This window comes from Neptunomonas phycophila, assembly GCF_001922575.1.
Classification (GTDB): Bacteria; Pseudomonadota; Gammaproteobacteria; order Pseudomonadales; family Balneatricaceae; genus Neptunomonas; species Neptunomonas phycophila.
This window is the reverse complement of the sequence record NZ_MRCI01000002.1, coordinates 172,274-229,944: the sequence shown is the minus strand read 5'-3', so window position 1 is coordinate 229,944 and position 57,671 is coordinate 172,274. Positions and strand designations below refer to the sequence as shown.

Here is a 57,671-nt window from a genome sequence, read left to right as displayed (position 1 = left end):
AAGCTACGCCGATACTCAGCATCAATAACAGCAAGTGCTTGACGTGATTTTTCAAGCTGACCATAAAGCGCTGAGTCATCTAAGGTCAGTAAAACTTGCCCTTTTTCGACACGCTGATTCGGCTCTACATGAACAGTTTTGATTATCCCATCTAACGGAGCACGTACTAACTGGGTGGCTTTAGGGACAACCTCTGCATCAGATAACACCGTTAAATGCACAGGCCAACACAAGCCAATAAGGATCAAAGCGGCAAGTACAACGCCATACACCCGCTTTTTAGAGGCTGACGGCCCTTTACTTTCGGCTTGGGAAATTACCGGAGCAGCACTAGCCACCCAATGTTGTAACAGTTGTTTTTCAGCCTCTTTCCACAAGCCTTCTCTCAATATCAATAGAGCGCCCAGTGTCTGCCCTCTCCACACCATAGGCACCCAAAGCCCATGCTCAGGCCAATAGCTTGGCCACTCTTGACGAAAGGATTCTGGGTTGACCTGCTCTTTTGATACAACTTGTGGCGAAGTTTGCTCAATAAACAAACCGGATAGAGACTGAACAACTTTTTTGGCCCACAACAAATAAGGCGTTTGGGCCGAAATATCGGGTACTGAAGAATGACTGCTGAGCTGCTGATTGTATACAAACAACATTTGACGAGCTTTCACCAAATAAGCCGTATCATTCACTAAGATATATTCAGCTTCGCGACGATTTTTAGCAGCTAACAGCCTTTTTTGTAACGTCAGCACAGCCGCCAAACGATCGGTTGTAACTGGCGCCTCACGTTTAACATCAATAGCAGCGCTCATTCTGCCCCCGCAGCCACCGCCAAATTGTCATTCGCAAAGTTAACTACGCCACTCATACCCGGTTTAAAGGCATGCTCATCAGGAAGCGTGGGTGTGGCGATTACTTTTAAGGTTTGGCTTACAGGATCAACATTATCAATGATACGGGCTATTTCTCCTTGAACTTGCTCTCCTGTGGTATCCGAGGTGAAAGTTACGGATGTACCTGCTTTCACATAACTTAGCCACTTGGCAGGGATGACCGCTTCAATTTCCATATCCGCTTTACTCACCAAACCAAATAAAGGATCACCTACGGATACATGTTGATGTAAATTAACATCGCGGCTGATCACTTCAGCATCAAAAGGCGCGTTAACGTTGCAGTCGTCTAAGCGAACGCGTACAAGTTTTAGTGCGGCATTGGCTTCTACAACATCAGCTCGAGATAGCTCAACATCCAAACTACTCACATTATCGTACTTAGCGAGTCTCTTATTCACTTTATACTTAGTGTTCGCGGCTGATAACCGAGCGGAGGCAACATTCTCTTCTGCTTTAATTGAACGACAATCAAAAGAGGCAAGCAGATCGCCTGCTTTTACCTCTTCGCCTGCACGCTTCTTAAGCTCTATCACTCTACCTGCTATGGGAGCAGCTAATTGAGTCATGTTCAATGCAGTCAATTGCCCTCTTACCTGAGATTCTTGAGCATAGCTAAGCGACGCTAAACAGCTTAAGAGGACGGCGACTAAAGAATGTTGCTTTCGCATTAGCTTACCCCTCAACCTTAGTTATCGCTATATCATGCGTTTGGCTGCTAAATTGACGCAATTGCTGTTCACTGGGTACTCCTGATGCCCACAGATCAAAGCCTTGAGTAATAACAGAAGCCAGCTCTTCTATGCTGTAATGTTGGTAGTCACTAGGAACGGGGTTAAAACCGACACTCAGCATAAAGTTCCCGTATGCTTCTTGGGCTTCAGCATATGACAGCAAATTGGTAAGCTGCGAATTAACCGCGCGAGCCTCAGACAGTAATGACTCAGTACCTGATATGGCGCTGCTAGCTCGTGCCTGAGAGTTAAAACCCGCTATTTGGTTATCAAGCTCCTCGAACTGTTGAGACAAGTCTAAAGCATCAATTGCATTGCGGTACTGCTGCCAACCCAAATTCACCTGCGCGATAACCCCCATGCTTGCGGCCATACGACGAGCCTCAACCATGTATTCACGAGCTTCATTTTGGTCTTTAATGATCCCCATTGAGAACAAACGCATAATATTCCAACTAATGCGAATACCAGCCTGCCCCCAAGTGCTGTTGTATAAGTAGCTATTACTGTCATAGTTACCAGCGTAAGAGAACTCTAGCCCTGGGAACATTCGTAGCATAGATTTCTTGGCTTCGCGCTGCGCTATTCTCGCATTGTATAACTCACCAATGTAATCAACGTTATTGCTAAGCGCTGTTCTTTCGAGCTGCTCAATATCTACCTGATCAAAGCGTGTTAACTCAGGACGCTTTTTAGGAACACTTAAAGTAACCACTGTACTAGGTGGCTGATTAATAATATTAGCAAGTTCAATTTGAGCGGCATCAACTGACTGCTGAAGACTTTTTAAGTTGCGTGTAATGGAAAGTAGTTTGCGGCGTTCTTGTAAAACAACAACCGGTGCACGAAGCTTTTCTTTTTGTATTTTCTCTAAGTTTTGCAACGCTTTATCTGTTCGCTGTAACAACTCTTCAATTTTTGGCCTAAGCTCTTGAGTTACAGCAGCCTTCCAATACGCCGCGCGCGTTTCTTGCAGTAGCTTAGACATAATATCGCGACGTTCATAACGGGCAATTTCAAAACGATCTGCTTCTTGCTTTGCTTTGAGGTAACTAACGCCAAAGTCCAATGCATTCCATGACAAGCGTAGATCTGCATTACGGCGCGACTGATCAGTCGACGTTGATGGCTCTAGACTCTCGATACCTGTCTCAACTGATTCACTGCTTGAGGCATCAACATTGCTGCGGCTTGTTAAACCAGCATTTGCTGCCAATAGCGGCAACATATCCATTTTTGCTAAGCGGAAACTTTGATCGGCCAATGCTTGCTCCATCAAACGAACCCGGTTGTTCACGTTATACTTGAGCGCATGCGCCATGGCTTCAGCTAGAGTCAACGGTTTCGACAAGGGAGGTGACGCCTCCAAAAACAATGCTTTATCAGCCTCTATCGCTGACTCTATTTCATTCAAAGCCATTGGATCACGTTGGACAGTACTACACCCGGCAATGATTAAAATGCTCGTGCCTAGCACTGCGACTTTACCTACAACTTTCATCGAAACTTTATTAATCGAACCCTGAATAACTTTCATATTTGGCCTAAATAACATAGTTAACATTTTCTTCCGTAGCCTGCTTTTGAGGAACTATCCCTCTTCCTGTAACAATTCCATCAACATATCCAAAGAGTGCGTGAGCTCTTGTTCAAAAGCTCCTTGTCCCGCTGATGCTAGTTGAATGGATAATGACTCTACCGATCCAGACATTTCTTTTGATGCCACTTTAACTGTTGTGTCTCGCCCACTACTTTGTGTAATAGCGACTAGTGGTTCAGAAACTTGACCGGCAACAGTTGAATTATTTGCAAATAATTCGGCAGAGGCTGAAGAAGGGCCTCCATTAGCTTGATCTTCATTGACGAGGTAAATAATAAAACTGGTGCTCGCTTCATTACCGGATTCATCTTCACCCGTGACTTTAACTTCGATTTTTTCAATGCCCTGCGCCAACGCTATGTCGCGCGATATTATGAATGTGCCAGATTCTTCATCGAAATTAATATAGTCAGGAAGAGGACTACCGTCAGGCAACGTCGCCTCTATCGATATATCCTCATTATTTGTACTTTCGAATGCACCAGGCGGTAATGAAAACTTATATAACGATTCATTAACGACGATATCCCGCAAAGCCACTGATAGCTGCACAGGCTCAATGCGGATATTTTGAATAACCTTATCCGTATAGGACTCAATGACCGAGGCCGCCGCTCCTAAATTATTGTCGCTAGCGCTTCCGCCCCCAAAACCTCCTGTACCAGATGAACTATCACCAGTAGATACGTTAGCTTGCGAGTCAGAAGATAAAGGCGCTTGTTCAACCGGCTCCGACGCAACGTGCGGCTCAGCATCACCTTCGATAGTGATGATCAACTGGCTAATAACAGCTCCACCTTGTGAGTCGTTAACCGTAAACGCAAACTGATCAATGCCTGTTTCGCCAAAATTAAGCGACTGTAATGCTACCGATGTGCGGGTTTGCTCATAATGCCATGTGCCATCAGACGAAATGCTCAACACACCGTAAGTGCCTACAACTTCCACCGTTTCCCCAACAGGTATCGTTAGGGAGTCAATCTGGCTGATGCGCAAATCATCACCGTCTAGGTCAACCTGAATTACATTGCCTTGATCATCAAATAGCACATTACCTTCAGCTTCTCTTACTCTATCCTCAATTAATGTAGCCGTTACATCCGTGGTAATGGGTTCTAGGTTAGCCACTTGAATCAACAAGGTGGATTCAAAAGTACCACCTTGCTCATCAGTAACGACAATGGTTACGGAATACTCACCTGCCTCTGTCGCATTTCCACCCGTGGAAGCATCAGCGCGCAATTGGCCGCTAATAACACCGGTTTCAGGATCAATAACCAGCCCAGACGGCAAACCAATAGCTTGGTAGCTAAAGACCGCCGCATTATCTTTATCGTTGAAAGCCCCTGAAATATCGATGCCATTTACTACCTCAGAATCATTCAACTGCTGAGAAAGTACGGCAGTATCATCAAGGTCCGTGCTTGCTTCTGGAAGGTCATTAGTGCCAACCAGTGTTACTACAATAGGGTGCGTATTGGAGTTACCCTGACTGTCTGTAACACTGACGGTATAAGTAAGAACGAGCTTTTCGCCAGCGGCTAAGTAATCAAAAGTTTGTTCAGCGCTATCAAAACTCCACCCCAGCGTTCCCGCTTGCGTGTCACTGTCGATTACCAAGTCCGTTACACTCAACATCGCTTGCAGTTCAGCATGGCTCAGTCCATGCGTATCACCAACTACCGCGACATTCTCAACGGCTGCCACAATGGAGTCGCTCGTATCCTTATCAAAAATACTCAACTGCCCTTCGGTTGATAAAGGCTCATTGGTTTCTGTTAGCTCCACTTCTGCAGTGTCGCCGTTCTCTACGGTAATGCTTGGCGCATCTTTAGCACCATTAATAGTAATAGTAACCCGCTGCTCACTTGTTGCACCGTGGACGTCTTCAACTGTCACGGTATAACTAAGCACTAACTGCTCCCCTACAGCTAAGTGATCAAACGCAATATCTTGGCTATCAAAATTCCACTCTAAAACCTCATTTTGCGAACCGTTCTCGATAACGGTTGCTGTCACATCTAACATAGCCAGTAAATCATCTGGCGAGTATGTGTGCGTATCGCCAGTCGTTTCAAGGTGACTGACACGAGCGATCACTTCGTCTGTCGTATCAAGGTCAGTGACCGATAGAGTCCCTTTGCTTTGTAGGCCTTCATCGGTTTCTGTTAACTCTGCAGTCGCACTATCAGTAGGGGTTAAGGTGATTTCCGGCTCATCATTAGAGCCTTCAATAGTCAAGGTAACAAGCTGTTGACTAGTCGCGCCTTGTGCATCAGTCACACTGACTGTGTAGGTCAAGACAAGCGGCTCGCCATCAGCCAGATGGTCGAAGGTGGCTCCTTGACTATCAAAGTTCCACTCCATCACCCCTGCTTGGCTGCCAGAGCCGATGACAACATCGGTAACGGCCAACATATCTAACAACTGAGCAGGGCTGTAAGGGCCTGTATCACCAGAGGTTGATACACTATCCACCTCCGCGGCAACCGCTTCGCTTGTATCCAGATCCCCAACGCTGATTTGGCCGTTGTCTACCAAACCACTATTGGTTTCGATCAAGGTGCTATTGACTTTGTCGCTCGCATTTACGGTTATCTCAGGTGCATCGTTAGTGCCGTTAATCGTGAGCGTGACAGTTTGAGTGGCTTGCGCGCCTTCGCTGTCTTCAACCAGCACGTTGTAGGTCAGCACCAGTTGTTCGCCTTCGGCGAGGTAATCGAAGGTGGTGCCGGCACTGTCAAAGTCCCATTCAATTATGCCGTTTTGGGTCGTACCGTCGATTACGTCGCTGGTAACGGTCAACATGCTCAATAGATCGGCATTGCTGAGTGTGTCTAGCTCACCCGTGGTGGTTAAACTGTCCACACTGGCCGCAACAGTGTCGGTGGTATCGAGGTCTGTCAGGCTCAATTGGCCACTGTCAGTTAGCCCCGCATCAGTTTCGGTGAGGCTGCTTACAGCTGTATCACCGGCATTTACCGTAATCTCAGGAGCATCGTTAGTGCCGTTAATCGTGAGTATGACCGTTTGGGTGTCTTGCGCGCCTTCGCTGTCTTCAAGCAGCACGTTGTAGGTCAGCACCAATTGTTCGCCTTCGGCGAGATAATCAAAGGTGGTGCCGGCACTGTCAAAGTCCCATTCAATTATGCCGTTTTGTGTCGTACCGTCGATTACGTCGCTGGTGACGGTCAACATGCTCAATAGATCGGCATTGCTGAGTGTGTCCAGCTCACCCGTGGTCGTTAAGCTGTCCACGCTGGCCGTAACGGTATCGGAGGTATCGAGGTCTGTCAGGCTCAATTGACCACTGTCAGTTAACCCCGCATCAGTTTCGGTGAGGCTGCTTGCAGCTGTATCACCGGCATTTACCGTGATCTCAGGTACATCGTTAGTGCCGTTAATCGTGAGGGTGATCGTTTGGGTGTCTTGCGCGCCTTCGCTATCTTCAACCAGCACGTTGTATGTCAGCACCAGTTGTTCGCCTTCGGCGAGGTAATCAAAGGTGGTGCCGGCACTGTCAAAGTCCCATTCAATTATGCCGTTTTGTGTCGTACCGTCGATTACGTCGCTGGTGACGGTCAGCATGCTCAATAAATCAGCATTACTGAGTGTGTCCAGCTCACCCGTGGTCGTTAAGCTGTCCACGCTGGCCGTAACGGTGTCGGTGGTATCGAGGTCTGTCAGGCTCAATTGGCCACTGTCAGTTAGCCCCGCATCGGTTTCGGTGAGGCTGCTTACAGCTGTATCACCGGCATTTACCGTGATCTCAGGTGCATCGTTGGTACCATTGATGGTAATGGTGAGTAATGCACTATCGTTACCACCTTGACCATCCGTGATGCTATAGGTGAATACCTCTGTGAAGGACTCACCATCAGCTAGGGCCTGTACAGCAGCAAGCGTATTATCCACTTGATAGGTATAGGCCCCATCTGCACCTACGCTCACAACGCCATAATTACCCGAAAGGCCCGTATCCACGGCTGTTGTTGTCGCTACATGAGTGCCGAAACCAATACCCGTCACATTGAGGGTATCATCATCTCCGTTTTGCTCACCATCGCTTACATCGCCCGGCTGTACCGCCGTGATCACATTACCAGTGACAGCGGTAACATCTGTAGATGCTTCACCTTCATTTACACTAGCTGCATCGTCCTGTGCCATAGGAGCAACATTAGATACAACCCATTCGAAGCTCGATTGTGTCTGTGTTGAGTTTTCATCAGTTGCCGTAATAACGACATTATAAACACCGTTACTAGCCGCACCATTAATGGAGGCATCGCCATCCACTTGGCCACTGATAACACCGGTTGCGCTATTAAGCGTTAAGCCTGCGGGTAAATCAGCAGCGCTATAGGTTAGCACTGCACCGTTATCAACATCATCGAATAGCCCGGAGATATCAATATCACTAATTGTTTCGCCATCATTGGCTGTCTGGTTGGACAAGCTACCGACCGTCACAGGTACATCATTAGTGCCATTAATAGTGATGGTTAATGTGGCTTCGTCTGTTCCGCCTTGGCCATCGCTGACTTGGTAAGTAAATACATCGTTCAAAGATTGGGACGTATTTAACGCCTGAATACTAGCTAATGCATTATTGACCGCATAACTATAACTACCATCAAGCGAGACACTCAACGTACCGTAAGTACCTACAATATCTGTATCACCCGATATCGCTAATGGTGTCGCTTCCCCAGCCACCCACGCATCTGAACTTAACGTATCAGCGTCGGCGCCGCCATCTTGGTCGTTCTCTGCACTTGTTGGTGAGGTGATGATGACATTCCCAGCAACCGTCGTGCTATCGGCTGACTCTACGCCTTCATTGACACTAGCCGTATCATCATTCGCCGTTGGATCAACATTACTGACTGTCCATGTAAACACAGCTTGCTCTGTCGCTGAGTTATTATCTGTAGCCGTCAGTGTGATTTGATACTGACCTGGTGTTGCCGTATTTCCACCTTGTGACGCATTTGGCGCGATATCACCAGAGATCACACCCGTTGCTGTGTTGAGCGATAACCCCGCAGGCAGGACATCCACGCTATAAGAGAGCGTGTCAGAGGTATCAGGATCAAGGAAATAGGTGCTGATATCGTATGAAACAGACGCTCCATCAGAGTCTGTTTGCGCAGCAGGCGTTGTTGCCACAGGCGCATCATTAGTCCCTGTTACCACAACACTCAATAAAGACGATGAAGTCGCGCCCTGAGAGTCGCTGACTAATACAGCCAGGGTAGTCGTTGCCGTTTCGCCTGCAGCCAGATAATCAAAGTCAGTGCCTGGATTAAAGCTGTAGCTGCCATCGCCCGCCACCGTAAAAGTACCGCCTGTACTTCCAGATACCGGTGAGTTCAGGTTATTTGTATCATTATCAACCTCGACAACCGATAACGTGTCGCCACTATCGACATCAGTATCGTTACTTAATAGACCTACATTGACCGGTACGGTTAGCGTCGCATTTTCAGAAGTTGCCCCGCTGTCATTATTGGCTTCCGGTGTATCATTAACGCCCGTCAACGTAATAGTAACCGTAGTTGTTGTGGTGTTATCCGCACTGGTTACAGTAAAAGTATCCGTCCGTGTATCCCCTTGAGCGATGGTTTGAATACTCGTTTGGCTGTTATCAGCGCTGTAGTTCCAAGCACCGTTTTCATCCACCGCCAATTGCCCATACGTTCCGGTTAAGGTTTCCGCTACAAATTTATCTTCACCGGCATCACCATTAGTTCCAGCGACAAGTGTGCCAGACGTCGTCAGTGTTGCGGCATCATCTTCAACAACATCTCCAGTATCAGGGGTTAATACGGGAACATCATCCGTCCCTGTAACTGTTACCGTTAATGTAGTTGTAGCCGTTACACCATCCGCATCCGTGACTTGATACGTAACCTGCGTATCAATTTGCTCTCCTACTTTTAAATATTGGAAATCTGAGCCGGGTGAGAATGTATAATCACCATTGGATTCGAGAACAAAGACACCGCCGTTATCTCCAGCGACATTTTCACTGACTAGGCCTGCATTGCCGTTTACAGCATTGACAGTTAAGGACTCTACATCAGGATCCGTATCGTTTGTGAGCACATTGCCAGACGCATTTGTGTCTTCATTAACCGTATTTGTATCAGCCTGAGGCGTCGGCGTGTCATTAGTATTTTGAACCTGTAAGAAGCCGCTTAGCGTATTAGAATTTGCAGAGCTTGGGCCACCCGAAGTGTTGTTATTGTTTCCGTCATTGACGACAAGGTTATAACCACGCACATCGGTATTGGGTGCATCCGATGTATTTGAGAAACGAATAGCCTCTACAATAGTGACAACTTGTTCAGCTGTCGTACCACTAGCTAACTGGATGACTAACTGCCCTGTCGTCGGAGCGGAGGTGGATTGCACGCCCGTTAACCCGCTATCTACCAGCAGCTGATCCGCCGTACTTGCATCCGCAATATTGACTGTTATTGAGCCGCCGCCAAAATCATCGCTACCCAGTACTGCATCAATATCTGATAAGGTAACATTACTAAATAAGTTTTCCTCAGCAGATCCTGTACCTTGTCCTGTATTTTCTATTGATACTATTGGCGTTGTGGAGCCTCCGGTGTCTCCCGCCACCACTGGCGCATCATTTACCGGATTAACCGTGATTTTCGTAACACCAGGGCTTGCTGAATCAGACCAGGTGCCCGTAGCAGAATAGGAAACATCTACCAACTGACCGTTCTGAGCGGTTTGATCACTATCCGCCACCACATACGACAAGCCAGATACAACACCATGAAAGTCTGCTGCGGGCACAAAGCGTATTTCAGCATCAGGCGCTAGCACCAACGCGCTGGTCGTTGTTACAGCAGAGCCGACAGCTACCCAGCCTCCACCGGTGTTATACTGCCACTCGCCCTGAGAAGCAGGGGTGCTATTGTCTATTAGTGCTATACCGCCGAGGCTCGATGCATCACTCCCGTTATTAACGGCCGTATCAGATTGCCCGTCTGTCCCGTCATCATAGCCAGGACCATAAAGTGCCAAAACTGATGTGCCACTAGGCGTGGAGTCTTCGGCAATGTCAGCTAGGTCTGCCGAGCTAACTGTAATAGTTGGTGGGTCATTCACCGCATTGACATGGATACCGACATTAGATGTCGCGGCCGACCAGACACTTTCATCAGCACCAAGATCCCCTGTTGTACTTAAATTATAAGTATCAGTCCCGCCGCTGCTTGTGCTTATCGTTGGCTGGCTGTTATCTCCCAAGCGGGTCGTCAACTCTCCGGGCTCGCCATTAAAATCGTCGGCCGGTAAGAAGCGCACTAAGGTATCAGCCGTAACAATAACCGCGGCGCTATCCGAAGCGCTGGTACTGATTGACGTCCAACTACCGCCCACAAATACCTGCCACTCCCCTTGTTCGGCGGTGGCGGCATTGCCTGTTATTGCAATAAACGAAAGCGCAGTAGCTTGAGAGCCGCTTGACCCTCCATTGTTAGCCGTTTGGTCATCGGTGGCATCCGAGTAGTTACCGGCCAAGAGAGAAGTAAAAGTCTCGCCAGCTGGGGCTGCTATCCCTTCGTTCTCATCTGCCAGAGTAACATCTACTCCTGTGTTATCAGGTCGGTCATTTACGTTATTAACGGTAACTGCCACAGCAAGTGTATCGTTTAAAGTGCCGCCATCACCGGTGTTACCGCCATCCGTGACGGTAATGGTTAACGTATCGCTCCCGAAGTAATCAGCGTCAGGTGAGTAACTCGTCGCTGCTAGTAAGGCGTTTAGCTCAGCAAGCGAGGCAGCATTCAGTGTTAACGTCCGCGAATCACCACTTAGGGTTCCGTTACCGCTGCTATCTGCTAGTGTCCCTTCTGTGACGGTAATGCTGATCGTCATACTACTCGTATCAAAATGGTCAGCATCACTGATGGTATAACTTGATAACGAGAAACTTTGATCCTCATTCATCGCAAACGTTGCATCACCATTCACAACTGGAGCATCATTGGTATTACTAATATCAATTGTGATAGCGCCGGATTCTGTGAGCGCATTCGACTGATCTGTTGTTTGATCACCGTTTGCCAAATCTGAATAGACGATATTAATCACCGCGGTATCGTCAGCATCAGGGTCAGTCGGTGCAAAATTCAATGTTGCTAATTTCGCGTTAATATCCGCTAAGGTGCCCGTCAATGTTAGCGTGCTTGCGGCTGCTTCTCCTGTAACCGAAATAAGCCCACCAGCGTCCCCAGCATTTTGTGAAACGCTCAAAACTACTTCTTGGTTTGCGTTATAGGTGCTTTGACCTTCATCATTAATATCGGCAATGCTCACACCGGTAATATCAATGTTCGTGCCTGTATTCAGGGTAAAGTGATCATCGGTTATGTTTAACTGTGGCGCGTCATTAATAGCGGTAATAGTGAGAGAAGTAGACTCTGAATCACTTAACGAAGAACTCGCTCCGTGAACGTCGCTATCCGTTACTGTAAGTGTCAGAGTTTCTGTCCCATTATCTTGATCATCTGGCGTATACAGTACTTGAGCCAAAGCCGCATTAACTTGATCAACAGTCCCGGTCAATGTGATGTCTGTCGTTCCATTACCTGTGACAGCCACGCCTGAGTTCGTTGTAGATAAGCTACCGGCAGTGACAGCTACAGTAGCAGTGACTTGTTCATCAAAACTGTCCACATCAGAAATAGAAAGCCCCGTTAACAGTGTTGGGGTGTCTTCATTCACCGTTTGCGCAGCAAGGGTTACAACCGGCGCATCGTTCACTGTAGAAGTAACGAGATTTACCGAGGCACTCGAAACATTGTTGCTTTGCGAAACGGCACTGCCATCATCATTGACTGTGCCGCCATTCGCCGCTGAGCTGTTTGCTTGTAAACGGTCATCAGCGTCCAGCACTAGCACCAACGCTGAATCCAAATCATTGCTTGCCGAGACACCTAGCCCTGTTAACGCTGCTTGCAAATTGGCCAATGACCCTGTTAACGTGATTTGTGTATCAGTACCTGGCGTCCCCGTCACGGTTAAGCCTGTAACATCATTGAGTGTAATTGATGCATCTGCATTAGAAATTTGAGCATCAGCACCGTCATTCAACGTCAAGGTAACGGTTAACTCATCCGTTTCACCTGCGCCCACACCTAAGCCTGAATCGGCATCATTAATATCCACATCTGATAGGGTAAATGCGCCTCCCAGATCCAGCACATTACTGGTTACAAACGAATCGTTAGGTTGATTAGCCGTAACTTCGGCAGCATCGTTACGTGCTTGGACTTGAATATCAAAAGTACCAACAGCGGTTGTTAATGGCCCATCACTCACTTCAAAAGTAAACTGGTCGGAGCGCGTTTCTGAGCCATCATGCTCATAGCTAATGAAACCATTATCGATATCATCCTGAGTAAACGTACTGCCAACAATGAGTGTTTTCCCATTGAATAAAATGCGTCCGTTTTCCGTAAGATTAATTATCTTGAAAGTGGATTGGCGAGTGCTGTTATCAGAGTCTATCGCTGTTAGATGGGATGAGGTGATCACCTGCTCATCGCCCTCACCAACCACTAGAATTTCATTGGCGGTAGTTTCGGTATTTCCATCACTGTTAGTAATAGACTGATCAGGGTCAGTTGATGTTGCTGCAATAATTGGCGCATCATTAAACGCTGAAATTTCTAAAGTAACTGTGCCCGTGTCTGATTGATTGTTTGCCGCTGGGTCGGGTGAGCTCGTATCGGGCTCTAATGGATCAGCCGCCGCAGTTAAATCATCACGTACAACATAGGTAAAACTATCAATAAGGTTTGCAGATGCATCCCCGCCACTATGTTGATATCGAATACCACTGGTTCCCCCATCAACAGAGCTGGACAGGATGCTCTGTTCATACCACGCCCCGTCTAGTGTGATAGTTTCCCATGCAGAGCTTGACGTGTTCCAACGCTCCAAGACACCATCTTCGGGTAAGGCTGTAATTTGAAACCAAAGAACGTCAGTACCGCCTTCGCTATTTGGGTCTTCACCCGCGTCTAAGGTACTTAGCGAACCATCTTCGTCAGACATTTCTATATCTGATAAGCCTATTCGCACTATTCCGTCGTTTGTAGCGGTCGCTTCGGTCAGCTCTACTGTAGTTTCACCAACATCCGGAGTGTCGTTAATGGGATATGCGTTTAAGGTAAAGCTTCCAGTTCCTTCATAATTACCACCATTAGTGACAATGAACGAGAAACTACCGTGATGATCTTCACTACCATTATGCTCGAAAGTAATTCGATTGTTATCTATGTCGTCTTGAGTAAACGAGCCATAAGCTTCAATTGCATTGCCGTCCAAGTACAACGTACCGTTACTGGGTAGGCTACTGACACTGTATACAACCTGTGTGGCGGGAAAGGTATAAGTGTTCGCGGTGAGCGTATAGGAAAGATCGGCACTGGTGATGGTTATAGTGGCTGCTTCATCAAAGTTAGCCCTACCCTGGTTTACAATAGTATCGCTGATGGCTGGTGTAGCATAATCGGCTGGGTCTCCTGTGGTTGACCCAATAATAAAGGTTAACGACCCCGTTTGTAGGTTACCTTCACTGTCTCTCCAGGCACCAGCCTCCCCCGCATTGTCAAACGCGCGGTATTCTGAATCTGACAACGTAAAACTTAGCCCCGTATCAGTTGAGCTGCCATCTGTCGACGTTTGCACATAACGTACTTTACCATCGGCAATATCAGCCACGCTAAAAACGCCACCAACCGGTAGTGCTACCCAATCCGGGACAGCCACTGTTCCTTGATTTAGCTGGATTTGACCGAAGTCAGGTTCAGAGGCAACACTAAAGACGAGCTGCTCATTCGTACTGTCTGGATCAGTAGCGGTTAAATCATCCAGTGTTAGCGTGACACCTGTGTTACCCGTATCAACGGCGTTAATTGGATCGCCTGTTACTACCGCTATGGGGTCATCATTATTCTCAGTAATGGCAATGGTGACATCACGCGACGTTGTAATCTTAGCTCCGTCGCCCTCACCACCACCGTTATCGGTTATTTGAATGGTAAAAACTGGCGCTACAACATTTGGCTCATCGCCATCGTGAGCAAATGAAAGCAATGCCAACTTATCAGCTGAAAATTGTGCGGCAGCATCACTAACGGAGCTTATTTCTTCGCCCGCATCAACAATGCCATCATTATCGCTGTCTAAAAATAAAACACCGCGATCGGTCAGCCCAGATATATCCGTTATTGCCACTTGAGCGCTACTGGACGTGTCAGCATGTCCTGCTTCAGCATCACTGTAACTTAAACCTAAAGAAGTTGTTTCTCCTTCAAACTGCTCTGGCTCCCCCGTTATTTCAGGGGCGGTATTGAGCGGCAGCAAGTTAACCGACAAACTGGCTGCAGCCTCTCCACCAGCACCATCAAGCACTCTGATATCAAACGAGTCACTATCGCCAGAGGCCACATCACTACCATCATGCACATAGGTCAAACTCGCTAATTGCGACGCGTCTAATGTAGAACCGGGAGCAACAGGAGACCCGCTAAAGTATAACCGTCCATTAGTCGGTAATGAGCCTATCTCTATGATCAGTTGGTCATAACCTTGCTCACCTGACTCAATATCAGGGTCACTTAACCCTAGTGCTTCAATTGAAAATGTGACTGTTGAACTTTCTTGGACCTCTAAAGCAGGATTAGAAAGTATTGGATCATCGTTCACAGGGGTTAACGCAATATTGTAGGTCGCTTGGTCTCGGTCCGTAGCACCTTCCTTTAAAACCATAGCCACAGACAAGTCACCCGTATAGTTACTACCCGGCTGAACCTGAACCCCTGCAAGCGCTGTATTAATTTCCGATGCGGTGCCTGTTAGAGTTAATTGAGTACCTGCATCACTTCCACCTTGCAAGAAAAGGCTACCCGCTGAAATGGCATCTGTATTTAGGGTTAAACGCAGCGAATAATTATCCGAGCCATTCTCATCACTAATAGCAACACCCGCGAGTGCGACAGCGGTGTCTTCCTGACCAGAAGCGGTTGCTACAGACCCATCACTATTAACATCCACATTCGTATTGTCAGTTAATGTCACTGCAGCCGCTGCATCTAAAAGTAAGCGGGACTCTAAAGAAAGCAAGTCGGTCTTTTTCATAATCAATACTACCTGGCAATTAGGTTCAACGTGATGCGTCACAAAACAATGTATAGAAGTGTAGTTAAAACGTGTCGGCCTACAGGCTTAAAACTGAATAATTTTCAAAAAATTATTAAATGCTAATTGCTAAGATCGAATCAGTAATCCGTGTTACTTAATACACGGTTAATAAGAGCCAATTACTTGTAAAATAAGGGATTAAACTAAGGTTAATCTTGTTGTGTATTAAATACGAGGCCGGAAAGGAATTCCGAACTCACTAACAAACTGGAGAATTTTTAATGCAGATCCCTTCGCTCAAAACGGTTTTATCTTCAATTGTCATTCTTTCATCGCTTACTACATTGCCAGCGTCAGCCGCTTCAGCCTGTAAAGGCATCTCACAAAGTGCTTGCGACAATTCAAACTCATGCTATTGGGTATCAGGCTACAAACGAGCTGATGGGGCCTCCGTTAAAGCCCACTGCCGAACCAAAGCTAAATCATCTATTTCTAAAGCAGCCGACAAGAAATCATCAAGCACAAAAACGGCTGCCAAAAAAGAAACTAAAAACTTAACCAATAAAACGGCAAGTAGCGCTAAACAAAAAGCGACAGACACCAAGAAAGCGACGTCGACCAAAAACACAACTAAGAAAGTAGAATCTTCGACTAAAAAATCGAGTTCATAAGCCGTTATCGAATTGATATCAAGAAAAAAAGACGGGGCTAATATAGCCCCGCAGAATGACAAGAACCGTGTAATCACCTGATAAGAAAGCTATCAGATAATTGGGTGAAGCATACCGATAACGAGGTGTTAAGCGGTATGACTTGCGAGCCATTTAAGATTAGTAGAAATGAGAATTATTATCAATACTATTTTTAAATAAATTTAAATTTATCTAAAAAAAGCGAGTTTTGTTAACAAAAAACGGGGATAGAAAAGCGGATAACATGTGGATAAGTCGCAGACTCTATCGTGCAGCCTGCGCTATTGCTGAAAAGTGTTATATTGATGCTTAATTAACCTGATACATCTAACTGCGTTCGCACGGCTTTCCAAAATCGTTTAGACCAATAAGGATTGTCCATTTTAGAAATTGTCACGCCTTTGCGTGATGATGCATGCATGAACTGATCTTCGCCAATATAAATGCCTACATGTCGCTGTCGCGGTGTGGTTTTAAATAAGACTAAGTCACCGGGCTCCATTTCCCAGCGATTTATTTCATCTCCAATTTTCGCTTGCGCTTTAGTCGTTCGCGGTAAATGCACATCGAACAGCTCAGCATACGTGAGTGCTACAAAGGCGGAGCAATCCACTCCCTGTTTTGTGGTTCCACCGTATTTATACGGAGTGCCTTGCCAATCGGCATAGTGCGCAAACAATTTACTAAAAAAGCCTTGCTTTTTAGGTGCTACGGCCTCAACTTCACCAATAGCATAAGATTCTACTACCGTTGCAGGACGCTTAGGAACAGAACACCCAGTTAGCGCAATAACTAACGCACAACACACACTATATCGAACAAACTTCATTAAACGACTACCTATAAAGAGGGCACTGTGCCTTTGTATTTACAGCGGCAGCTTGTGTAATAACACTACCTTAACCGCTTAATATGGGAAGTATAATACTATTCTTTAATTTCAGAGATCTATAGATTGAATAATAACGTTCAGTATAACCAAATGTCTGACCTTGTGTTAAACCATTTGGCCGAACAACTATACCTGCAAGGTTATTGTGTCGTTAACGACCTTTTACCGTTAACCCTCATCGAGAGTCTAACGAGACGCATAACTCACCCTGACGCGATTCTAGAACCGGCAGGTATTGGACGACTTGATGATCATCATATTAATCAGACGATTCGAACGGATACCATTCATTGGCTTGATCCAAAACACACTATTGATGCACTGTATTTATCCGCTATGGAAGCCCTTCGCTTAGCCATTAACAAGCGTCTATTCCTAGGTTTATTTGATTACGAATCCCACTTTGCGCATTACCCGCCCAACGGATTCTATAAAAAACACCAAGATGCTTTTACCGGACAATCAAACCGGATACTAACAACCGTGTTGTATTTAAATAACCAGTGGTCAGAAAATGACGGCGGTGAACTCATCATATACAACATCAGCGGCGATCAGATTATGTGTGTGGAACCCAAGGCCGGATGCTTTGTTATCTTTTTGAGCGATGAGTTCCCTCATGAAGTAATAAAAACGAAAAAAGATCGATACAGCATCGCTGGATGGTTTCGAATTAACAGCTCAACCGAACATAAAGTCGATCCGCCGCTGTAGATGGGTGGAAGAATTATTTCACTCGACATACTATGTGAAAGTTATTGAATAAAATGAGACAACTTTTGTTTCGTTGTTGTTCAGGTGCGTTACTTACAATCACATACATCCGATATCTTCTAACATCTGAGGAAATAAGGCATGGCTAAGCTGACCGACATTAAAGGCATTACAGAAGCAAGCGCAACAAAATTAAAAGAAGCAGGCGCGACAACTCAGGAAAAATTCCTTGAGGTTTGTGGTGATAAAAAGGGCCGTAAAGAGGTAGCAAGCGCTTCTGGCTTAGACGAAAAAGATATTTTAGCGTGGCTAAACCGTGCTGACTTGGCACGCATCAAAGGGGTAAGCACAGCTTATGCCGATTTACTTGAGTTAGCAGGTGTAGACACCGTACCGGAACTTGCGCAACGTAATGGTGCTAACTTACACGCCAAAATGGTAGAAATTAATACTGAGCAATCCATCGTTGTTCAAATGCCTTCTAGCAACCAAGTTGAAGGCTGGGTAACTCAAGCTAAAGAGCTACCGCGCGCTATCCACTATTAATATCTCATCATTTAACGGCAAGTCACCCGTACTTGCCGTTTCTGTTCTGCCCTACTGCTGACAAATCTGGTAGCATGTTCTCTTTATTGACTATTGAGATTAACTGCCTGTGTTCACTGAATTCAACCTCGACGAGCGTTTATTAAAAGCGCTGGATTCACTCTCTTTTACTAAGCCAACAGACGTACAGCGAGAAACTATTCCTCTGGCGCTAGCGGGTAAAGATTTACTAGTAACGGCAGAAACAGGCAGCGGTAAAACCTTAGCGTTCGGGTTACCTTTGTTGCAACGCTTGCAGACTAATAAACAACCCAATTTAGGTGCTCGCGCGCTCATACTTGCCCCTACCCGGGAGCTGGCGATACAAATTCAGGAAGAGATCGCTAAATTTGCCAAATTCACTTTTATCAATGCAGATACGGTTTGCGGCGGAGAGCCGTTCAAGCCCCAAGCAGCTCGTTTACGTAAAAATCCTGAAATATTAATAGCAACGCCAGGCCGGTTAGTTGAGCATTTAGATAGGCAGAGTATTTCCCTTGAAGACATCGAGGTTCTCATCTTAGATGAAGCAGACCGTATGCTTGAGATGGGATTCGAAGAAGACATGAATCGCATTATTTCAGCCTGCCCTGAAGAGCGGCAATCGCTGCTGTTCTCTGCAACACTGGGCCATAAAAGCATGTCCTCTGTTGTTTCATCCTCACTAAAAGATCCCGAAAACTTAATGCTCACCAGCCGCCGAGCTGCGCACATTAACATTGCACAGCAAATAATCCCGGCTATTGATAACAGTTTGAAAGATAAGCAATTAGTCTGGCTACTTACACATGAGACTTATGAGAAAGCGATTGTCTTTGTCAACACAAAAGTACAAGCCGATCGTCTATCGGGCTACTTACGCTACAACAAGTTAAAAGCGGGTGTTATTCATGGGGATCTCACCCAGGAACAGCGCAAGCATGCAATGAACCTGCTAAAAATTGGGAAAATTGACATCTTGGTTGCCACCGATGTAGCCGCGCGCGGTCTGGATGTGGACGGTATCGACCTAGTTATCAACTATGAAATGGCACGCAAAGGTGACGAACACACTCACCGTGTAGGAAGAACGGGTCGCGCAGGGCGCCAAGGCTTGGCGATTTCACTCATCAGCCCTAATGAATGGAACCTCATGTCAAGCATTGAGCGTTATCTCAAGACTCACTTCGAGAAACGTACCATTAAAGGCCTTGAAGGTAGTTATTTGGGGCCGAAAAAGCTGAAAGCCTCTGGCAAAGCCGCAGGGCCAAAAAAGAAAAAGACAGCGGAGAAAAAACTAAGTAAGACAAAAGCGGCGCCTAAGAAGAGAGCCGGGAAGCGGCCTTCATCTCCGTCGGCACCGATTGATGATGGTTTTTCCCCTTTCAAAAAGCGATAGAAAATTACGATTACAGGGATCACTCCACACGCTTAGCCGACATAAGCTGTGGAGCTGTGGAGCTCTGAACCATCGACAATCACTCAACGCCAAACGCAATCAATCATCATTGGGCTTATCGGTTCCTCTCACGCTGCTTAGCAGGCTATCCTGAGCGTCTTGGCAGAAGGCAATAGCTTGCTCTATTGGTAATGCAGGAGCTAGCCAATAACCTTGAATGTATTCACACCCAAAAGAACGAAGCACATCAACTTGCCCATCGTTTTCGACCCCCTCTGCTATCACCCCTATATTGAGCGCCGTCCCCATTTTAACAATGACCTCGACCAGCGTTCGATCTTGCTCATCATGCAGTAAATCCTGAATGAAGCTTTTATCAATTTTTAAGTAGTTAACGGGGTAGCTGCGTAAGTAATTAATAGCCGAGTAGCCTGTTCCAAAATCGTCTACAGCAAATTCAATCCCCATTTTCCGAAGCGCGGACACAACATTGATTCGATTGACATGCTTATCCATAAATAAAGATTCGGTAATTTCGAATACTAGTTTACGGCAATCGATACCGTTTTCTCGAATGATCGCTTTCCACTTCTCGTAAGCGCGAGTCGAATAAAACTCATTCACCGAACGGTTGATAGCAATCTGAATATCAATATCATTTTCCATAAACTTACGGTGATCTTTACACGCTTGTTTAAGGACCCAGTTACCGAGCTCTCGAATGGCACCGGTGCGCTCTGCGATTGGTATAAACTCATCGGGTTGCATCAGCCCTTTGTCAGGATGCTTCCAGCGGATCAACGCCTCACATTTAACAATACGACCACTATTTAAGCTCATGATGGGCTGGTAATGCAGAACGAATTGGTTCTCTTGAATACCTTTTAAAATGTTATTGTGCACATCCAGAAAATGCTCGGCTTCATCTTGCATGCCCTCATTGAAAAAGAAATATCCGTTGCGACCTGCACGCTTGGCAGCATACATCGCCTGATCAGAGTGTAGTAATAAGCTTGATACGTCATCTCCATCCAGAGGATACATGGCAATCCCCATACTGGCGGAAATGCTGTATTGGCGGTTATTCATATTAAAGGGCTGAGTTATCTTTTTCTGCATTTTCTCGGCCAGTAAATCCGCTTGAATTACGTCTTCGATATTCCTTAATACAACCACAAACTCGTCACCAGCCAAACGAGCTACAATATCGCTATCACGCGCCGATTGTTTAAGCCGATCAGAGAACTCGATCAGTAGCTGATCTCCTATGGCATGGCCTGCGCTATCATTTATTTGTTTAAAGTAATCAATATCTATAAAGAAAACGGCGAAGCCTTGCTCTTCACGCTTTACTTCACGGATTAATGAATTAAGGCGTTGACTAAAATGATACCGGTTTGGCAAGCCCGTTAGCACGTCGTAATTAGCACGGTAATTCGCTGTATTGACCGCACGTGTTTTGTCGTTATAAACCCGACCTAACAAAAAAACACCACAAGCAATGAAGCCAGAAACAACGACAGACAGCCCCCACATCATCCATAATCTAGAACTAGGAACGGACCACCCTTCAACTGGAGTAGCGGCTAAAAACCAACGTTTGATAGGTAACTGAATTACATCGATAACAGGTTCTTGTTCCAAGACGGAAGAATCACCAACGAACACAGTTTTCATACCCCCTTCGTCACCTAGCTCCCCGACGGCTACTCGATAGCCCCCTAGATCACTTTCATTTAGAAGCGCAGCAAATAAATCATTTTGATCAATTAATGCTGACACGATCCCCCAAAAAAAAGGCTCTTCATCGGTTTCAATGAATATAGGATAACGCGCAACAATCGCTGTTGAATCATCGCTCAATACTTGAGGGGACGAAACCGCTAAGTTACGATGCTTTATAGCCTCTTGAATAAGTGGCATTTGTCGCGAATAAACATTGTAGCTAGTGCCAATTAAATGCTCTTTTCCTTCCGACGGAAAAATGTACTTAATGGTTAGGTCTGGAGCGATATTGAGATGTGTGAGCAATTTATTTTCTAATAAAAGTTCACGCGCAACAGTCGGGAAATGTTCTTCAGATAAATCCATATCAACGGCAACTTCAGCTTTTAGCGCTTTAAGTACAGCTAAAACTGAGTTGATATCCCGCTCGATTTGAGCACGAAACACACCGACTTGCCCAAGCGAAGATATTTTCTGCTCTGCAATAATTTGATCAGATTCACTTTTAATGAAAAAGTAAGCTAAAACCAGCAACAAGAGGAAGATAACACCTCCTGTCAGCGCTGGGAGCTTAACTAAAAAGTGAATAAATTGCTTAGTAAAACTCATATTCCCTGAGCTCACTTATTATTTGGTGTTAAAGACTCCGAATACAGCTATTAGTAGCAGTACAGACGTTCCGTGCCTGACGACCACCAACTCTTCGATTGTTTAGCAAGGCGACACCCTACCGATATCTATCACCCTGCCACATTAAAATAACGGCATAACTATGCAGGCGTACAAGCATACAATTAACCGCGCATTTAGTATGAATATAACTATAGAACTTAAGTATCGATTTTAACAAAAAAAACAGAAAGAATGTGATGAGCAGCATCAATTAGAATCAAGAAACTACAACATTAAGGAATTAGCTTCAAAAAAGTATTCGCTTTACGCCGCTCTACGTTGGCTAAAATGCGTTTTTTGGCGGGCTCATCAGCTTGAGGCCAGCTGCGTATCTCGCTTAGCGAGCGTAAGCAACCGATACAAATATCTTTATCGTCGAGGCAACAACGGCGCACACAGGGAGAATCAATCATGAACAGAGGATACAAAAAAGGCGCGCTTTTGCACACCTTTTTCAGCTGCAGGGCAAAAGTATTAACTTTAGCCCTACTTCGTTTTTACTTAGTACGAAGAATATCGCGTATTTCGCTTAATAGAACTTCTTCTTTAGTAGGCTCAGGATCTGCTTCTGGCTCTTGCGGCGCTTCTTCTTCCTTGCGCTTCATAGAGTTGATTGACTTAATCGCCATGAAAACAGCCATCGCTACAATCAAGAAATCCAGTACTGTTTGGATAAATTTACCGTAGTTAATCGAAACAGCCGCTATTTCACCTTCAGCAGGCTTCAAAATATAGGCCAGGTCAGAAAAGTCGACCCCACCCATTAACATACCGATTGGCGGCATAACAATATCACCCACAAATGATGATACGATTTTACCAAAGGCTGCCCCAATGATAATACCCACCGCCATATCCATGACGTTGCCTTTAACTGCAAATTCCTTAAATTCCTTTATAAAGCTCACAGTAGTTTCCTCTTAGTTATTTTCGACCATTGTCGTATTTCCAGATGAACAATTCGTGAATCAGCCTTAACGACCTAGCATTCCTTTAAGCGCAGCTGGTAAATCGGCTGGTAAAATCACCGTTTTCGCATTATCTGACTGCGACATAGCTTGTAATGCATCAACATATTTTTCACCTAATATATACATCACAGGTAACTCGTTACCTTGAATAGCGCCTGTAACTTTACCAATCGATACTTGGCTTGCCTCAGCTAAGACAATTTGCGCTTCCGCATCACGTTTGGACGCCTCAAGACGGCCTTCTGCTTCGAGAATAGCGGCAGACTTTTCACCATCAGCACGTGTTACGCGAGCCCGTCTTTGACGCTCTGCCGCCGCCTGTTCTTCCATGGCTGCCTGCATCGTTCCTGACGGCGTAATATCTTGAATTTCAACTGTTTTTAGCGTGATACCCCAATCTGAAATATCATCCGAGATAGCAGACTTAAGCTTAGCTTTTATTTGGTCTCGTGATGATAACGCATCATCCAGTCCCATTTCGCCGACGATTGAACGTAACGACGTTTGCACTAGATTTTGTATCGCTAAAATATAATCTTCGACGCCATATACCGCTTTTTCAGGGGAAACAATATTAATGTAAGCAACGGCATTCGCAATAATAACCGCATTATCTTTGGTGATAACTTCTTGCGACGGAATATCCATCACAATATCTTTAGTCGTGACGGTATAAGCCACTTGATCAATATACGGAATAATTATTTTAAGGCCGGGGCCTAATGTTCTAGAAAACTTACCTAAACGTTGTATTACAAACTTACTACCTTGAGGCACTATTTTTACACTCGAAAAAATAGTGACTATAACTACCAACAAAAATATACCGGCAACTATTAAACTTTCCACACGAAACTCCCTTTTATAGACATTAAAATATTCACTAATTTTAGCGTTTTTCCACTAGTAATGTATTACCAGATAATTCACTAACAATTATACGATCGCCCAGTTCAACTGGCTCTGAACATATAAATTCCCACTCATCATCACCCAGCAAAGGGGTAGTAAAGCGTGCTACACCGCGGCTTTGTTCTGTGGGTCGCTTGATGACCTGCCCTGTTTCGCCTGAAATAGCCTCTTTTGCCATCCCGGCTTTTGTATGGTCTTTGAAACGCGGCGATAAAATAATAAACCAAAGCGCAGTGAAGATAGCCGAAGACACGGCCCAAATGAAGAGTTGCCAATTAATTGCTAAATCAGGTGAGAGCCAAAGCAAGAAGGAGACTACAAAGCCACCTAGCCCAAACCAAAAAATGGTAAAGCTGGGTATAAATATCTCAGCGGCCATTAATACCATGCCCAACACAAGCCAATGCCATGGTTGCAAAACAATATCCATAGGTACATCCCTATCCGTTAACTGATGCAGGGATTGTCTATCGCTTTTGCAGCCTAAGCAACTGATTAAATTCTGCGTTGCTTATCAAACCATATTTAATCGTGCTTTTTTCTAAAATCACATACCTACGAGAAAAAATCGCCTTACTAAAAAATGGATGTAGTGATCTCTACACCAGCTATCTTTTTAGTAAGGCTGCGAACTAACCGCCGGCTCCCATAGGTGGAGTAGATTTGTCCGGTGTAAGTAGAACGGCTACATCATTAGTGCCTAAACGCGAACAGATTACCGAGGTGGTCTTTAGTTCCTGACTATCCATTACTATGGAAGGGCTCGTTTTTTGCGCACCGTTTAAGAAATCAGCATTAATCGATACAACCCGGTTACCCTGTCGAACAAGCCCCACATCTCTGAGTAAGCGATCATCAAGATGTTCCATTGATTGATAAGTATATGCTGCAGCCGCACGCTGTTGGAGTGCATCGAAGCCCGCTTTAATTAATCCTAAAAATGTCATTTTCTATCTCCTTTAGACATTATGAGAGTAATGCCGAGAAGATCTTCGCAGGACTTAGGTAGGGAGTAGAGCACCTTGGACCGCGAAGAGTTTCGCGGCCAAATAAAAATCAGAACACGCGAAAACACGAAATACGCATAAACGGCTTAACCGCTGCGTTATTTCGAATAATCGTATGTGAGACATAAAATGTCATTCTGACTTCCTAAAATTTGTAGTGTATGAGACTTAGCTTGACTACACGGCCTCAACCAGAGCAAAAAGGATCATGCATCTGAAAGGCATGTTATAACTAAATCACCAAAGCTTATAACAGTTATAACGGCTACACAGCCCTGCTGTCAACCTAAACGCCGCTATCCATGAGTCACTAGTCTGCGTTACTATAGCGTACTTACGAAAGGCGCCTTAATGCATATTTTTGCCCCTCAGGCCCCGATCTCATTTACGACCTTAACTTCCCGGCACCGTTTCACTTTCAACAAGCTATGATGATCTGCTATGACTGCGTTTTCTGACCTACATTTATGCCCTGAACTGCAATTTACACTGCAATCATTAGGCTACGACAAGCCTACGCCTATCCAAGAAAAGGCTATCCCGCTAATTTTAGAAGGCAAAGATTTGTTAGCAGAAGCTCAAACCGGCACTGGCAAAACAGCCGGGTTCGCGCTTCCGATGATAGAAAGGCTTAGCAAAACCCCAGCCGCCCCAGATTATCATCATATTCGCGGTCTGGTACTTACCCCCACACGCGAGCTAGCGGTCCAGGTTGGTGACCACACACTCGCCTATGGTAAACACCTAGGTATGCGAGTTATATCGCTGTACGGGGGAGCTCGGTTTGATAACCAAATCCGTAAAATGAAACGCGGAGCCGACATATTAGTTGCAACACCCGGCCGCTTATTGGAAATGGTCAGCCAGAAAAAGATTTCTTTAGCACAGGTAGAGATACTCGTACTAGACGAAGCTGACCGCATGCTGGATCTGGGCTTTATCCACGATATTAAAAAAATCATGTCTTTTATCCCTGCACAACGCCAGACACTCTTATTTTCGGCGACCTTCAACCCTGCTATAGAGTCGCTAGCCGATACGTTATTAAAATCACCGGTTAAAGTCAGTACATCTACTCGCAACACTACCGCTAAATTGGTGCAGCAAAAAGCGTATAAAGTCGATAACAGTGATAAATCCGACATCTTGAGTTTTTTAATTGACGGTTGCCAATGGTCACAAACACTTGTTTTCACTCGCACAAAACGGCGAGCTGACATGGTATGCGACTATTTAAATGCCGAAGGTATTTCGGCTGTCGCCATGCATGGCGACAAACTCCAGCGTGAGCGAAATGCCGCACTCAGTGCATTTGTAAATGGCGAAGTGCGTGTCATGGTAGCAACCGATGTAGCGGCCCGAGGCTTAGATATTGAATCCTTACCACAAGTGATTAACTATGATCTGCCCAACCTGCCTGAAGCTTACGTACACAGAATTGGCCGCACAGGACGAGCGGGAAAAGAAGGCACAGCTATTTCTTTGGTCGCACCTGATGAGAAAAACTACCTCGCTGATATCTGCCAGCTCATAAGCAAGCAAATCCCTTTACAAGCCGTCCCCACAATTGAGAACGGCAAGCTGATTGATGCCAAAAAGTCAGCGCATAATCCGCCCCCTAAACGGCGCAAAAATAAGTCTGGAAAAGCCAACCATTTAAAAACTAACCGAACCAAGGCTGCAACGTCCAAAAAAGTGCCTAACGAGTCAGTTACGCAAGAGGGTAACGGCAAAAATACTTCGCCTCGTCGCCATGCCGGCCGACGCTCTCTTTTTGATCATTAATCAGGAATAGCAGCCATGTGGCTTTGGATACCCTTTACGATTTTCGCTGCTTTTATGCAGTCTTGGCGCAACGCTTTTCAAAAACAACTCAGTCAAGATGTGAACACTACCGGTGTAACACTGGCTCGCTTTATTTATGCAGGCCCATTGGCCGCTTTATATGTACTTGCATTGTATACGTGGCAACCTGTCGCCATGCCGCATTTAAGCGGTCTATTTTGGGTGTATGTCGTATTAGCTTCCGTCGCGCAAATATTTGCCACTAGCTTAATGGTTATGCTGTTTCGCTTGCGTAACTATGCGATAGGCGTGGGATTAGCAAAAAGTGAAGCCGTAATGGCCGCTATTTTGGGCGCCCTATTCTTTGGTGCTCCGCTCAGTGCCTTGGCCTGGATGGGTGTATTTATTGGAGGCTTAGCCATTTGGTTAATGAGCAATCCCGGATCATTTAGGGATATTTCCCTATCAACAGTCGTCACAGGGCTAGGCAGTGGATTATGTTTCGCTTTAACCGTTTTATGGGTGCGCGAAGCCAGCTTACTTTTAGAGCTACCCTTCCCCTACAGCGCCGCTTGGGTACTCGTGGCGGTTATAACCACACAAACAATAATTCTCATTAGTTGGCTCTTAGTGAGGGATAAGCAAACACTTGTCGCTCTTTGGAAAAGACCAAAGCTTACTCTGACCATTAGCCTATTTAGCTGTTTAGGATCATTGGGGTGGTTTACCGCCATGAGCTTACAAACAGCCGCTATGGTAAAAACATTAGGGCAAATAGAAGTGTTATTTACCCTAATGATTTCTGTTATTTGGTTTCGCGAAAAGCTAAAACCAAAAGATAAAATAGGGTTAGCATTAATTGTTATCGGCGCTATTTTTGTGATGCTTGCTTAGTCAAACCATCGCTATACAAGCCAATACGCTAAGCAATTTGATTTACAGTAACTTGCAACACAGCTGATTATTATCAGCAAATAACAGGAGAACAGCAGCACCTTTGTTCTCCTGTTATAAAATAGGTCCTTACCCTTCACTTTCTATGACGATTTTACCGAAATGTTTAGCCTTAGCCATCCAGTGATAAGCATCTATCGCTTTAGAAAAAGGAAAAGACTTATCGATTTCAGAATGAATCTGATGTGCTTCCATCGTTTTAACCAGTTGTTCGAGCATAGCTGTACTACCAACATAGATGCCTTGAATCCTTAATAAATTAAAAATAGCCACTTCACTACCGACACTGACCACCTCACCTGCTCCGTCTGATAGGGGAACAATAGGGCGAACGTCATTTCTAACATAAGCACCCATGGTAATTAACATGTCCCTATAGTTGAGTGAACATGCCTTCATCTTTACGAGAATTTCATCTGAAGCTGGAGTAGGAGAATATCCACGACTACTTGCTCGATAGCATCAATACCGTCAGCGGTTGTTACACGATATGCCTGCACATTTTATCTCCTAAAAAGTTGACTACTAAATTAGGTTTACATGCAAAATTACGTGCTGCAACTACTTACCTGACAAACCAATGCCATTTACCTGCGAACTCATTCTAAAGTAAGTCGACCTCATAAAAGTCAACGAGTGGACTAAAATTGAACAACTCACTGCTTCCAAATGTTGAGACAACCTTATACACTGGAAGAAATGTTGCAGTGCAATATAAATACATTGCACCCCACTTAATCAGAGGCACGCGAGGGTTTTACAATGTTGTATCACCTACACCATACAATTAATCAATCGGTACAACCTATCCATTTATGGGCACAAGCTTGCAGTAAGCAACTGAAACAGCCATGGATGCTGCCGTTTCGATTTAATACATTTACTAACACAGCATTAGCTAGCCTAGAGTTGATTGAACGTTGCACTGACAATTATGAAAAGCCTGAATTTGGCTTGCACAACACCGAAATTAACGGTGAAGAAGTCCGTGTACGTGAGGAAGTAGCCTACTCTTTACCGTTTTGCGACCTGCTGCACTTTCGCCGCGCCGGTTCATACAACCACCCCAAAGTCTTGCTAGTAGCGCCACTTTCAGGCCACTACGCCACATTGCTACGCGGAACCGTAGAAAACTTTTTGCCAGATCACGAGGTTTATATCACTGATTGGCAAAATGCGCGCGACGTACCCACACGCGAAGGCAGCTTCAGCTTTGATGACTATGTACGTTATCTTATCGAGTTTATGGAGTTCCTAGGCCCTGAAACAAATGTTATTGCCGTTTGCCAGCCAAGTGTACCGGCTGTTGTCGCTGTTACCATCATGTCAGAGCGCAATAACCCCAACCTACCTAAGACGCTCACGCTAATGGGTGGCCCCATTGACACTCGTTTAAACCCGACAGGTGTCAATGATTACGCCTCCGGCAAAGATTTAGAATGGTTCGAAACCAAAGTCATCTGTACCGTCCCTGGTGAATTCCCGGGTGCGGGTCAACGCGTATACCCCGGGTTTATCCAACTTTCAGGTTTCATGAGCATGAATATGGATAACCACATCAACAAGCACTTTAAGTTCTTTGGGGATCTTATCAAAGGTGATGGAGATAGCGCCGAAGCACATCGTACTTTTTACAATGAATACCTTGCCGTCATGGATTTACCGGCTGATTTTTACTTAGATACCATTCGAAAAGTGTTCCTTGAACACCGCTTGGCAACCGGCACAATGATGTTTGAAGACCAACAAATCGACACCAAAGCCGTTAAAAATGTCGCACTCCTTACCATTGAAGGTGAAAACGACGATATCACTGGCAACGGCCAAACCAAAGCCGCGCATGATGTGCTGAGCAGCATACCTGACAGCTTAAAAATGCATTATGAACAGCCTAATGTTGGACACTATGGCATTTTTAACGGCCGCCGCTTTCGCCAAGAAGTATCTCCGGTAATCAAAGACTTTATTAAAAAGCATGCTGATGCAGCACCGGCAAAAGTAGAGGAAAAAGCGCAGCCTACCCCAGCCAAAACAGCGAGCGTCACTGCTGATACCCCTTCGGAAAAACCAGAATCCAGCAAGCCGGCAGCTCCTAAGACGACCACTCGCGCTAAAAGAGCGACGTCAGCCAAAGCGACTACATCGAAAACAGAAACTACTGCTCGGAAGACAACGGCCAAACGTGCGACGCCTGCTAAAGCAACAGCAACCAAACCCGCACAACCTAGCGCGGCCAAAAAAGCGGCATCTAGCACGGCCAAGGCTCCAGAAACAAAAACGGTAACGGATACCGCAGCGGATAAAGCAACTAAAGCGTAATTACTCTTTGCGTGTAGGCTCACAAAAAAGCCCCGCTAAATTAGCGGGGCTAGAGCCAAGAGACGGCTTCAACGATTGCTCCGTTAAACACTCTGTTTATTCATCTTCAAAATGCCCTGCGGCAGCAAATCCGCCACCCTGATATCGCACGGCAGGATCATTAGGGTCTACTTTCTCGTTAACGATATAATCTTCTTGCTCAAAAACTACAGAGCTATCCTCTGGACTCCAACCAATGTAAGAGGCTTTACGATTATCCCACCAAACAGCTGGATTATCTGATACCCCATAAATCACGGGACACCCTAAGCGGTCCGCCGCAAAAATCTTATGAATCATACGTGTAAAATCCGCTTCGCTCATCCAAGTAGCTAACATGCGCTTATTAAGGGGTTTCTCAAAACATGACCCTATACGTACCAACGCCGACTCAATACCGTACTTATCGTAATAATAACGCGCCAACAACTCACCAAAACCTTTCGATACACCGTACATACTGTCCGGTCGCATTGTGCAATCAGCATCGAGAAGGGTTTCGCGTTCATGAAAACCAACCACATGATTTGAACTTGCGAATAAAATGCGTACTTTATTTTGCTTGCGGTTAGCTTCATATAAATTGTAAGCCCCCCGAATATTGCCATTTAGAATGTTTTCAAACGTATTTTCAGTGGAAACCCCGCCCAAATGGATTACCGCATCACACCCTGTTAACAGCGAATAAACGGCGTCGTAGTCACCTAAATCGCATTGAATAAACTCTTCATGCGCGGCAACATCAGTAATCGGCACTATATCAGTCAAACGAATACTCTCCGCCCAACCCTCCAATGTTTTACGCAACGCCTTACCTAGGTTGCCACCTGCGCCGGTTAACAATACTTTTTTCATGTCAATTCCTCTTATTTTTCAACCTAGCATTTAAAGACCAATCCACTGCGGCAATAACATAGACACAGACGGAACAAACGTAACTAACATTAGTGCACCTAATATTGCCAAATAAAAGGGCCAAATAGTTCTGAGCGCTTTTTGTATTGGCACTTCCCCAATCGCACACCCCACAAATAAACAACCACCCACAGGTGGCGTACATAATCCCAAGCCTAAGTTCATCATTAACATCACGCCAAAATGAATAGGATCCATACCTAGGCTTACCGCCACCGGCAAAAAGATAGGGGTACAAATCAAAATCAATGCAGCCATATCCATAATCATGCCCAACACCAATAACATGACATTCATCATCAGCAAGATAACTATTGGATTATCTGAAATAGAGGTTAGTGAAGAGGCAAGCACTTTAGGTACTTCATACATCGCTAACATATAACCAAATGCTGACGCGCACCCGACAAGAATCATGACCATTGCTGTCGTTTTAACCGAACGAATAACTGCTACCCAAAACGCTGACAAGCTCAAACTGCGATACACTAAGCCGGTAATAAGAACCGCATAAATGGCGCCGATTGCCCCCGACTCGGTTACCGTGAAAATACCCGAAAGAGCACCGCCAACAACAATAACCGCCGTTATTAACCCCGGAACCGCGCCGAGAAAAGAAAGCAAAATAACTTTCCAACCTGGGAACTCTTCCGTGGGATAAGCATTTTTGACAGCCACATAACGCGCGGCAACCGCGAGTAAAACGCACATCAATAAACCAGGAACGACCCCAGCGATAAAAAGATTGGCAACAGAAATGCCACCGCCGGCAGCTACCACATATAAAATCATATTATGGCTAGGGGGAATCATTATCCCGGCGATCGACGAGGTAACCGTGACATTGACTGCATAGTCAGCACTGTATCCTTTCTTTTTCATAACCGGAATCAACAACGACCCCAACGCAGACACATCCGCTACGGCCGAGCCCGAGATCCCGCCAAACAACATACTTGAGAACACGTTCACTTGGCCTAACCCACCACGCATCCAGCCTACAGCTGCCGAAGCTAAGCTCACTAAACGTGCAGCAATGCCACCGTGAAGCATAAGCTCGCCAGCAAAAATAAAGAACGGGATCGCTAATAACGAAAAAGCAGACATCCCCGAGACGTAACGCTGAAAGCCGATCATCAAAGGCAGGCCTTCATACATAAAGGAAGCGATTGCCGAAATGCCTAGGGCAAAGGCAACAGGCACCCCTGACAAGGTAAAAAGAGCAAACAGCCCTAATAAAATAGCAAGACCCATTAAGAAGGCTCCTTAACGACAGAGGCAAATTGATGCTGACCGTGAAAGGCCGCAGGAATGCGACACAACGAGAAAATCAAAATAAGTGCACCAGAAAGCATCATGGGGATATAACGCAATCCGTCTGGTATACCGAGTAATGGGATCGATTTAGTCCATGCAAACATGACTAAACCATAAGCCTGCCAAGTCATTAAGCCGCCAAAAAATCCCATCAATAGGTCAATTAAAACTGACAGCGCAATTTTTCCTCTCGGCGGTAATAACACTGAAAACAAATCGACATTTAAATGTGTCCTTTGGTGCACCCCCACTGCTGCCCCTAAAAAAGTGATAGTAACCACCATCAACAGAGCAACCTGCTCTACCCACGTAGGGGTATCGTTCAGCACATATCGCCCGTAAACCAGCCAACCAAACGAAGACACCAGTATCACCATGCATACACCAGATACGGCTAAACATAGCCATGCTATCGTATCCAACACCCGCTTAAGCGGCGTTGATTCAGGTATTTTATTGATCATAGTTTTCTCAAGACAAACGAAACTAGGCGGCCTCGCTAACTGGCAAGGCCCGCTAAAATTTTAAGAAGCGTTAGCTATCGGTAAACACTACGCCCCTTAACAAGACCACTTTTATGGAGTCGCTTGGATTTCTTTAACGATAGGTGCCAGTGCAGGATTCTTTTTAATCGCCATCTCATAAACCGGTTTCATCGCCGATTGAAAAGCGGATTTATCGTCTATTTCGTTATAGTTCACTCCCGCATCAAGCACTGCTTGTTTGCTCTTTAGGTCACGTTTGGCCCAAAGATCACGTTGAAGCGTTGCGCTTTCACGTGCGACTTTTTTTAACGTCTCTTGATCCTCAACTGATAATTTTTTCCACGCGGTAGTACTCACACACAGGCACTCAGGCAAAATAAGGTGCTGCGTGGCTGAATAATACGGTGATACCTCGTAATGGTTACTCGACTCATAAGATGGCCAGTTATTCTCGGCACCATCAACCACCCCTGTTTTCAGCGATTGATAGACTTCCGAATAAGCCATAGGCGTTGCATTTCCACCCAAAGCCTCCACCATGCCTACATATAGATCATTATTCATAACACGGAACTTCATCCCCTGAATATCCGCTGGCGAATGTATTGCTTTAGACGTGTTATAAAATGAGCGTGCTCCCGAGTCGTACCACGCTAAGGAAATAACGCCTGTTTTAGCCATTGCATCGCTTAACGATTGCCCAACGGGTCCATCCATAACACGGTGCATATGCTCAACGTCTTTAAAAATAAACGGTAACGAAACTACATTTACCTCAGGAACTGACGCCCCTAGTGGCCCTAGATTAAACCCCGCAAAATCAATTCCCCCTATTTGCATTTGCGAGATGGCATCTTCTTGGCTGCCTAGCACCGCATTGTTATAAACACGCCCGCTGATGCGTCCCTCAGTACGCTTTTCAGCTTCCGTAATAAAAAACTCCATTGCATGCGAAACAGGGTAATCTTCTGTATGGATGTTCCAGCCTTTCCAGTCTGCTTGCGCACCAACGCTACTGAGTGCTCCCACCAACATAGTGGTCATGAACAAGGCGGATGAGGTCTTTCTTATCATTATTATTCTCCTAATTAGCTCGTTTTATTTTTATGAGTGCAAGGGCTGCCCGAGTACACCTCTATATTTGTAACATGACACAAAACCAAAAAACAACAAGTTGTACTATGTCATTCATCATTTTTTTAATTACCCTTATCCTTACCACTGCCCACCCAATGGTTTTTTGTCAGCTTTAAAAAAGTATGGCATGAAAACAAACTGCTTAATTATCAGTAATTTATAGACTTAAAATTTTATTTTTATTAAAAAACTTCTTTTCCTGACGACCTAAAGCTTTACTCGTTACCAATCACCACACTCGGTCAATCAGTTAACTATTGACTAGACAACCACAGTCATACTATCTTTAAAACAAAAAAACTATATGTCATACCATAACAATCATATCAACCCGCACAGGTCACTTATGCAGATAGCCAGTATCCATACTCATCTCCTTTCTCAGCCACTGGATCAGCCATTTGAATCCGCTACCATGAGCTTTACGACTCGGCAACACTTAATTGTTGAGATTCGATGCGACAATGGACTAATTGGCTGGGGTGAGTGCTTAGGCCATGCCGACATAAATCAGGCCATTGTTAAAGCGATGGCACCCTCATTAGTGGGAAAAAACCCGCTAGATATAGAGCGGCACTGGCTAATGCTGTACAACCAATTCAGGGATCAAGGGCAACGCGGCGCTATCATCAATGCCATCAGTGGGTTAGACATTGCACTCTGGGATATCGCAGGACATTTTTACCAACAACCGATTAGTCAGCTCATGGGTGGGGCGTTCCGTTCGCACGTAACGGCCTATGCAACAGGAGGTTTTAGGGTTTTAGGCAAAGAACGTTCAACAAGCCTAGGTGAAGAAGTTCATGGCTTTATTGAGGCGGGCTTTAAAGCAATAAAGATAAAAATCGGTTTTGGACTAGAAGATGATTTACGCGACATAGCTGCCGTGCGCGATATTATTGGCCCTGACATCTCTCTTATGATTGATGCAAACCACGGTTACGACGCATTAGCCGCCGCGAAGTTAGGGCGAGAAGCATCCCAGTTTAACATTGATTGGTTTGAGGAACCTGTTGTACCTGAAGCACTTAATAGCTATAGCGCGTTACGAACCTCACAGCCTATCCCTATTGCAGGTGGGGAAACATGGCACACACGCTGGGGGATAGCTACAGCTTTGCAACAAGGCTGTGTTGACATAATACAACCTGATATTTGCGGTGCAGGAGGCTTAAGCGAAGTCCGAAAAATACTGACGTTATGCGACATTTACGACGTCCGCTGCGTCCCGCATGTTTGGGGTACAGGTATTGCTTTAGCCGCTGCGTTACAGTTACATGCCATTCTGCCACCCGCTCCGCCTTCGTGTGGCTCAAGCGCTGCTCTGTTAGAGTTTGATCAAACACCCAACCCCTTTCGCTCAAGTATTTTAACTACATCAATTGACCATAAAGATGGCATAGTCGAGATCCCGCAAGGTCCTGGCCTTGGAGTTGACATAGACCGCGAGGCGCTCGCTAGCTTTACAAAGATACCGAGTTAACTACTCAGAGCACTATCGACATCACTATATTACCCTTGTTGTCTAAACCCAGAGGCTTTTATGAAACGCATCATCACAGGAATACCTCCACTCACTCAACTCCCTGCGGGGAGTGTCGATACACATATGCACGTATATGCTCCACAGCATTTGGGGCACCCTAACGGCCCTAAACCACCATTAGATTTTGCAAACCTAGATGATTACCTAAGTTTGCAACGCTGGTTAGGTTTGGAGAAAGTAGTCATCGTACAACCCAATGCTTATCAAACCGATAACCGATGCATGCTAGAAGCGTTAGATCAGTTAGGCAACAACGCTCGCGGTATTGTTGTTGTAACACCAGAAACTAGCGAAGAAGAGTTATTATCCATGCATAAACGCGGGGCTAGAGGTGCACGCATAATGGAGCTGCCCGGCGGAGCTGTAGGCTTGAAGCACCTCACCGAAGTTAACGCTAAAATTCGCGCGCTGGGTTGGCACTGCATTGTTCAGTTTGATGGACGCGATATGATTGAGCACACGCCGCTACTAAACCAAATAAACGATACCTTTATCATTGACCATGGCGGCAAATTTTTAGGCCCTACAACACCCAACTCCTCCTCATTCAAGGCACTGCTCAAACTTATCGACAAAGGAAACTGCTATGTGAAAATTGGTGCTGTTTACGAGTCTTCCTACACTGGCGGTGAAGAATATACAGATGTCGCGGCTCTCTCTAAAGCCTTAATCAAGCACGCCCCAGAACGTATTTTATGGGCTAGTAATTGGCCTCATGTCAGCCAAACTATTGAAGACGCTCCAAACGACGCGCAATTACTAGATACCGTTTGCAGCTGGATACCTAACAATGAAGTTATAGAAAAGATTTTCGTCACAAACCCTCACCAACTTTACGATTTCACCTAGTCGTGTGCCGCGTCATGAAAGTCATCGTATGAGATGGTATGATGCGGCAAACTTCACATGAGTCCAAATACCGTGTCAAAAGCAACAACCACCCCCACTTCTACACTAACTCCACGACCCGCTAAGCGAGGGAAAAGCCTTGCTGAGGCCGTTGTATCCCAGTTTACTCAACGTATTCGTGACGGGAAATTATCGCCGGGGGACAAGCTGCCTACTGAATCAGCTATCATGGAAGAAACCGGTGTTAGCCGAACGGTAGTCAGGGAAGCCTTATCACGTTTGCAAGCGGCTGGGCTTGTCGAGACCCGCCATGGAATAGGCACCTTTGTTCTCTGTAAGCCAAATGAAAGCCAAACGCTCATTGGCCTTACTAGTATCGACACCTTGCAAGACGTTATTGCATTGATGGAGTTACGAATTGGAGTAGAAGTAGAAGCAGCGGGATTAGCGGCTCAACGTAGAAACTACAACCAGATCAAAGAGCTAGAGGCTACTCTCACAAAGTTACGAGAGTGTGAAAAATTAAAAACAGACTCGACGAGCGCAGACTTCCAATTTCATTATCTAATTGCTCAAGCCACTGGAAACAAACACTACACCGATATATTGAACCACTTGGGAACCAATCTCATACCTAAAACGCGGATCGAAACCGATCGAGTTAATCACGAGCACGAAGATATATTTGCCGCTATTGCTCGCGCCGATGCAGAAGCGGCCAGAGCCGCTATGCGAGTCCACTTAGCCAATAGCCGAGAGCGCTTTCGCAAATTACAAGCCGACATGGACACCCTGACAGATACTAACTAGCTTGTTTCACGATCTTCAAATTGGAAACCTAAGTTCTGCTTTAAGGTGCCTCGTTGTGCACCTTTCTCCAAACGGGCTAATAACATCTGTGCTGCAATTTTCCCAATATCAGTACTTTGTACTTGAAAAGTCGATAAACTGGGCGAAACATGGGCGGCAAAATCTATATCACCAAAGCCAATTAAAGCCACACGGCTAGGTACTGCTATCCCCGAAGCCTTCAGTGCTGATACGGCTCCCAGTGTTATTAAATCATTACTACAAATAACGCCCGTCGGTATATTATCCTCATCAATTAAGTGCTGCATTGCCTTGCGGCCTTCACCAACCGACACCGGGGGGTTGATACGCTGCACACTTGTCACTTCAACACCCCTCTCAAGCAAATGCTGCTCGCAAGCCGCCAAACGAAGACTACCCCGCTGATCATCGACCCAAATTAAACCCACACGACGATGCCCTTTATCGATCATCGCTTGAGCCATAGCGACTCCAAGCTCGGTATGCGAAAAACCAACCACAGCATCTATAGGGTCATCGTAATAATCCCACACTTCCACTACAGGCGTGTTTCGCGCTCGCAGCAGCGCTCGCGCATCAACCGAAAAGAGAGGCGTAGTTAATACGATTGCGTCGGGGCGGCGTGACAATATTGTCTCTATTTGCTCAAGCTCGCTTTGATTTTCAAAGAAGGTTTGGCTTAGCAACACTTGGTAACCAGCCGAGCTCATTTGCTCGGTTAAATTCTGAATCGTATTTACAAACACTCGATGAGCAATACTCGGCACTAACACAATCACTAACTTGCTCTTAGACGACACTAAGCCACCGGCTAGCATATTCGGCACATAACCAATTTCGCGTATGGCTGCTTTTACTTTCTCCTGAGTTTTAGCTTTCACTTTATCGGGATCATTCAATACACGAGACACAGTAATGGGTGACACACCCGCCGTGCGAGCAACATCTGCTAAGGTAACATTACCCCATGCCATTTCGCTGTTTTCGCCTCTACTCATAGTTTTTATTTTTCCTTAGTAGCCCTTCGAGTTAGATAAGCTGCAAATAATTTAATAAATATAATCCAGCCATAAAGCTCACAACAGAAATAACTGTAGTAAGGGCTATGATGTTCGCCGCCAAACTTGCACTGCTACCGGCAGCTCGAACCATGACATAACTAGCCGCCGCTGTGGGCGTAGCTAAGAATAAAAACAGAATACCTAACTCTCGGCCTTCAAAGCCAAGCAACCATGCTAACGGCACAAAAAACAAAGGCATCCAAAAGACTTTGAATAAACTGGAGCTCAGCGTTACCCGTCCCGACGACTTAAAAGCCGCCAATGACAAAGTGCCACCAATACAAATCAGTGCGGTAGGAAGCGACATAGCAGCAAAATAATTGCCGGACCTTACCACCCACTCGGGTAATGTAAGGCCAATACTAGAGCCAACCAAAGCAGCGACCACGGAAATAATCAGAGGATTACGAACAATCTCACGCATGATCGATTTAAAGTTAGCATCAAATGTTGGGCTATAAATCGATAAAATAAAAGCAGATAAAATATTAAATACAATAACGATAATACCAGATAAAACTCCGCCAACAGACAAGCCATAATCACCATACTGGTTAGCGGCAAGCGCCAAGCTCATAATGCCGCAGTTACCGCGAAATGCGCCCTGTATATAAACCCCTCTATCCTCTTTGGGTACGCTGCGTAAAGACCATAACCAAACAAACCCAAAATGAAGGAAGGTAGCAGCGACAAAGAAGAAGACGAGTTTAGGCTGAAAGGCCGTTTTCAAATCAGACTGCAAAATACTCAAAAACAGCAACGTCGGCATTGTTGCTCTAAAGGTTAAATTGGAAGCCGTCATAACAAACGCTTCATCTATTAAGCGGATACGTTTCAAAAAAACACCGAGCAAAACCAAACCGAAAACAGGGCCTGTAACAAGAAAAATTTGGTGAAATAGCGCGGCTTGATCTGCCATAGCGAAGCTCCCTATGCTGTACGGTTTTCTGTTTTGTTAGCGTGATTTAAAGGACGTCTCATTGAGTAGAGCACTGATTAGAATGAGCCACTGAGTAGAACCAGCTGAGCGAGTCAGTTCAAAAAACCGATCAAATAAACGGTTCAGACGCTATGAAACAGAGGCTAGCACACAAAATGATAGCGTACATCATTTTCAGACTTTGTCTTAAACAAAGGACTGTTGCTAATTTTGATAATTACTTTGAAGAATGACGAAAATAGTGCAATGCATCAAAAGGTGCGAGGGTAGCTAGTAGCTTATAAGGCTTTAACTGCTCCTTAGGTAACATAACTTTATCCAATGATGCGAGCTTATGAAATAACGCATACAGCTCCTTAAACGCGTGATCTAATTCTTCACGGCTTTGTTCACTCATCATTCGGCTAGCAGAGTAAAACGGAGTGTGATCTTTGTTGTGGTTCTCGACCGCTTTCTCAACAAACGCTTGATTCACCGCGACCAAAATAGGATGTAATGGCCCATCTAAGCGCCACTTTATGGGCTTCTCAACTAAAAAAGTTATGCGGTTTTCAACTCCTACTCGCAGCAAGCCTATTTGTTCTAGCTGACGTAAGTACTGATAAACCTCAGCATCCGAAAAGCCACTGGTACGCTGCACTTCGGACAAAGGTACGTCGCTCACCAGAAGCATAAATAAGTACATCAATGTTCGGTCATTGGCCAACGCCTTTTCCGCTTTTTCAGATATAGGCTCAATTGCAGGTAACTGCCTTTCGCTCATTTCTAACAGCGTTTCTACATCGATATCAAGTAACTGGCAGATAGTGAGTAGCCGACTTAATTTGCAGTCTTGATCCTGAAAAATCCGCTTCACGGTGGGCTCCGATACATCCATAAGAACAGCCAATGCCTTATAAGTCATTCCTTTTGCTCTCATGACATCCTTAAGTGTTTGAAACACTCCGCCTTGCTGATGATGCATTACTTCGCTCCAACGCTTTGGTTAAAAATGATCCAAACTCACTCAAAAAGGATCATTATTTAATACCATAACATTCATTAATTCCAAGAAAGATACAAATATGACACTAATAACCAGACACGTCGAACTAATATCTTACTAAAGGAACGTTTTATTATGCGCATCGTACACACACTACGCACCCTATCGTTACTAACGGCCATCGTTTACAGCACACTAGGTACAGCACAACCGAATACTCCTACCTGGACACTCAAAGGCTTTGACCAACCAGAGTCTGTCGTAGGAGATGAGCAATTTTTATACGTGAGCAATATCAATGGCACACCAATGGAGGTCAACGGAGAAGGCTATATCAGTAAAATCACCTCCAGCGGTCAATGGATTAAGCAACGCTGGGCTGAAGGCATGGATGCTCCAAAAGGCATGGCCATCCATGAAGGCTATTTGTACGTTGCTGACCTCTCTCGCCTGCATAAAATTGATTTACGTAACGGGAAAACAGTGGCGCAGTGGCACGCCCCTGCAGCCCAAATGCTCAACGATGTTACGGTGTCACCCGAGGGTATCGTCTATGTATCCGATCTGTTAGCGGGTGGACTATACCGATTAGTGGATGGGGAGTTTTCGCTATGGAAGTCTTATGCGGAGATAGAGCACCCCAACGGAGTTTTTTGGGAAGATAATCAACTAATTATAGGTAACTGGGGGCAAGGTCTGAATGACGACTTTAGCACCCATTCCCCGGGGACTTTATACCGCTTAAATTTAGCCAATGAGACGCTAACTCCTTTTCATGATGGCACGCCACTTGGCAATATCGATGGCATTACCCGTATCAACGACACTATTTGGATAAGTGACTGGTTAGCCGGTGACCTAATGAAATCAGATGGGTCTAATAAACAGCACCTCGGCCAAGGCCTTGCCGATATTGGCTCTGTAGGGAATATGTTATATGCACCCATGATGATGGACGGCACCGTGAATGCTTGGCAGCCATAGCTAAATATCTTTACAATGCTCCCTCATTTGGACAACGCCGACTGAGGGATCTTTTGTGACCATCCATATCACTAGCTTACACCACTACCCAGTAAAATCTTGTGCTGCGGTCAATTTAAGCCGAGCCTGGATTGACTCCCTCGGACTCGCTGGTGATAGGCGCTACCTTGTCGCCGATATGGACGGCAATTTCATGACCGCCCGCAAATTTCCAAAACTGACTACGTTGCTGGCCACTACCTTCAACGGCGGCTTAGTTTTAGCCTCGCTAGACGGCACACCCGCTGAGCTTGTGCTTCAAGAAAAAGAGTTTTCTGACAGCTACACATCTGCCACCGTATGGAAACAAAATGTATCAGCGCAACGCTGTGGTAGCGACGCCGATGCGTGGATAAGCGAGTTTTTAGGAACACAATGCCAGTTACTTTTTTTTGGTGAGCAAAGCTCTCGTCCTATCAAAAAACGTGATGACAAGCAGGTAAGCTTCGCCGACGGATATCCGCTACTGCTTACCAGTACTAGCTCTTTGGACGCTATACAAACGCATTGTGATAATGAGATTCACATGGCGCAGTTTCGCCCGAACATCGTTATTTCAGGAAGTGATGCTTTTGCCGAAGATGGTTGGTCTAGGATTCGTGTAGGCGAGCTTATCTTTACTTTTCACTCCCCTTGCGAACGTTGCAAACTTATCACCTTGCCTCCTCGTTCGCTCACATTTGATAAGGGCCTAGAGCCCCTACGCACGTTAATCAAGCATCACAGCAGCGAAAAGCGAGCACCACTTTTTGGCCATAACTTAATCGCTGAAGGAACCGGAGTTATCGAAGTAGGGATGACAGTTGAGGTCCTCGACTAATCCACATGAACACTCAACAATCGGTTACCACAACACCGTCCAGAGAATGCCTTTCTGGAGCCAAAGCAACCATTCCCTTAATTATCGGTGCCATTCCTTTTGGTATCATCTTTGGGACTTTAGCCGAACCTAGTGGCCTTTCTGCATTGGGTGCCTTAGCTATGTCGTTCATCGTCTATGCTGGTGCAAGCCAGTTCATTGCGCTAGGCATGTTATCTGCTGGGGCTGCTATCCCTGTCATTATTGTCACGACCTTTATCGTCAACTTACGACACATGCTTTATGCCGCTAACATGGTTCCCAAAGTACGCCACTTATCATTACGTTGGCGAGCTGTCATGGCCTTTGGTTTAACCGACGAGACTTTTGCGGCTGTTAGTAATCGCTACCTAAACAGCACCAATACCGAGTACGCACACTGGTATTATCTTGGCTCTTTTCTCGCTATGTACAGTAACTGGGTACTCTGTACGGCTATCGGTATCACCCTAGGGGAGTTATTCCCTAATATGACGCAATGGGGTTTGGACTTTGCCATGTCAGTGACGTTTATAGGCATGGTTATGCCCTATCTTAAAACTCGCCCCATGTGGGCGGCGGTTATCGTTGCCGGACTCATTGCCATCGCTACCTATAACATGCCCCATAAACTCGGTTTAATGGTTGCTGCCTTTATGGGCGTCTGTGTCGGCATATCACTGCAATTGCTACTCAACCGCCATGTGAAGAAAAATACAGGAGTCGACAGTGACGAATGAACTGTTTTTAATCATAGGCATGTTTATCGCGACTTTTAGCACTCGCTTTGTTCTCTTTGCTATGGCAGACCGCATACAATTCCCATCGTGGCTGAGCCAAGCGCTAGGCTATGTTCCTCCTGTGGTGCTAACCGCTATCATTATCCCTGCTGTCGTTATGCCTAAAGGCGAAGTCTGGCTAGATTGGGACAATGCATGGTTAATTGCAGCCGTGGTAGCGGCTCTGACTTCACTCATCAGCCGCAACCTTCTAATTACCATAGTGACCGGTATGTTCATCTTTTTATTAGTTCGTTTAGTACAGTCATCTTAAAACAGCGATGAATAACGCCAGAATGAGTACTTGCGCGGATAGCTCTTTCTTTTCTTTTTGTGTAACCAAAATTACACAATCAGTGCTATGTTAATCGCACTGTAAAACGTGATGGGAAGGTCCAATGTCCAGTGTTAACAACTCAACCATTTCAAACGAGCAAAATAAAACGCCTCACTCCCTGATTGAAGATTTATTGGCTATAGTCACGGGCACTCTGGTGGTGTCATTTGGTATTATGCTACTCAGACATGCTGGTGCGATTACTGGGGGGACAGCGGGGATTGGTTTCTTAATGCTATACATCAGCGATATCCCCTTTGGTGTATGGTTTTTTACACTAAACCTACCTTTTTATTATCTATCTATTAAGCAAATGGGCTGGGCATTCACGCTAAAAACATTTTTAGCGGTGGCCTTAGTATCTGTTTTTGCTGAGATACATCCGTACTTTATCCATTTAGAACCGCTTAATCCCTTTTACGCGACGGTGATCGGCGGCATGCTGATGGGCTTGGGGATGCTGGTACTCTTTAGACATAAAGCCAGTTTGGGCGGGCTCAATATATTGGCGCTTTACCTACAAGAGCACAAAGGCATTCGCGCTGGTACTTTTCAAATGTGTGTAGATTGCAGCATCATCATTGCCTCTTTCTTTATTGTTTCAATCCCTATCTTGCTAGCTTCTATTTTAGGCGCATTTTTGCTCAATTTAATTATTGCAATGAATCACAGGCCCTTCCGGTACTTAGCCTAAGCAACACTTAGTTGATTAAATTTCATCAAAGATTATGGAATTATCATTTCAGTTTATGTCTATACCTTTACTACAACATGTTTGTGGAGCAGGAGTCTTTCCCGCAAATTGACACCTCCTCGCTCACACAAACTTCCGCGAGCAAAGGAGAAGCACCGTGATTTTCAACAAAAACGACGCGCTACAATCCACATTAGCGGTCAATGGGCAGACCTTTCATTACTACAGCCTCAGCAAAGCCGCAGAGCAATTCGGTAACATCGACAAGCTACCAAACACGCTTAAAATTCTTTTAGAGAACCAACTGCGTTTTCAAGATGGTGAGACCGCCACTGACGCGGATATTCAAGCCCTTGTCGATTGGCAAAAAGACGCTCGCTCCGATCGAGAGATCGGCTATCGGCCAGCTCGTGTATTAATGCAAGATTTTACCGGCGTTCCCGGTGCCGTTGACTTGGCATCAATGCGCGATGCCATTGCCAAATTGGGTGGTGACCCGAACAAGATAAACCCGCTATCGCCGGTTGATTTGGTGATCGACCACTCAGTAATGGTCGATCATTTTGGCGACGACAGCGCCTTTAAAGATAATGTCGCGATAGAGATGGAGCGCAACCAAGAACGCTACGAGTTTTTACGCTGGACTCAGAAAGCCTTCAATAACTTCCGCGTGGTCCCGCCCGGCACCGGTATATGTCACCAAGTAAACCTTGAGTACTTAGGCAAAACCGTCTTTACACAAGCATCCAATGGCCAGACTTACGCCTTTCCAGATACATTAGTGGGCACTGACTCACACACTACCATGATCAACGGACTAGGCGTGTTAGGCTGGGGGGTTGGCGGTATCGAAGCGGAAGCAGCCATGCTTGGTCAGCCTGTATCCATGCTAATCCCTGAAGTTGTTGGCTTTAAATTAACGGGAAAACTAAAAGAAGGGATTACCGCTACCGACCTGGTTCTTACCGTAGTACAAATGCTACGTAAGTTAGGTGTGGTAGGTAAGTTTGTCGAATTTTACGGTGACGGCTTAAAAGATCTGCCTTTAGCTGACCGAGCAACTATCGCCAACATGGCTCCTGAGTATGGCGCAACCTGCGGATTCTTCCCCGTCGATGAAGAGACGCTAAATTACCTTCGCTTAACAGGCCGCGATGATGACCAAGTGGCACTGGTTGAAGCCTATAGCAAAGCACAAGGGCTATGGCGCGAACCGGGACACGAGCCTATTTTCACCGACTCGCTGCACTTAGATATGAGCGAAGTCGAATCCAGCCTTGCAGGCCCCAAGCGCCCTCAAGACCGCGTTGCATTGCGCGACATGAAGACCAATTTTGAAAAGCTATTAAGTGATAGTCTACCGAACATTAGCTTAGTCGAAGAAGGCAAATGGTTATCCGAGGGTGGTGATACAGCCGTGGGAGCAGAAAATAGCCATCACGACAGTACTCAAACACTCGATGTTGATTACAAAGGTGAACGTTTTCCACTCAACCATGGTGCGGTCGTTATCGCCGCTATCACCTCATGTACTAACACATCTAACCCAAGTGTGATGCTAGCCGCGGGTTTATTAGCGAAGAAAGCCCGCGAAAAAGGCTTAATGTCTAAACCATGGGTTAAAACATCACTCGCTCCTGGCTCTAAAGTCGTCACCGACTACCTCGATGCTAGCGGCACACAGAATTACCTCAACGAATTAGGCTTTAACTTGGTTGGCTACGGTTGTACTACCTGTATCGGTAACTCAGGCCCCTTACCTGATCCAATCAATACAGCAATTCGCAATAATGATCTAACGGTAGGTGCCGTACTATCGGGTAACCGTAACTTTGAAGGCCGTATCCATCCGCTTATCAAAACCAACTGGTTAGCTTCACCGCCCTTAGTTGTCGCCTATGCCCTAGCAGGCTCCCTACTAACCGATATCACCACCGATTCACTCGGGACCGATAAAGCAGGTAATCCCGTATTCTTAAAAGATATTTGGCCGAGCCAAAAAGAAATTGCCGATGCAGTCGAGCAAGTCAAAACGGAAATGTACCGTAAAGAATACGCCGCAGTTTTTGATGGCGATGCGCATTGGCAGTCTATCCAAGTACCACAAAGTAACACTTACGCCTGGTCGAAAGATTCCACCTATATCCAGCACCCACCTTTTTTCGAAGGTATGGAAAGCGAACCCGCTCCCTTACAAGATATTAAGGACGCTCACATGCTCGCTAAGTTTAGCGACTCAGTGACCACCGACCACATATCGCCGGCGGGGAACATAAAAGCCGACAGCCCAGCCGGTAAATACCTGCAAGCTAAAGGCATAAAACCTGAAGACTTCAACTCCTACGGCTCACGCCGTGGTAACCACGAAGTGATGATGCGCGGCACCTTTGCTAACGTGCGCATTCGTAACGAAATGCTAGAAAACGTAGAAGGTGGTTACACCCGTTACATTCCAAGTGGCGAACAAATGGCAATTTACGATGCGGCCATGAAGTACGCTGAAACCAACACGCCACTCGTTGTAGTGGCTGGTAAGGAATACGGTACAGGCTCATCACGAGATTGGGCAGCTAAAGGTACTCGGTTACTGGGAGTCAAAGCTGTGATTGCTGAGTCGTTCGAGCGTATCCACCGTTCAAACCTTATCGGCATGGGGGTATTACCGCTGCAGTTTGTTGAAGGAGAAGATAGAAACACCCTCAATTTAACCGGCGAAGAAAAAATAAGCATCACCGGTGTTGCCTACATGAAACCCGGCGGCATGTTAGATGTCTCAATTACATATCCCGACGGTGCCGTTGCACAAGTTTCAGCAAAATCGCGGATCGACACGGCGAACGAGCTGGATTACTTCCGCCACGACGGCATCCTGCACTACGTGCTGCGAAGTTTGATGAAGTCTTAAGGACGAGGACGAGTGAAAACTCGTGAATTGTGATTTTGCGTATACGCGATGCCCGCTATCTGATTAGGTAGCGGGTAATTTTTTGGGTTTTATAACACTACAAATTTAAAATTGTTATTCATAGAGTAATGGCCACCCGCCACATTAAATGCTACTCATCGAAACTATTCGTCCTCCAGAAAGATCGGAAAAATCTTAGTCCAAAGCACCATAGCCAAACCCCGTGTGAAGGTTAGGATAGCTTCTAAACTATTAAACAGACTTGCTCAAAAGGCTAACACTCATGGCTGCTCGCATTGACACCCTACTCGCCTTAAAATATCCACTCATTCAGGCGCCAATGGCAGGCGTACAAAATGAACAGTTAACAATGGCTGCATGCAAAGCAGGCGCTTTAGGCTCGCTACCCTGCGCCATGTTATCGGTTGAACAAGTGGTGCAGGCGATTGAAAACATCCAATCCAAAACAGAGCAGCCCTATAACCTCAACTTTTTTTGCCATACACCACCGGCCCCCAATGAAGCAGCACAAGCGCGATGGCTAGCGTGCTTAAAACCTTATTATGAAGAGTTTGGCCTCAGCGCTGAGCCACCTCAGGGCGGCGGACGTACACCTTTTAGTAACACCATGGCCGATGCGATTGAGCCATACCGACCGCCTGTGCTGAGCTTTCACTTTGGCTTACCCGACCAAGCACTCGTTAAACGCATAAAAAGCTGGGGGAGTCTGATTTTGTCATCGGCTACGACGGTTGCCGAAGCGACATGGTTAGCCGCTAATGGAGCTGATGTTATTATTGCTCAAGGTCTAGAAGCTGGCGGTCATCGCGGGCATTTTCTTAATGACTCTCTTGATGACCAAATGGGCTTGTTTGCTTTACTACCGCAAATTGTCGATGCGGTTGATATTCCCGTAATCGCCGCTGGCGGAATTGCGGATAAACGCGGTGTGCAAGCCGCTCTACAATTAGGCGCGAGCGGCGTACAGATAGGCACTCGCTTTTTGACATCACATGAGGCAACCACCAGCGCAATCCATAGACGCACGTTAATGAGTAAGCAGGCCCAACACACGCAATTGACCAACCTATTCTCTGGTCGACCAGCGCGTGGTATCGTCAATCGAATCATCAAAGAATTGGGGCCTTTCAACGAAAACGCACCGGCTTTTCCTAGCGCAACGCCTGCTCTTGCCCCTTTACGAACAGCGGCCGAAAAACAAGATTCAGGCGACTTTTCACCGCTTTGGAGTGGTGAAAATGCTCAGCACTGTAAAGAAGAAAGTACGCGTTCTGTAATAGAGTCACTGTTTAAATGAAGATTCGACGAGAGTGGACCCATAAATAGAATAAAACCGAATCTTTTAAGCGACACTCGTGTTCTTTAATTGATTTCAGTAGCGTTATTCGCTACCTTTTGCTCTCGATTTACACACAGCCGTCACAGGAAGTGACAAGGTATCTAAATGCGTTACGCACGGTTAGGGAAAGCACCCTCTATTAAAGCTTCTCAGTTACTTATTTGTACTGCAATTAGCAGCAGTTTTTTAATCAGCGGATGCCAAGTTAAGCCATCTAATCAACAAGCTACGCCAAGCTCGCCAGCTGTGGCTCAACCCACTATTTCAGCGGTCAACATCAGCTTAAACGGTGCCTATTCAGGGTTACTTACTACCACTGAAACGCCCGAGCAGTGTCCTGATTTTTTAGTGTCTTCTGCAGATATCGAGCACTTTTTTAACCGACCAGCCAAGCGTGCTAGCACGCCGGCTATGATTGTCACTGCAACATCCTCTCACCAAACAGTTAATGCCGAGACACCTACAACCGAAACATCCTCTCTTAAGCCAACGAGTGCGCAACAAGCGTACACTTATTCAATCAACCATCAAGCCTCTAACTGCTATGCAGCAGGTACTATGATGCTAAACGGTACTGAACTTGTCAGTTGGCGAGTGGATAAAGCCGGACAAGGCTATTACCAGCATAATGCGGCGGTTTATACCGTGCAGTGTGTTAGCTGCATTGAGCAAATGGATAAAGACGCAAATAAAGTGTGGGTGGCACAACAAAACATAGCCGAAAAAGAAGCCGCACGAGTTAAACGTCAACAAGCGCAAACCGAACGACTAAACGCTTTTAACGCTAAAATGGCGCCGCCTGTTGAGGATAACACCTCCACCAATACCGCGGACACTACCAATACAGCTAACGATAGTATTCCAGTACCCGCCGCCGATGTAGTGTCCACTCAAAACGACCAGACACACAACAAGACGGTTAAACATACGCCTTAAAAACGTGAATAAACGCTTTACCGAAACGCCCTACTGGATATAGAAACTGTATTCTTGTCGGGGTCTTTGGCATTAGCAAATGCATAGCCGTTGGCTTGGTGGGTACTCCCAAATACCAAGCCTCTTTCAGCACTTTGTATTTTAAAACCTTCTACATCTTGCACGCTAAAAACCAACTTCACCGAGGCTTGACCCAACTTAACGCTTTTAGCCGCTTGGTGTATCAGCAAGGTTGTACCACTTGGCTGCGAGGTCAGCTCTATCAAGCCTTCCACTACTTCTCCAGATGTATTAAACCCGAAATACTCTTTATAAAAAGCCGCCGTTCGTTTCATATCCTTTGCGTAAATCATGATCGTATTGAGGACTGCGTGCATAGAAACAGACTCCTTTCGTGTGGATTATCCTGCTGGCGGGCTGTATTAGCTAATGTCATTAGCGCTAACTTCACACCACATCTAATAAACACCACACCCGCTACTGAGTTTATATCCATAATAATCGCCTACTGTAGCGTAGTAGTAGCCACGCAAAAGTAAAACACACTACACTGATTAATGAATTAAAAACCCGCCAATGGATCAACCCACCCGGTGACCATTTGTGCATGCTAGCATGCCATTATGGGTAACGCCTCAAACACCGGCGCAGCTTTGCTGCGTCCGAGTGCTTTGACTTGTTATGGGGCTGTGGTAATTACAACTTAACAAGCCAATCACAAATTTCAGCCAATTGCCTAGGCTTGGTTAGGTTGGCACAATTTGAAAGTTCTTCGGATTGGCATTGCTCATATATTTCTTTTGCCATTGCTGCCTCTATTGCAGCACCAATGAAAATTGTAGAAACACTTTTATCTAGATTTCCAAAGGCCGTCCGTATTCTTGTTAAGGCCGTGTTTGCAGTTTTCCAGTGTTCGTCGGCTCCTGCCGGATCTATACCGCCTTTTAACTCACCTAAAGCCAAATAGTTATCATGATTGGAGATGAACTCCTTAAATTCTTTGGAATTTTTGTTATTAACATCAGAATTATTGAATAGCACAATATCAATATTCTTTTTTACAACAGGAACAGTAAGATCATAATAGAGAAGTCTACTTTTCTCGCCGTTAGTCCATTTTATGGCCTTTACTAGATTGCTTTGATCTTCTTGGAACTTATCTCCGTTAATCCATTTTTGTGAATGCTTTTCAAAGTACTGAAATTCAAAATTTCTAACAGTTAGAGCTGAGATAATATTTTGTGTGAGCTTTTCACCTGCCAGCCCGCCTACTATATTTCTCATTCGCCCACCCAATGCATCGCCTTGCGTAAGTAAATACCGGCTAATTAGTTCATCAACATAATTAGCACCTGCAGCTATAAGATACTCTTCAACAAAGTCAGTAAGAATTTCTTTTGTATCATTAGGCTGAAGGTAGCCCCTTGCTTTTGTTGACACCCCAGCCGCTTCACACATGCTAACTGTTATGTCGTCATTGTTTATTAGATCTAAGGGGTTATCATAATCATCAGCTATTGTTCGAAATGCTGATGCTAGATTTAAATAATGATTAGCCTCCTTACTTTTCCGTAAGGCTATGCTCAGAAATCCAATTTTTGTTTCTTGGTAAGTGGTCTCCAAGTCGGCAGATTTTTTTATATACTTATTCAACTTTCTTCCTTAGAAAAATTGTTTTAAAACAGCATCTGCAACAGCTTTTGCTAATTTTGGAGGAACAGCGTTACCAACTTGACCGAATTGAGTCATAGTAGTTTTTCTTTTGCTACTGTAAGAGTCCAGTCTAACCCCTGTGAATTCCCACTCTAAAGGGAAAGTCTGCAAACAAGCCAATTCTCGAACCGTTAACATTCTTTGCTCATAAGGGTGAATAAAATCTCGATAACCACTTCTTGTTACTGTTGGAGACGGGAGGTCTGGTTTCAATCTACGATAAGTTGATCCAAAAGTTTTTCTTTGATTTGATAGCTTATCTCCAATAGGAACTGACTTAATCTTTTCTAGAGTACTTGGGGAGTGTGCTGTCATTTGGTGATTTTTAATATCCATGCTTTTCAATTCTCCCTTTAATCGTTTGTGAGACTCTTTTGGCTGTTTCTGATGGCTCGTCGGCTGGTGGCAAATCACCGAATGCATCCCAAGCAGTTGAGTACGGTTTAAGCGGGGAAGAAAATAAATCTGGTTCAGAGTTGTTTTGTTCGCCATGAGTTGGTTCTGGAAATTCGAAAGTTTTCCCTAGCCTATTGCCAACTATAAATAGTCTCTCACGGTGTTGAGGAACCCCATAACTTGATGAATTTAGAACCTTATAACTTACGTCATAGTGATATTCTTTACCTTCGTATACCACTGGCTCTCTGAATTCATTTAAAACAGCTTCTATCGCTTTACCTTTTTCCCAATTTAGCATTCCTTTTACATTCTCCATCACAAATGCATCAGGCAGGGCCTCATGAACTACTCTGGAGAACTCTAGGAGTAATTTACCTCTATCATCATTCATTCCCATTCTTTTTCCAGCCAAGCTAAATGACTGGCATGGAGGGCCACCTATAACTAAAGCCGCTTCAAGCGGCTTTAGTTTAGCTTTTTTAAGAATTTCTTCCGTAGAAACCTGGCTTACATCGCCCTCTATAACAGGCAAATCAGGGCTGTTAAGTCTTAATGTATCGCAACATGAAGGATCTTGTTCTACTGCAACTGCTATCTTGAAACCAGCCTCTTTGAAGCCGATATCCATACCACCTGCACCAGAAAATAGGCTGATAACCTCTCTCTTTTTGGCCATTATTTACTCAATTTGATTAGTGTAATTAAATACAGCATCTTAACATTTTCATATTTTTCATGATATTTAAGATGGCTTCTATGTTTGCTTGCAGAGTAAAGCCCCATAACGCCGCCAACAGCGGCAGACTTGATGTGGAGTGTTTTGTGCAACATTGGCGTAGCCATGCACAAAACAAGTAACAGCAAGGCTGTCCAAGGAGAGGAGCGACTGATGCTGCTTGGCCTTGTTAGCATTTTTACTACGTAACATTGACACTATCACCGTGTTCAAAATCACCCTCAATTATCGAATTTCTATAAACCTTGTATTCAACGGTAAATAGTTTGCCAAAATTCAACATTTCGTCAACCGCGAACAACCGGAACCGGAGATAGTTGTTTGAATCCTCATCGAATATTTCATCTAGATTTTCTTCGGTACTGAATCTGTACGATCCCTTGTCTTCGATTTCACTATGCTTATACGTAAAAAGGAAATTGACGACTGACTTTTTTAGTTTAATAGACTGTGATGTTTGGGTATGACCATTTGGAACGACACGCAATTTTATTGATTCTAGTTCGGCTTCTAAACGGATTGCGTTTCTAGAGCCAGTATTAACAATCTTTATTTGGTAAATGGTGTTATTGTCAGTAACTCGCTTAGAAATTACCGGAGAAATTTTAATAGACGGTCTTAATCTGTGAAGAAAAAGCAAGAATGCTGCTGACGCGACTAGTCCTCCCAATATCCCTTCTATCACTTGTAGCCCTCCTATGGTGATCTGCATTTATGCTAACGCGTTGCTAATGGGCAGCCGAAGCACAGCGTAGGCTGTCCCGTGGAGGCCGCGCTTTTTGCGGCCGGAACGAAATTGAGCAACTTGTTATATCTTAGCCACCACCGATGCGGCAATTTACGGGCTCGTCTGCTGCCAGCTTATATTGACCATACCCCTTTAGCCCTATGCCTATTTGCGATTTCACCTTTGATATACCCAAAACCCAATAGCAATCTTTTGTTAATTGACCTGGAAGATGAACCATATCTCCTTCTTCAACTTCATCAGCTCGCTTTCTAACAAGGGTAATTTTTGTATTAGTGCCAGGGTCATGAGCCCAAATATGGACAAAGTCGTTGCACTTTGGGCAACGCCATGAATTTCTGACATCTTCGTCGTTAAGATCGACTTCACAGTCAGGACAACTGTACTTTTCCACTTCCAACCGGTTAACTCCTGACATTTTGCTCATGTGACTCTCCTTGAGATATAACGCCGCGCTCAGGGGAAAAACGAAGCGGAGCTAATTTGTGGTAAACTGAGTGCAACGAACCACAAATTAGTGGAGCATAGTTTTTTCCCTTGCAGCGCCTTGTTATATCTTTTCTGCTGATGGTATTGCATTTTTTAACCAAGAGCTTGTATTTGACTGAACCATAAATGGAATGTTTTCACACCCCATACACCTCGCCACAGTTAAACGATGCTTCCCATCTGCCACTAAAGCTAAGTCTTTACTCCCATGCTTTACGAAAAATAATGGAGAAAGAGCCTGCTTGTTCTCCCAAGCCTCTATGACTCGAGCAATCTTCCGACTGTCATGTATCGTTTTCCACAACGTATCCTTGTCGTATATTTCTGGTTCAAATATTCCAGCCCATACATCGTCAAATGATGCGGTATAAATATCCATTCCTGACTGCAAAATCTCATTACTAATATCATTAAAGGTAATCGAGTTTGGAGTTGCATCCCAGATGGGGGTTACTTTAGGAGTAGAATTTTTGTATGCCCTAACGAGTTTGTCCACTAGTTTCAATTCTTCCGCAACTCTGGCTCTCTCTTTCAAAAACTTTTCGATATTTGGTCCATCGCTCATGAGATATAACGCCGCGCTAAAGGGCCGGAAAAAAGCGCAGCTTTTTGGAGGTCCCAAGGAGCGCAGCGACTGATTTTGAGCGCTTTGTTATGTGTTTTTATCCTGCAGTAGTTTAGCAACAAGCTTTACTTGAGCTTCAAATGCTTCTTTTGCATCATAGTATCTATCACGACTTTCTTGCATGAAGCGCTCATGCAGAGCATCTTGCCGAGCACTGCCATCTCGCCGGTTAACATCTCTTTCTAATTCTGAAAAATAAGAAGACTTAACCTCTTCATATTTATTGCTAAGCTCATTTAGTTTCTTAGTTTCTAAATTTATATCCATATTATACCTTCCAAATTGAGTATTTTTTAACACGCCTTGATCTTGAAATATTTTTAAAGTCACTTCTCCCATTTGTGGATGAGACAAAGTACTAAGCGACATTCAGCACATAACAGTTTTATTCATGAGCATGCGCATTATCATTCCTAACCGTTTAGTCAGGAAGGCGCACAACTCGTTGAAATTGATTAACTTTAAGGCAGGTAGGAGAAAAGGCACAGAACAAAAACGCGCATGCGCGTTAACATTCCTTGTGTGGCACGCTATCTTCCCTTAGAATTTTCATATCTTATTGTTTTTAATGACGTTGTGTAAGTTATTCATTGTGTAAACGAGCATGCTCGTTTTGCAAACCGTGCCATTTTTAACACTTATCCAAAATATACTGTATATCCTGCGAGAAATCCTTAACAAATATCCACAGGCTTTTGCTCTCTACTCTAGATACGGATCAGCCGCTATTATCTGCTGTAATCCCCAAATTTCAGGCACAAAAAAGGGGCACTAGGCCCCTTTTTTAATCATGGATACAGGTATTACAGACGTTCGATAACCGTCGCTATACCTTGGCCCATACCGATACACATGGTGGCTACACCGAGCGTACCTTGTTTATCTTCTAGCACGTTTAACAACGTTGTGGTAATACGCGATCCTGAGCATCCTAGTGGATGGCCAAGTGCGATAGCACCGCCGTTTAAGTTAATACGTGTATCCATACGGTCTGTTATTTTCAAACCTTGCATGACCGCCAGCGCTTGCGCCGCGAAGGCTTCGTTCAGCTCGAAGTAATCAATATCATCGATGGAAAGGCCGGCACGCTTTAAAGCCTTTTTAGTAGCCGGTACCGGGCCATAACCCATAATGGATGGGTCGCAACCAGCGATGGCCATGCCACGAATAACAGCGCGAGGTTTTAGCCCAAGCTCTTCTGCTTTTTGCGCTGACATCACCAACATACCGGATGCACCATCGGAAATAGCCGATGATGTGCCTGCCGTTACCGTGCCTACTTTAGGGATAAAGACTGGTTTTAATCCCGCTAGCGTATCTACCGTTGTTTCTGGGCGAATAACTTCATCCCGTTCTACCAATACTTTAAAGCCATTAGCGTCATGGCCTTCGATAGGGATCACTTCGTTATCAAAACGTCCGGATACCGACGCCTCGTGCGCTAAGCGATGAGAGCGAGCCCCAAAGGCGTCTTGCATCTCACGCGTTACTCCATTCATTTTACCGAGCATTTCAGCCGTTAAACCCATCATCATGGCAGCTTTGGCTGAATATTTAGACATTTCAGGGTTGATATCAACGCCATGCGCCATGTCGATATGACCCATATGCTCAACACCGCCGATGATGAATAGATCACCATTACCTGTTTGGATGGCTTGTGCAGCTGTATGCAGCGCAGACATGGATGAACCACACAAGCGGTTAACGGTTAGGCCGCCAACTGAGTGAGGTAACCCGGCTAATAAAGCGGCATTACGGGCAATATTGAAACCTTGTTCTAGTGTTTGGTTTACACAACCCCAGATTACATCCTCAACCTGATTAGGATCGACTGCGGGGTTGCGTGCGAGTAGCGCTTTCATGACAGATGCTGATAAAGATTCAGCGCGAACATTACGGAAAACACCACCTTTTGAACGTCCCATTGGGGTACGTACCGCATCTACGATGACAACGTCATTGGGTTGCAGACTCATTATTTTTCTCCTCTGCTCAGCTACGCGCTGCATCAAAATAAGTTTCACCAGCGGCAGCCATAGCTTTCATGCGTTCCGTTGGTTGATAAAGTGGCCCTAGTGCTTCGTAAGGCTTAGCCATTTCGCAGAATGCATCAAGCCCCATGCTATCCAGGTAATGAAGTGCACCACCACGGAATGGAGGGAAGCCAATACCGTATATCAAACCCATATCCGCTTCAGCCGGAGAAGCGACAATACCTTCTTCTAAACAACGTGCTGTTTCTATGCACAGAGGGATCATCATGCGGGCGATGATTTCTTCTTCAGTGAACGGGCTTGCCTCACCAACAGCATCGCCAAGCAATTGAAGTACCGACTCATCAACGACTTTTTGCTGCTTACCTTTACGGTCTAATTTATATTCGTAGAAGCCTTTGTCGTTCTTTTGTCCAAAACGACCTAACTCATACATTTTATCGATAGCTGATGTGCCTGTATGCCCCATACGATCAGGGAAGCCTTGCGCCATGACTTCATCGGCATGATAAGCCGTATCCAAGCCGACAACGTCAAGTAAGTAGGCAGGTCCCATTGGCCAGCCAAAGCCTTCCATCACTTTATCCACTTGGCGGAAATCCGCGCCGTCTTTAAGCAGTTGCGAAAAACCAGCAAAGTAAGGGAACAAAATACGGTTAACTAAGAATCCCGGGCAGTCATTAACCACAATCGGAGTTTTGCCCATCGCTTTAGCGTACGACACCGTACGAGCAATAGCTGCTTCACTGGTTTTTTCACCACGAATCACTTCAACCAACGGCATGCGATGCACAGGGTTAAAGAAGTGCATGCCACAGAAGTTTTCTGGGCGCTTTACCGCTTTTGCCAGCTCGTTAATAGAGATAGTAGAAGTATTAGACGTTAATACAGCATCTTCGCTTAAGTGCTCTTCCACTTCAGCCAAAACTGACTTTTTCACATTGACGTTTTCAACAACCGCTTCCACGACTAAATCGACACGTCCAAAATCACCGTAGCTCAGTGTTGGCGTAATACTGTTGAGTGTTTTAGCCATTTTAGCCGCATCAATACGACCACGCTTTAGTTGTCCACCTAACAATTTATTCGCTTCGTCCAAGCCAAGTTGCAACGCGTCCTCTCGTATATCTTTCATCAAGATAGGCGTGCCTTTAGAGGCAGATTGATAAGCAACACCGCCACCCATGATACCTGCACCTAATACCGCAGCTTGTTTAACCGGCGTACCTTGAGACTCGTAGCGTTTACTGACTTTTTTAACGTATTGGTCTTTTAAGAACAACCCGACCAGTGCTCGTGTAACTTCACTTTTGGCGAGTTTAGCAAAGCCTTTCGCTTCAACCAGAAGCGCCGCTTCACGTTCCATGTTGGCAGCTTTTTGAAGGGTTTTAATCGCCATCATTGGCGCTGGGTAATGTTTACCCGCTTTCGCACCAATCACGCCTTTTGCCGTTTCAAACGCCATCATCTGTTCGATGGTGTTGAGTTTAACCGCGCTTTGTTTTTCTGTACGGCGTGCCGCGTAATCAAACTTGCCTGCGATACACTCTTTTAACAGCGCAAGGCCTGCTTCGCGTACGCTAGCTTCAGCAACGACTGCGTCTACTGCGCCGTCTTTCAATGCAGCATCTGCACGCTTTTCGCCGCCTGCACAGATCCACTCGTTAGCATTATCAATACCGATCAGACGTGGTAAACGGACAGTACCGCCCCAGCCTGGGTAAATGCCAAGCTTAACTTCTGGAAGGCCGACTTTCGCAGAGTCTGCCATCACTCGGTAATCGGTTGAAAGCGCGAGCTCAAACCCACCACCTAATGCTAAACCGTTGATAGCAGTTACTGTCGGACATTGCAGATCCTCGATAGCGTTTAAAATACCCTGCAATTGTGTGATGTTGTCGACAATGGTGTCTTCATCGTGAGTGAACATTTGACCAAATTCGGTGATATCAGCACCTACAATAAACGTAGGCT

The 57,671-nt window shown here is 45.3% G+C and carries 46 protein-coding genes (2 of these 46 running past the window's edge); 17 read left to right on the top strand and 29 right to left on the bottom strand.

The window, feature by feature from the left end; all coding sequences use genetic code 11:
• From BS617_RS14980 to BS617_RS14955, 6 genes are all read right to left on the bottom strand, one after another.
• Positions 1-809, bottom strand: partial view of an efflux RND transporter periplasmic adaptor subunit gene (locus BS617_RS14980; protein WP_075173790.1) — the 5' portion only. It extends 532 nt beyond the left edge of the window; 809 of the gene's 1,341 nt are visible here — the first part of the coding sequence; it begins with the start codon at positions 807-809; its stop codon lies beyond the left edge, outside the window.
• Entirely contained in the window at positions 806-1,561 is a 756-nt protein-coding gene (locus BS617_RS14975; RefSeq protein ID WP_075173789.1) for an efflux RND transporter periplasmic adaptor subunit, read from the bottom strand. Before BS617_RS14975 ends, BS617_RS14980 begins: the two co-directional genes overlap by 4 nt.
• A gap of 4 nt (positions 1,562-1,565) precedes the next feature.
• On the bottom strand, positions 1,566-3,161 hold the full coding sequence (locus tag BS617_RS14970) for a TolC family protein (protein ID WP_170870368.1): 1,596 nt from the start codon (positions 3,159-3,161) through the stop codon (positions 1,566-1,568).
• Between the two features lie 54 nt (positions 3,162-3,215).
• Positions 3,216-15,404, bottom strand: coding sequence for a VCBS domain-containing protein (locus BS617_RS18185; protein ID WP_075173787.1), 12,189 nt, complete (start codon positions 15,402-15,404; stop codon positions 3,216-3,218).
• A 430-nt stretch (positions 15,405-15,834) separates the two neighbouring features.
• Positions 15,835-16,155 (bottom strand): hypothetical protein, encoded by a 321-nt coding sequence (locus tag BS617_RS14960; RefSeq protein WP_139303215.1) that lies wholly within the window; start codon positions 16,153-16,155, stop codon positions 15,835-15,837.
• Positions 16,156-16,412: 257 nt separating this feature from the next.
• On the bottom strand, positions 16,413-16,928 hold the full coding sequence (locus tag BS617_RS14955) for an NlpC/P60 family protein (RefSeq protein ID WP_075173785.1): 516 nt from the start codon (positions 16,926-16,928) through the stop codon (positions 16,413-16,415).
• Between the two features lie 153 nt (positions 16,929-17,081).
• Here BS617_RS14955 and BS617_RS14950 point away from each other — a divergent pair, with 153 nt between their 5' ends.
• The 3 genes from BS617_RS14950 (at position 17,082) to BS617_RS14940 (ending at position 19,668) form a co-directional block, all read left to right on the top strand.
• On the top strand, positions 17,082-17,705 hold the full coding sequence (locus tag BS617_RS14950; RefSeq protein ID WP_075173784.1) for a 2OG-Fe(II) oxygenase: 624 nt from the start codon (positions 17,082-17,084) through the stop codon (positions 17,703-17,705).
• 141 nt (positions 17,706-17,846) lie between these two features.
• Positions 17,847-18,251: a DUF4332 domain-containing protein gene (locus BS617_RS14945; RefSeq protein ID WP_075173783.1), complete on the top strand. Its 405-nt coding sequence runs from the start codon at positions 17,847-17,849 to the stop codon at positions 18,249-18,251.
• A gap of 109 nt (positions 18,252-18,360) precedes the next feature.
• On the top strand, positions 18,361-19,668 hold the full coding sequence (locus tag BS617_RS14940) for a DEAD/DEAH box helicase (protein WP_075173782.1): 1,308 nt from the start codon (positions 18,361-18,363) through the stop codon (positions 19,666-19,668).
• A 99-nt stretch (positions 19,669-19,767) separates the two neighbouring features.
• On the opposite strand, the gene BS617_RS14935 is transcribed toward BS617_RS14940, so the two are convergent.
• The 6 genes from BS617_RS14935 to BS617_RS14910 form a co-directional block, all read right to left on the bottom strand.
• Positions 19,768-22,002, bottom strand: coding sequence for a putative bifunctional diguanylate cyclase/phosphodiesterase (locus tag BS617_RS14935; RefSeq protein ID WP_075173781.1), 2,235 nt, complete (start codon positions 22,000-22,002; stop codon positions 19,768-19,770).
• A gap of 296 nt (positions 22,003-22,298) precedes the next feature.
• A complete protein-coding gene (locus BS617_RS14930; RefSeq protein ID WP_075173780.1) occupies positions 22,299-22,478 on the bottom strand; it encodes a DUF1289 domain-containing protein in 180 nt (59 codons plus the stop codon).
• Positions 22,479-22,562: 84 nt separating this feature from the next.
• Positions 22,563-22,973, bottom strand: a complete 411-nt coding sequence (mscL, locus tag BS617_RS14925; RefSeq protein ID WP_075173779.1) for a large-conductance mechanosensitive channel protein MscL — start codon at positions 22,971-22,973, stop codon at positions 22,563-22,565.
• Between the two features lie 66 nt (positions 22,974-23,039).
• Positions 23,040-23,885, bottom strand: a complete 846-nt coding sequence (locus tag BS617_RS14920) for an SPFH domain-containing protein (RefSeq protein WP_075173778.1) — start codon at positions 23,883-23,885, stop codon at positions 23,040-23,042.
• Positions 23,886-23,925: 40 nt separating this feature from the next.
• The gene (locus BS617_RS14915; protein WP_075173777.1) at positions 23,926-24,378 is read right to left on the bottom strand and encodes an NfeD family protein; all 453 of its coding nucleotides are present in this window, start codon (positions 24,376-24,378) and stop codon (positions 23,926-23,928) included.
• Between the two features lie 202 nt (positions 24,379-24,580).
• Entirely contained in the window at positions 24,581-24,895 is a 315-nt protein-coding gene (locus tag BS617_RS14910; protein WP_075173776.1) for a DUF1127 domain-containing protein, read from the bottom strand.
• A gap of 501 nt (positions 24,896-25,396) precedes the next feature.
• Between BS617_RS14910 and BS617_RS14905 the strand changes: the two genes are divergently transcribed.
• Both BS617_RS14905 and BS617_RS14900 read left to right on the top strand, forming a co-directional pair.
• Entirely contained in the window at positions 25,397-26,740 is a 1,344-nt protein-coding gene (locus BS617_RS14905) for a DEAD/DEAH box helicase (RefSeq protein WP_075173775.1), read from the top strand.
• 15 nt (positions 26,741-26,755) lie between these two features.
• Entirely contained in the window at positions 26,756-27,634 is an 879-nt protein-coding gene (locus BS617_RS14900) for a DMT family transporter (RefSeq protein WP_075173774.1), read from the top strand.
• Between the two features lie 129 nt (positions 27,635-27,763).
• Here BS617_RS14900 and BS617_RS14895 read toward each other — a convergent pair whose 3' ends face one another.
• The gene (locus tag BS617_RS14895) at positions 27,764-28,063 is read right to left on the bottom strand and encodes a zinc-binding dehydrogenase (RefSeq protein ID WP_075173773.1); all 300 of its coding nucleotides are present in this window, start codon (positions 28,061-28,063) and stop codon (positions 27,764-27,766) included.
• Between the two features lie 393 nt (positions 28,064-28,456).
• On the opposite strand from BS617_RS14895, the gene BS617_RS14890 reads away from it, so the two are divergent.
• Entirely contained in the window at positions 28,457-30,013 is a 1,557-nt protein-coding gene (locus BS617_RS14890) for a polyhydroxyalkanoate depolymerase (protein WP_075173772.1), read from the top strand.
• 96 nt (positions 30,014-30,109) lie between these two features.
• Here BS617_RS14890 and BS617_RS14885 read toward each other — a convergent pair whose 3' ends face one another.
• From BS617_RS14885 to BS617_RS14870, 4 genes are all read right to left on the bottom strand, one after another.
• Entirely contained in the window at positions 30,110-30,907 is a 798-nt protein-coding gene (locus BS617_RS14885; RefSeq protein WP_075173771.1) for an NAD-dependent epimerase/dehydratase family protein, read from the bottom strand.
• Positions 30,908-30,937: 30 nt separating this feature from the next.
• Positions 30,938-32,221 carry a TRAP transporter large permease gene (locus tag BS617_RS14880; protein ID WP_075173770.1) on the bottom strand — a complete coding sequence of 428 codons (1,284 nt, stop codon included), beginning with the start codon at positions 32,219-32,221 and terminating at the stop codon, positions 30,938-30,940.
• The gene (locus tag BS617_RS14875) at positions 32,221-32,748 is read right to left on the bottom strand and encodes a TRAP transporter small permease (protein ID WP_075173769.1); all 528 of its coding nucleotides are present in this window, start codon (positions 32,746-32,748) and stop codon (positions 32,221-32,223) included. Before BS617_RS14875 ends, BS617_RS14880 begins: the two co-directional genes overlap by 1 nt.
• A 111-nt stretch (positions 32,749-32,859) precedes the next feature.
• Positions 32,860-33,843, bottom strand: coding sequence for a TRAP transporter substrate-binding protein (locus BS617_RS14870; protein WP_075173768.1), 984 nt, complete (start codon positions 33,841-33,843; stop codon positions 32,860-32,862).
• Between the two features lie 409 nt (positions 33,844-34,252).
• Between BS617_RS14870 and BS617_RS14865 the strand changes: the two genes are divergently transcribed.
• The 3 genes from BS617_RS14865 to BS617_RS14855 are packed head-to-tail and all read left to right on the top strand — an operon-like array spanning position 34,253 to position 37,111.
• Positions 34,253-35,389 carry a mandelate racemase/muconate lactonizing enzyme family protein gene (locus tag BS617_RS14865; protein ID WP_075173767.1) on the top strand — a complete coding sequence of 379 codons (1,137 nt, stop codon included), beginning with the start codon at positions 34,253-34,255 and terminating at the stop codon, positions 35,387-35,389.
• Positions 35,390-35,449: 60 nt separating this feature from the next.
• Entirely contained in the window at positions 35,450-36,301 is an 852-nt protein-coding gene (locus tag BS617_RS14860) for an amidohydrolase family protein (RefSeq protein WP_075173766.1), read from the top strand.
• Between the two features lie 57 nt (positions 36,302-36,358).
• On the top strand, positions 36,359-37,111 hold the full coding sequence (locus BS617_RS14855; RefSeq protein WP_075173765.1) for a FadR/GntR family transcriptional regulator: 753 nt from the start codon (positions 36,359-36,361) through the stop codon (positions 37,109-37,111).
• Here BS617_RS14855 and BS617_RS14850 read toward each other — a convergent pair.
• The 3 genes from BS617_RS14850 to BS617_RS14840 form a co-directional block, all read right to left on the bottom strand.
• Complete coding sequence (locus tag BS617_RS14850; RefSeq protein ID WP_075173764.1) at positions 37,108-38,130, bottom strand: LacI family DNA-binding transcriptional regulator; 1,023 nt, start codon at positions 38,128-38,130, stop codon at positions 37,108-37,110. The two genes, BS617_RS14855 and BS617_RS14850, sit on opposite strands and share 4 nt — an antisense overlap.
• 31 nt (positions 38,131-38,161) lie before the next feature.
• Positions 38,162-39,112 (bottom strand): AEC family transporter, encoded by a 951-nt coding sequence (locus BS617_RS14845; protein WP_075173763.1) that lies wholly within the window; start codon positions 39,110-39,112, stop codon positions 38,162-38,164.
• Between the two features lie 238 nt (positions 39,113-39,350).
• Complete coding sequence (locus BS617_RS14840; RefSeq protein ID WP_075173762.1) at positions 39,351-40,097, bottom strand: helix-turn-helix domain-containing protein; 747 nt, start codon at positions 40,095-40,097, stop codon at positions 39,351-39,353.
• A gap of 156 nt (positions 40,098-40,253) precedes the next feature.
• On the opposite strand from BS617_RS14840, the gene BS617_RS14835 reads away from it, so the two are divergent.
• The 8 genes from BS617_RS14835 to BS617_RS14800 all read left to right on the top strand — a co-directional run bounded on the left by BS617_RS14835 (position 40,254) and on the right by BS617_RS14800 (position 48,990).
• Positions 40,254-41,102: an SMP-30/gluconolactonase/LRE family protein gene (locus tag BS617_RS14835; protein WP_075173761.1), complete on the top strand. Its 849-nt coding sequence runs from the start codon at positions 40,254-40,256 to the stop codon at positions 41,100-41,102.
• A gap of 55 nt (positions 41,103-41,157) precedes the next feature.
• Entirely contained in the window at positions 41,158-41,961 is an 804-nt protein-coding gene (locus BS617_RS14830) for an MOSC domain-containing protein (protein ID WP_075173760.1), read from the top strand.
• Positions 41,962-41,966: 5 nt separating this feature from the next.
• The gene (locus tag BS617_RS14825; RefSeq protein ID WP_075173759.1) at positions 41,967-42,719 is read left to right on the top strand and encodes an AzlC family ABC transporter permease; all 753 of its coding nucleotides are present in this window, start codon (positions 41,967-41,969) and stop codon (positions 42,717-42,719) included.
• Positions 42,709-43,032 (top strand): AzlD domain-containing protein, encoded by a 324-nt coding sequence (locus BS617_RS14820; protein WP_249263626.1) that lies wholly within the window; start codon positions 42,709-42,711, stop codon positions 43,030-43,032. Before BS617_RS14825 ends, BS617_RS14820 begins: the two co-directional genes overlap by 11 nt.
• Before the next feature lie 124 nt (positions 43,033-43,156).
• Positions 43,157-43,789 (top strand): YitT family protein, encoded by a 633-nt coding sequence (locus BS617_RS14815; RefSeq protein ID WP_075173758.1) that lies wholly within the window; start codon positions 43,157-43,159, stop codon positions 43,787-43,789.
• 157 nt (positions 43,790-43,946) lie between these two features.
• Complete coding sequence (gene acnA / locus BS617_RS14810) at positions 43,947-46,694, top strand: aconitate hydratase AcnA (protein WP_428977891.1); 2,748 nt, start codon at positions 43,947-43,949, stop codon at positions 46,692-46,694.
• 283 nt (positions 46,695-46,977) lie between these two features.
• Positions 46,978-48,012 (top strand): NAD(P)H-dependent flavin oxidoreductase, encoded by a 1,035-nt coding sequence (locus tag BS617_RS14805; protein WP_075173757.1) that lies wholly within the window; start codon positions 46,978-46,980, stop codon positions 48,010-48,012.
• Positions 48,013-48,159: 147 nt separating this feature from the next.
• Positions 48,160-48,990 carry a hypothetical protein gene (locus tag BS617_RS14800; RefSeq protein ID WP_075173756.1) on the top strand — a complete coding sequence of 277 codons (831 nt, stop codon included), beginning with the start codon at positions 48,160-48,162 and terminating at the stop codon, positions 48,988-48,990.
• A gap of 17 nt (positions 48,991-49,007) precedes the next feature.
• Here BS617_RS14800 and BS617_RS14795 read toward each other — a convergent pair whose 3' ends face one another.
• From BS617_RS14795 to fadB, 9 genes are all read right to left on the bottom strand, one after another.
• Positions 49,008-49,367, bottom strand: coding sequence for a VOC family protein (locus tag BS617_RS14795; RefSeq protein ID WP_075173755.1), 360 nt, complete (start codon positions 49,365-49,367; stop codon positions 49,008-49,010).
• A 319-nt stretch (positions 49,368-49,686) separates the two neighbouring features.
• Entirely contained in the window at positions 49,687-50,643 is a 957-nt protein-coding gene (locus BS617_RS14790; RefSeq protein WP_075173754.1) for an AvaI/BsoBI family type II restriction endonuclease, read from the bottom strand.
• A gap of 9 nt (positions 50,644-50,652) precedes the next feature.
• Positions 50,653-51,039, bottom strand: a complete 387-nt coding sequence (locus tag BS617_RS18495; RefSeq protein WP_075173753.1) for a DNA cytosine methyltransferase — start codon at positions 51,037-51,039, stop codon at positions 50,653-50,655.
• Positions 51,029-51,778, bottom strand: coding sequence for a DNA cytosine methyltransferase (locus tag BS617_RS18490; protein WP_075173752.1), 750 nt, complete (start codon positions 51,776-51,778; stop codon positions 51,029-51,031). The genes BS617_RS18495 and BS617_RS18490 overlap by 11 nt, the downstream gene beginning before the upstream one ends.
• Positions 51,779-52,653: 875 nt before the next feature.
• The gene (locus tag BS617_RS14770; protein ID WP_075173750.1) at positions 52,654-53,013 is read right to left on the bottom strand and encodes a hypothetical protein; all 360 of its coding nucleotides are present in this window, start codon (positions 53,011-53,013) and stop codon (positions 52,654-52,656) included.
• 123 nt (positions 53,014-53,136) lie between these two features.
• Positions 53,137-53,640 (bottom strand): ParB N-terminal domain-containing protein, encoded by a 504-nt coding sequence (locus BS617_RS14765; protein WP_075173749.1) that lies wholly within the window; start codon positions 53,638-53,640, stop codon positions 53,137-53,139.
• Positions 53,641-53,727: 87 nt separating this feature from the next.
• Positions 53,728-54,069, bottom strand: a complete 342-nt coding sequence (locus BS617_RS14760; RefSeq protein WP_139303214.1) for a hypothetical protein — start codon at positions 54,067-54,069, stop codon at positions 53,728-53,730.
• A gap of 434 nt (positions 54,070-54,503) precedes the next feature.
• Entirely contained in the window at positions 54,504-55,679 is a 1,176-nt protein-coding gene (gene fadA / locus BS617_RS14755) for an acetyl-CoA C-acyltransferase FadA (RefSeq protein ID WP_075173747.1), read from the bottom strand.
• 16 nt (positions 55,680-55,695) lie between these two features.
• Positions 55,696-57,671, bottom strand: partial view of a fatty acid oxidation complex subunit alpha FadB gene (gene fadB / locus BS617_RS14750; protein WP_075173746.1) — the 3' portion only. It continues 184 nt past the right edge of the window; only the last 1,976 of its 2,160 coding nucleotides appear in the window; the start codon falls outside the window, past its right edge — the gene reads right to left on this strand; it ends in the stop codon at positions 55,696-55,698.

Excerpts from the sequence above, each read along its gene's own strand:
- BS617_RS14975 (WP_075173789.1), bottom strand. The coding sequence starts at position 1,561 with ATGCGAAAGCAACATTCTTTAGTCGCCGTCCTCTTAAGCTGTTTAGCG.
- BS617_RS14970 (WP_170870368.1), bottom strand. The coding sequence starts at position 3,161 with ATGAAAGTTATTCAGGGTTCGATTAATAAAGTTTCGATGAAAGTTGTA.
- BS617_RS18185 (WP_075173787.1), bottom strand. The coding sequence starts at position 15,404 with ATGAAAAAGACCGACTTGCTTTCTTTAGAGTCCCGCTTACTTTTAGAT.
- BS617_RS14955 (WP_075173785.1), bottom strand. The coding sequence starts at position 16,928 with ATGAAGTTTGTTCGATATAGTGTGTGTTGTGCGTTAGTTATTGCGCTA.
- BS617_RS14950 (WP_075173784.1), top strand. The coding sequence starts at position 17,082 with ATGTCTGACCTTGTGTTAAACCATTTGGCCGAACAACTATACCTGCAA.
- BS617_RS14945 (WP_075173783.1), top strand. The coding sequence starts at position 17,847 with ATGGCTAAGCTGACCGACATTAAAGGCATTACAGAAGCAAGCGCAACA.
- BS617_RS14935 (WP_075173781.1), bottom strand. The coding sequence starts at position 22,002 with ATGAGTTTTACTAAGCAATTTATTCACTTTTTAGTTAAGCTCCCAGCG.
- BS617_RS14930 (WP_075173780.1), bottom strand. The coding sequence starts at position 22,478 with ATGATTGATTCTCCCTGTGTGCGCCGTTGTTGCCTCGACGATAAAGAT.
- BS617_RS14915 (WP_075173777.1), bottom strand. The coding sequence starts at position 24,378 with ATGGATATTGTTTTGCAACCATGGCATTGGCTTGTGTTGGGCATGGTA.
- BS617_RS14910 (WP_075173776.1), bottom strand. The coding sequence starts at position 24,895 with ATGACATTTTTAGGATTAATTAAAGCGGGCTTCGATGCACTCCAACAG.
- BS617_RS14905 (WP_075173775.1), top strand. The coding sequence starts at position 25,397 with ATGACTGCGTTTTCTGACCTACATTTATGCCCTGAACTGCAATTTACA.
- BS617_RS14900 (WP_075173774.1), top strand. The coding sequence starts at position 26,756 with ATGTGGCTTTGGATACCCTTTACGATTTTCGCTGCTTTTATGCAGTCT.
- BS617_RS14895 (WP_075173773.1), bottom strand. The coding sequence starts at position 28,063 with ATGTTAATTACCATGGGTGCTTATGTTAGAAATGACGTTCGCCCTATT.
- BS617_RS14890 (WP_075173772.1), top strand. The coding sequence starts at position 28,457 with ATGTTGTATCACCTACACCATACAATTAATCAATCGGTACAACCTATC.
- BS617_RS14885 (WP_075173771.1), bottom strand. The coding sequence starts at position 30,907 with ATGAAAAAAGTATTGTTAACCGGCGCAGGTGGCAACCTAGGTAAGGCG.
- BS617_RS14880 (WP_075173770.1), bottom strand. The coding sequence starts at position 32,221 with ATGGGTCTTGCTATTTTATTAGGGCTGTTTGCTCTTTTTACCTTGTCA.
- BS617_RS14875 (WP_075173769.1), bottom strand. The coding sequence starts at position 32,748 with ATGATCAATAAAATACCTGAATCAACGCCGCTTAAGCGGGTGTTGGAT.
- BS617_RS14870 (WP_075173768.1), bottom strand. The coding sequence starts at position 33,843 with ATGATAAGAAAGACCTCATCCGCCTTGTTCATGACCACTATGTTGGTG.
- BS617_RS14865 (WP_075173767.1), top strand. The coding sequence starts at position 34,253 with ATGCAGATAGCCAGTATCCATACTCATCTCCTTTCTCAGCCACTGGAT.
- BS617_RS14860 (WP_075173766.1), top strand. The coding sequence starts at position 35,450 with ATGAAACGCATCATCACAGGAATACCTCCACTCACTCAACTCCCTGCG.
- BS617_RS14855 (WP_075173765.1), top strand. The coding sequence starts at position 36,359 with ATGAGTCCAAATACCGTGTCAAAAGCAACAACCACCCCCACTTCTACA.
- BS617_RS14850 (WP_075173764.1), bottom strand. The coding sequence starts at position 38,130 with ATGAGTAGAGGCGAAAACAGCGAAATGGCATGGGGTAATGTTACCTTA.
- BS617_RS14845 (WP_075173763.1), bottom strand. The coding sequence starts at position 39,112 with ATGGCAGATCAAGCCGCGCTATTTCACCAAATTTTTCTTGTTACAGGC.
- BS617_RS14840 (WP_075173762.1), bottom strand. The coding sequence starts at position 40,097 with ATGCATCATCAGCAAGGCGGAGTGTTTCAAACACTTAAGGATGTCATG.
- BS617_RS14835 (WP_075173761.1), top strand. The coding sequence starts at position 40,254 with ATGCGCATCGTACACACACTACGCACCCTATCGTTACTAACGGCCATC.
- BS617_RS14825 (WP_075173759.1), top strand. The coding sequence starts at position 41,967 with ATGAACACTCAACAATCGGTTACCACAACACCGTCCAGAGAATGCCTT.
- BS617_RS14815 (WP_075173758.1), top strand. The coding sequence starts at position 43,157 with ATGTCCAGTGTTAACAACTCAACCATTTCAAACGAGCAAAATAAAACG.
- BS617_RS14805 (WP_075173757.1), top strand. The coding sequence starts at position 46,978 with ATGGCTGCTCGCATTGACACCCTACTCGCCTTAAAATATCCACTCATT.
- BS617_RS14800 (WP_075173756.1), top strand. The coding sequence starts at position 48,160 with ATGCGTTACGCACGGTTAGGGAAAGCACCCTCTATTAAAGCTTCTCAG.
- BS617_RS14795 (WP_075173755.1), bottom strand. The coding sequence starts at position 49,367 with ATGCACGCAGTCCTCAATACGATCATGATTTACGCAAAGGATATGAAA.
- BS617_RS18495 (WP_075173753.1), bottom strand. The coding sequence starts at position 51,039 with ATGGATATTAAAAATCACCAAATGACAGCACACTCCCCAAGTACTCTA.
- BS617_RS18490 (WP_075173752.1), bottom strand. The coding sequence starts at position 51,778 with ATGGCCAAAAAGAGAGAGGTTATCAGCCTATTTTCTGGTGCAGGTGGT.
- BS617_RS14770 (WP_075173750.1), bottom strand. The coding sequence starts at position 53,013 with ATGAGCAAAATGTCAGGAGTTAACCGGTTGGAAGTGGAAAAGTACAGT.
- BS617_RS14765 (WP_075173749.1), bottom strand. The coding sequence starts at position 53,640 with ATGAGCGATGGACCAAATATCGAAAAGTTTTTGAAAGAGAGAGCCAGA.
- BS617_RS14760 (WP_139303214.1), bottom strand. The coding sequence starts at position 54,069 with ATGTCGCTTAGTACTTTGTCTCATCCACAAATGGGAGAAGTGACTTTA.
- fadA (WP_075173747.1), bottom strand. The coding sequence starts at position 55,679 with ATGAGTCTGCAACCCAATGACGTTGTCATCGTAGATGCGGTACGTACC.